We start from the raw sequence: 57,671 nt of genomic DNA, 5'->3' as shown, positions 1-57,671 counted from the left end.
CGGCCCGCCCAAGGCGGACGCGCGGGACATCGAGGCACTCGCCGGATACGGCGTGGCCACCGTGAGCGAGGCGATGGGCCGTACGGGCCTGCTCGGACCGGGACTGCGCCCCGTCCAGCAGGGCGTACGGATCGCGGGCAGCGCGGTCACCGTGCTCAGCTGGCCCGGCGACAACCTCATGATCCACGCGGCGGTGGAGCAGTGCGGCGAGGGCGACGTCCTCGTCGTCACCACCACCTCCCCCTCCACGGACGGCATGTTCGGCGAGCTGTTCGCCACGGCGCTCAGCAGGCGCGGAGTGCGCGGAGTCGTGATCAACGCGGGCATCCGTGACACCCAGGAGCTGCGGGACATGGGCTTCGCCGCCTGGGCGAAGGCGGTGTCCGCGCAGGGAACGGTGAAGGCCACCGGGGGCTCCGTCAACGTCCCCGTCGCCATCGGGGACCAGATGATCCGCCCCGGCGACGTGGTCATCGCCGACGACGACGGGGTGGTGGTCGTGCCCCGCGAACGCGCCCGGGAGACCGCCGAGGCCTCCGAGGCGCGGGAGGCCAAGGAGGCCAAGGCCCGCGCCGCGTTCCTGGAGGGCCAGCTCGGGCTGGACCGTTACGGACTGCGCGAGAAGCTCGAAGCCCTGGGCGTGCGCTACACCTCGTACGAGGACCACGCGGGGGAGGCCGGGGCGTGACCGGCGGACCTGCGGAGGTCCGCTGCCTCCTGATGCGGGGCGGCACGTCCAAGGGGGCCTACTTCCTCGCGGACGACCTGCCCCGGGACCCGGCGGCCCGGGACGATCTGCTGCTGCGGATCATGGGCAGCCCCGACCCGCGCCAGATCGACGGTCTGGGCGGGGCACACCCGCTCACCAGCAAGGTCGCGGTCGTCTCCGTACCGGACGACCCGGACGTCGATGTGGACTACCTCTTCCTCCAGATCGGCGTCGACACCGCGGAGGTCTCCGACCGTCAGAACTGCGGCAACCTGCTCGCCGGGGTCGGCCCCTTCGCCGTGGAGCGGGGCCTGGTCGCCGCCGGGGACGGGCGGACGTCCGTACGTATCCGGATGGTCAACACCGGAGACCTGGCGACGGCGTCCTTCCCCACACCGGGCGGGCGCGTCGACTACACCGGGCCGGCGAGGATATCCGGGGTGCCGGGGACCGCCGCGCCGGTGGTGATCGAGTTCGCGCGGGGCGGGAGTCCGCTGCTGCCCACCGGCCGGGCCCGTGACGTCATCGCCGGCACCGAGGTGACCTGCGTCGACAACGGGATGCCGACTGTGCTGATCCCGGCGGGGGCCCTGGACGTCACCGGTTACGAGAGCCCGCGCGAGCTGGAGGAGAACACCGGCCTGCGTGAACGCGTCGAGCGGATCCGCCTCGAAGCGGGCCGCCTCATGGGCCTCGGCGACGTCCGCGGCACGACGGTGCCCAAGCTCAGTCTGCTGGCCCCGCCCGCCCAGGACGGCGCGGTGACGACCCGCACCTTCATCCCGCACCGCTGCCACACCTCCATCGGCGTCCTGGGCGCCGCGGGCGTCGCCGCCGGGCTGCGGGTCCCGGGCGGCGTCGCCGACGGAATCGCCCGGCTGCCCCCGGACGGCGACCGGCTGCGAATCGAGCACCCCACCGGCTTCCTCGACATCGAGGCCGTCGTCGGGACGGACGCGGACGGTGCCCCCGCCGCTCTGCGCACCGCGGTGGTGCGTACCGCACGAAAGATCTTCGACGGGACCGTCTTCCCCCGGCCCGAGCAGACAGCCCGCCCGTCCGAACCCTCCCCGCAAGGAGCCGCAGATGACTCCCCCTCTCGGTGACATCGCCCATCTCGGTCACGTCGAACTGCTCACCCCGGACCTGGACGGCAGCGTCCGGTTCTTCACGGACTACCTCGGCCTGACCGTCAACGGGCAGGGCGGTGACTCCGTCCACCTGCGCACCTTCGACGACTACGAGCACCACAGTCTGGTGCTCACCGCGGCCGAGAAGCCGGGCCTGCGCCGCACCGCCCTGCGCACCTCCAGCGAGGAGGCCCTCCGGCGCAGGGTCGCCGAGCTCGAGGCGACGGGCCACGCGGGGCGCTGGGTGGAGGACGAACCGGGCATCGGGAAGCTCTACCTCACCGCCGACCCGGACGGCCACGAGATCGCCCTGTACTGGGAGAGCGAGTACTACCAGGCGCCCCCGGAGCTCAGGCCCGCCCTGAAGAACCAGCCGCAGGCCAAGCCCAACCGGGGCGTGGGCGTGCGCCGCCTGGACCACATCAACTTCCTCGCTGCCGACGTCGCCGCCAACGCCGATTTCCACCAGCACGTCCTCGGCGCCCGGCCCACCGAGCAGATCCAGCTCGACACGGGCCGGATCGGCGCCAAGTGGCTGACGTTCACCGACAAGTCGTACGACGTCGTCTACACCTCGGACTGGACAGGCTCCACCGGACGCCTGCACCACATCGCCTTCGCCACCGACACCCGAGAGGACATCCTGCGGGCCGCCGATCTCGCCATCGACAGCGGCGTGTTCATCGAGACGGGCCCGCACAAGCACGCCATCCAGCAGACGTTCTTCCTGTACGTCTACGAGCCCGGCGGCAACCGCATCGAGCTCTGCAACCCGCTCACCCGCCTCGTGCTCGCCCCCGACTGGCCGCTGGTCACCTGGACCGAGGCAGAGCGCGCCAAGGGGCAGGCGTGGGGCCTGCGGACGATCGAGTCCTTCCATACGCACGGCACGCCGCCGCTGGACTGAACCGGCGTCGTGACCGGAGGGGGGGCGGCGCACACACGGGTGTGCCGCCCGCCCCTCCGGTGCGCCCAGGAGCCGTGGAGGTGGGTCGGGGCACGGGCGAGGGCAAAGGCCAGATTGTTCCTGAGATTGTTGACAAAAGCGTTGACGCTAAATCCCGGGGTCCTTAACGTCATCGGCACATTCGGGTCCGCCGCGAACGCGCCGCACCGACCCGCCCCTGCCGAAGCTCCCTCAGGGACAGAGCTGTCCCGGACGAGAGGAATACCCCGATGTCCTCCCCAACCCCCGCCACCGGGGCCCGCAACAGCCGGCTCGCCCTGCTGGTCGTCGGTCTGTGCTGGCTGGTCGTACCTGCCCGAGTCCCTGACGTTCCTGCAGGCCAAGGGGCGTACCGACGAGGCCCGGGCGCTCGCCGACCGGTACGGGGTCAAGGCGCCCGACGCCACCCCCGGGGAGAGGCGTCCGGCCGGCACCGAGCGCTGGAGCGCGGTCGCCGCCCTGTTCCGCGGCGGCCTGTGGGTGCAGACCCTGTTCTTCTGGCTGGCGTCCTTCGGCGGACTCCTGCTCGTCTACGGCGTCTCCCAGTGGCTGCCTTCGATGATGCGCGCCGCCGGTTACGACCTCGGCTCCTCGCTCGGCTTCGTCATCGTCATCAACCTCGGCGGCATCGTCGGCATGCTCATCGGCGGCAGGCTCACCGACCGGTTCGGCGGCGCCCGCATCGGCGCGATCTGGTTCGGCGCCACCGCCGTCGGCGTCTACCTGCTCAGCGTCCACATGCCACTGGCCGTCACCTACCTCGTGGTCTTCCTGACCGGCCTCTTCCTCTTCAGCGCCCAGGCCATGATCTACGCCACCGTCGCGGCCCGCTCCGACGACGACAACCGCGCCACGGCGGTCGGCTGGACCTCCGGAATGGGCCGCTTCGGTGCGGTCTTCGGCCCCTGGCTCGGCGGTCAGCTCCTCGCCACGGGCTCGACCACCACGGGCTTCACCGTGTTCGCGGCGGCGGGCGTCTTCTCCCTGATCTTCATCGGCCTGACCGGCCTGCCGGCGGTGAAGCGCCCCACGGGCAGGGATGCCGCGCACCCGGTCTCCGCAGCGAGCTGACTCCCGACGCGGTACCCGGCCGTACGACGGCTGGGCGGCTCCACCCGAGCCCCGCCACCCCTTCGCTGTCAGTTGCTGTCCGTACGCTGCCAGAGACTGCGGAACAAGCGGTCGGCTGTACGGGCGGGTGCGCGGATGCGTCTCGCCCCTCGCTGCAGGGAGGAAGCATGCTCGGGGCGATCGCGACCGTCCTCACCGCCGTCATCGCCGCATGGACGACGCTCAGGGCGCGGAGGAAGCGAGGAGGGGAGGTCGCCCTTGTCGACGTCTCGGTGGGCGAGGGAGAGGCGGTCCTGGCAGAGCCGGGAGCCGACGTGCAGCTGCTCGGCGAGGTAGTCCCGGACCGGCCCGTCCTGGACATCGCCGTGCGCAACGACGGAGACCGGAAGGGCTTCGTCCGACGCGTGCACGTGGAGCTGAAGGGGCTGCTCTACATCCCAGCCCTGGATCCCCCGGCAGTGCTCAGACTGCCGGGGGCGCCGGTCAACAGCCGCATCCGAGCCCAGGAGCGGCGGCTGGGGCCCAGCGGCTCGTACGCCGTCGACTTCCCTCTGGCGGAAGGCAGCTACAGCAGGACGGTCAACCAAGAGGTCGACGCCGGCGACGTGGACCGATTCGTCCTCTCCCTCGTGCCGAGGGAAGCCGAGCAGGGCAAGGACTTCTACCAGGTGCGCCTGACGCTGGACGGCGGCAGGGCCGGGAGGGCGAGAAAGCGGGTGACGTCCGACCCCATCACGGTGCTGGCCTACGGGCCGCCGTCCTGGGAGAGCCCCGAAGTGATCGAAGAGCGCCTCTCGTCGATCGCCGACCGGGTCCGGGAGGAGGCGCCAGAAGGCAGTGCCGAGGTCACGGTGCTCTTCAACGCGATCGTCCACCCGAACGCGACAGGGATGGAGGACTACGTGGCGTTCTACGAGGACAAGCTCAAGGTCCTGGCAGCCGCGCTGCAGGAATGCCTGAAGCACGCCGCCGACGAGACGCGTATCAGAAGGTGGCTCGACGAACTGGAGCGCGACCTCATACGCGTCGAGCAACTACGCCTGTACGCGGCTGAGCTGCGCGCTTCCGGCCGCCATCCGTGACGCCGACCTGGCGCGGGACCGCGACCTGGTGCGAGACCGCGGTCCTCGGGGCGGGGAGCGTAGGCCGATCGGCAAGCCGGAGCTCACCATGATCGACTACGGCTGGACGGGAGATTCCGGCCAGGATCCCCCAGATGTCTCCCAACGATCCACACAACGCAGGAAGGGCCTGATCCACTCAGTGGATCAGGCCCTTGACCTGGTGTTTCAGCTGTCGGGGTGGCGGGATTTGAACCCACGACCTCTTCGTCCCGAACGAAGCGCGCTGCCAAGCTGCGCTACACCCCGATGTCCACCGATTGTCCCGGCGACATCGATTACTTTAGCCCACCCGCGCCCGGAGGCGAAATCCGGTTTTGCCTGGCGCGGGCGGGCCGGGAGTCTCAGTCGCGAGGCGTCAGTGTCAGCAGGGTCGCCTCGGGCGGGCAGGCGAAGCGGACCGGGGTGTAGCGGTTCGTGCCGCAGCCCGCCGAGACGTGGAGGTAGGACCGCCGCTCACCGACCGTGTGGCCGGAGAGGCCCTTCACCCGGTCGGTGTCCAGGTCGCAGTTGGTGACGAGGGCGCCGTAGAAGGGGATGCAGAGCTGGCCGCCATGGGTGTGACCGGCCAGGATCAGGGGGTAGCCGTCCGCTGTGAAGGCGTCCAGGGAGCGCAGGTACGGGGCGTGGACCACGCCGATCGAGAGGTCCGTGTCCGTCTCGGGGCCGCCGGCGACCTCGGCGTACCGGTCCCGCTTGATGTGGGGGTCGTCCAGGCCCGTGAAGCCGATCTCCAGCCCGTCGGCCTTGAGCCGGTCCCTGGTGTTGGAGAGGTTGAGCCAGCCGGCCTCGTCGAAGGCGTCCCGCATCGGCTCCCACGGGTTGTGGACGACGCCGACCGCCGGTGCGTTTCCGTTGAGCCCGTGCTTGCCCTGGGTCTTCTCCAGGAGGTACCGGACCGGGTTGCGGAGTTTCGGGCCGTAGTAGTCGTTGGAGCCGAAGACGTAGACCCCGGGGAACTCCATCAGCGGCCCGAGCGCGTCGAGCAGCTCCGGCACCGCCTCCGGGTCGGAGAGGTTGTCGCCGGTGTTCACGACGAAGTCCGGCCGCAGGCCGGCCAGCGACTGCAGCCACGCGCGCTTCTTGCGCTGGCCGCTCACCATGTGGATGTCGGAGACCTGGAGAACGCGCAACGGGCGTGCTCCCTGCGGGAGTACGGGAATCGTGATCCGGCGGAGGCGGAACGAGCGTGCCTCGAATCCGGCCGCGTACACGAGACCGGCGGCACCGACCGCTGCGCCGACTGCCGTGACTTTCAGGGGTACTCCGTAGCGTGCGCGCATGGGCCCATCGTCGCAGAAACGGTGAGGCGGGACGAAAACAGGCGGGCGTCAGGTGCCCCGTACCTGTCACAATCGCCGCATGACCACGCTCAAGTCCAAGCTCAAGGAAGACCTCACCACGGCCATGAAGGCGCGTGACGAGCTCACCTCGTCCACCCTCCGGCTCACCCTGACCGCGATCACCAAGGAAGAGGTCAGCGGCAAGACGTCGCGCGAGCTCTCCGACGACGAGGTGCAGAAGGTGATCGCCAAGGAGGCGAAGAAGCGCCGCGAGGCGGCCGAGGCCTTCGCGCAGGGCGGCCGGACGGAGCAGGCCGAGCGCGAGAAGGCGGAGGGCGAGCTGCTCGACGCGTACCTGCCCAAGCAGCTCTCCGACGACGAGCTGAACGTGATCGTCGCGCAGGCCGTCGAAGAGGCGAAGAGCGCCGGCGCCGAGGGACCGCGGGCCATGGGTGCCGTCATGAAGATCGTCAACCCGAAGGTCGCGGGGCTCGCCGAGGGCGGCCGCGTCGCCGCCACGGTGAAGAAGCTGCTCGCGGGCTGAGAGGCCGAAGCGCGAAGGCCGACGTACGAGGGGCTACGAGGGCCCGCGTACGGAGACCGAAGAGCGAGGGCCGACGTACGGACGCCCGCGTACGGGGACCGACCCCGCGTACGGGGACCGACCCCGCGTACGGCGACCGGCGCGCGAAGGCCGACGCATGAGGGCCACGTACGAAGGCCCACGCACGAAGGAGGGGCGCCCCGAGCCGGGGGCGCCCCTCCTCTTTCATGCCGCCGTCACGCGGCCCGGACGGTCAGGGACCGTTGCCGCCACGCCCGCGGCCGTCGTTCCCGCCGATGACACCGGGCGGCAGGGTGATGCCGCCGATCGGGTCGGCGCCCGGCTTGTCGTTGTCGTCGTCGTTCCCGCCGTTGTCCCCGCCGCGGCCCTTGTCCTTCTCCTTGTCCTTCTCCTTCTCCTTGGCGCGCGGCACCGAGATCGGGTTGAAGGACGGGGTCTCCGAGGCGTTCAGCGCGCCGGTCATCGCGGTCTTCCAGATGGGGCCCGGAAGACAGCCACCGCAGACCTTGTCGTAGTACTGGCCACCGATGGTGATGTCGTACATCTTGGTGGTCTTCTCGCCGATGTCGTCGCCGACCCAGACCGCGGTGGAGAGGTTCGGCGTGTAGCCGACGAACCAGGCGTCGAGACGGTCGTTCGTCGTACCCGTCTTGCCCGCGTTGTCGCGGTCGGTGAGGCCGGCCAGGGTGCCCGTACCGTCCTCGACCACGCCCTTGAGCATCTGGCTGATCGTGTCCGCCGTCGCTTCACTCATCGCGCGGGAGCACTTGGACTTCGGGACGGGGATCTTCTTGCCGTCGGGGCCCGTGATCGAGTCGATGGCGACGGGGGAGCAGTACGTGCCCCGGTTGGCGAACGTCGCGTACACGGAGGCCATCGAGAGCGGGGTGCTCACCTCGCCGCCGAGGGTGATCGAGGCGTGCTCCTCGATCTGCTTGCCGTCGCCGCGCTCGTAACCGACCTTCTTCGCCATCTCGACCGTCTCGCAGAGACCGGCCTTCTGCTCCAGCTTGGCGAAGTAGGTGTTGATGGACTTGCCGAGCGCGCTCGTCATGTCCCAGCTGCCCTTTTCGGACTCCAGCTCGTTCTGGAGGTCCCAGTTGCTGCTGCCCGTCGGGGCCCCCGCACAGGTGCGGAAGGAGTTCAGCGGCAGTGAGATCTTCCAGTCGGTGGCGTAGCTCTCCGCCGGGCTGATGCCCTTCTCCAGGGCCGCGGCGGCGGTGATCGGCTTGAAGGTCGAGCCGACCTGGAAGCCGTAGGTGCTGCCGCCCATCTTGTTGCTGACGGCGAGGTTGAGGACCGTCTGGTTCTTCTTCTGGTCCAGGCCGTACGGCCGTGACTGGCCCATCGAGAGGATCTTGCCGGTGCCGGGCTCGACCTGCACCACCGACGCGGCGACCTTGTCGTCCTTGTAGACCTTCGAGGTCGCGGCCTCGTTGGCTGCCTTCTGCGCACGCGGCGACAGCGTGGTCCTGACGGTCAGTCCGCCGAGGTTCCAGAGCTTGGCGCGCTCCTCCTGGGTCGCCCCGAAGGTCGGGTCGGTCAGGACGGTCTTGCGCACGTAGTCGCAGAAGAAACCGGCCCCGCTGACGGCCGTGATGCAGCCGCTGTTCGGCTTGCTGACCTTCAGCTTCAGGGGACTGGCGATCGCCTTGTCCGCCTCGGCCTGCGTGATGTCGCCGACGGCGGCCATGCGCCGCAGCACGGTGTTACGGCGCTTGGTCGCCTCCTCCGCGTCGTTGACCGGGTCGTAGCGCGTCGGCGACTGGACGAGGCCGGCCAGCATCGCCGCCTCCTCCAGCTTCAGGTCCTTGGCGTGCTTGGAGAAGTACCGCTGCGAGGCGGTCTCGATGCCGTAGGCCTGCTGCCCGAAGAAGGTGATGTTGAGGTAGTTCTCCAGGATCTTCTTCTTGCCGAGCTCTTCCTCGACCTGGATCGCGTACTTCAGCTCACGGACCTTGCGGCCCAGGGTCTGCTGGGTGGCCTCGGCGACCTTGTCCGGGTCGTCGCCCGCCTCCTCGACGAAGACGTTCTTCACGTACTGCTGGGTCAGCGTCGAGGCGCCCTGCGCGGCACCGCCGGCCTGCACGTTGCGGTTCATCGCGCGCAGGATGCCCTTGAGGTCGACGGCCCCGTGCTCGTAGAACCGCGAGTCCTCGATCGCGATGATCGCGTCCTGCATGTACGGGGAGATGTCCTTGAGGGGGACGACGGTGCGGTCACGCGAGTAGTCCGTCGCGATGAGCCCGCCCTCGTTGTCCAGGATCGTGATCCGCTGGCTCAGCGGCGGGGTCTTGAGGTTGGAAGGGATCTCGTCGAATCCCTCGACCGTCCCCTTGGCGGCGAGCCCGAGTGCGCCGGCGGCCGGCAGCGCGATGCCTGCCAGGACAGCTCCGGAGAGTGCGGCGACACCGAGGAACTTGGCGGCCTGCTGGGTCGTCGTAAGACCCCCGCCTGAGCGCTTCTTTGGCATGGGGGCAGCCTACGTTCTCATTCGCCGGACACACGTATAGGCCTTGGCCTAAGCTGCTCTCAACTGTCACAGCAGTCCGATTTTGTATCAACCCCCCTGCACGGCCCTCAACAGAATTCAGCCACCCGCCGAGGCGTTCCCGAATTCGCCTCATGTGTCACTGAATGTCTGTTGCGACTTGGGGTTTCTGTCCCGATTCAGTCGGGAAGGTCGCGCATGTCCTCGCATCACTCCCCTGGGTGATCTGCCGCGTACGCATAGTCCGTTCGGGCCATTCAAGATTGGGCCCGAAGGGGGTGTTGTGCTGTGCCCACCTTCCGTAACGTCCTCAACTGGCAGCGGTGAATATGCCGCTGCCGCCGTGGGGGAGCCTCGATTCGGGAGAGGACGGCGCCGGCATGGGCTGGGTAACCGACTGGAGTGCGCAGGCAGCCTGCCGCACTACCGATCCGGATGAATTGTTCGTACAAGGGGCAGCGCAGAACAGGGCCAAGGCGGTGTGCACCGGTTGCCCGGTGCGGACCGAGTGCCTGGCCGACGCGCTGGACAATCGCGTCGAATTCGGCGTGTGGGGTGGAATGACGGAGCGGGAGCGCCGCGCACTGCTGCGCCGACGTCCCACCGTCACGTCCTGGCGTCGCCTGCTGGAGACCGCGCGCAGTGAGTACGAGCGGTCCACGGGCATGCTGCCCGCAGCGGTGGGCCTGGACGACGGTCTGCATGACGACGGTCTGCACGACGACGAACTGCACGAGACGTTCGCCGCGGTGGGGTGAGCGGGCAGGCGCCCGCGCGGACCGCCCCGGCGAGGCCGGCGGTGGTCCTACGCGGCTCCGGCCGGTGTGGTGGAGGAACCGGTCGCGAGCAGTTCCCCGATGGCCCTGAGGCCTGAGAGGTCGTGCACGTCACCCGGCAGCGCGGCCACCTCGGCCACCGGGACCTCGGGGTGGAGCGTGGTGAAGCGGTCCCGTGTGTCCTGCTCGCGCGCGACGACCTGCATCCGCTCGGCGTGCAGCCGCAGCAGACCCGCGGTCAGCTGCTCGATGGATACGTCGGCGGACCCGGCGTCCGTGCCGGGCGTGCCATGACGGTCCGCTTCCGTTTCCGTGTGCGTGGATGGTCCGGACGGGTCAGTCGACTTCCGGCCACGGCCGCGCGCCTCGGCAGGCTCGGGCTCAGGGGTGTGCGTCGTCCGGTCGTGCTGGGGCGGCTCCTGCTGTGACGGCTCGTTCGGGGCGTGCTCGTTGCTGCGCTCGGGGGAGAGCGACGGCTCCGGGGGTTCGGGAGAGGTGGGTGACGCCGGGTCCTCCGGGTCACCAAGGCCAGCCTTCCCGGCCGTCTGATCCACAATGCCGGCGTCCTCAAGATTTTCTGCGGCCGCCAGCGCCCGCTCCGAGGAGAGCCGTGCGGCCTCGCTGCCGTGCACCCGGTTGAGGACCAGCCCGGCCAGCGGCATCTCCTCCGCGGCCAGCCGTTCCACGAAGTACGCGGCCTCGCGCAGCGCGTCCCGCTCCGGCGTCGCCACCACGAGGAACGCCGTACCGGGCGCCTGGAGCAGCTTGTACGTCGCATCGGCCCGGGTACGGAATCCGCCGAACATGGTGTCCATCGCCGCGACGAAGGTCTGTACGTCACGGAGGAACTGCCCGCCGAGCAGCTTGCCGAGCGTCCCCGTCATCATCGACATCCCGACGTTCAGGAACTTCATCCCGGCCCGCCCGCCGATCTTCGCCGGGGCGATCAGTAGCCGGATGAACTTCCCGTCCAGGAAGGAGCCGAGACGTTTCGGCGCGTCCAGGAAGTCCAGCGCCGAACGGGACGGAGGGGTGTCGACGATGATCAGGTCCCACTCGTCGCGGGCCCTCAGCTGGCCGAGCTTCTCCATGGCCATGTACTCCTGGGTGCCCGCGAACCCGGCCGACAGCGACTGGTAGAAGGGGTTCTCCAGGATCGCGCGGGCCCGCTCGGCATCCGTGTGCGCCTCGACGGTCTCGTCGAAGGTGCGCTTCATGTCGAGCATCATGGCGTGCAGTTCGCCCTCGCCCTCGATGTCCTCGACCCGGCGCGGGATGTTGTCCAGCTGGTCGATGCCCATGGACTGGGCGAGCCGGCGGGCCGGGTCGATGGTGAGGACGACGACCTTGCGGCCGCGCTCGGCCGCCCGTACGCCGAGGGCCGCTGCGGTCGTGGTCTTGCCCACGCCGCCCGAGCCGCAGCAGACGACGATGCGGATCTCCGGGTCGTCCAGGAGCGCGTCGGTCTCCAGCCCCGGTGCCAGGTCCGGCGTGCTGTCCGGTTCGACGTCCGGCGCGATGTCCGTACCCGGTGTCATGACCCCACCCCTCGTCCTGAGCCGCGTCGCTTCCCGCTCCGGGGCGCCTGCCCCGCTTCGTCCGCGGCCTCGTCGCCGACCCCCTGCTTGTGGAGCTCCTCCGCCAGCTCGTGCAGCGCGGCCGGGCTCACTCCCTCGCCCATCAGGGGGAGCTCGGCCAGGGGCAGCCCAAGCCCGGCCAGCACGGTGCGCTGCTCACGCTCCAGGCCGACGCGCTGGGCGTGCTCGGCGGCCTGCTCGACGAGCGGTCGTACCAGCCCGGCGGAGCCCGTCACACCGGCCCGGGTGAGCGTCTTCGCGATCTCCTTGCGGCGGCCTCCCGACGCCGTACGCAGCGCCTCCTCGTCCAGCAGATGGGGCCGCACCATGTTCACGACGACCCGGCCCACCGGAAGTTCGGCCGCCCGCAGCTCGGCGATGCCGTCCGCCGTCTCCTGGACCGGCATCTCCTCCAGGAGCGTCACCAGGTGCACCGCGGTCTCGGGGGACTTCAGGACCCGCATCACGGCCTGCGCCTGATTGTGTATGGGGCCGATCCTGGCCAGCCCCGCCACCTCGTCGTTCACATTGAGGAAGCGCGTGATGCGGCCGGTGGGCGGCGCGTCCATGATCACGTAGTCGTAGACGAACCTGCCCTGCTTGTCCTTGCGGCGTACGGCCTCGCAGGCCTTGCCGGTCAGCAGGACGTCCCGGACCCCCGGGGCGATGGTGGTGGCGAAGTCGATCGCGCCGAGCTTCTTCAGGGCCCGGCCCGCGCTGCCCAGTTTGTAGAACATCTGGAGGTAGTCCAGGAGGGCGCGCTCGGCGTCGATCGCGAGCGCGTGGACCTCGCCGCCGCCGGGCGCCACGGCGATCCTGCGTTCCTCGTAGGGGAGGGGCTCGGACTCGAAGAGCTGGGCGATGCCCTGCCTGCCCTCGACCTCGACGAGGAGAGTGCGCCTGCCCCCGGTCGCGAGGGCGAGCGCGAGTGCGGCGGCGACCGTGGTCTTACCGGTCCCGCCCTTGCCGCTGACGACCTGGAACCTGCTCACGTCTTCGAGCCTAACCAGTCGGCAGGCAGGCTACGCACGAGGCCGCCTGTGCCAGGCATTACAGTCGGCTCATGACCAAGTGGGAATACGCGACCGTGCCCCTTCTCGTGCACGCGACCAAGCAGATTCTGGACACCTGGGGCGAGGACGGCTGGGAGCTGGTCCAGGTCGTTCCCGGCCCGAACAACCCCGAGCAGCTCGTGGCCTACCTGAAGCGGGAGAAGCCGTAGTGGCGGGCGCCGTCGAGGCGAGGCTCGCCGAACTCGGCCTGGCGCTCCCGGACGTCGTACCGCCGCTGGCCTCCTACCAGCCGGCCGTGCAGTCGGGCGTGTACGTCTACACCTCGGGCCAGCTCCCGATGGTGGACGGCACACTCGCGGTGACCGGCAAGGTCGGCGCCGAGGTGACGGCGGACGAGGCCAAGGAGCTGGCGAAGACCTGCGCGCTCAACGCCCTGGCGGCGGTGAAGTCGGTCGCCGGTGACCTGGACCGCATCGCACGCGTCGTGAAGGTCGTGGGCTTCGTCGCCTCCGCCACCGACTTCACCGGCCAGCCGGGAGTGATCAACGGCGCGAGCGAGCTGCTGGGCGAGGTCCTGGGCGACAAGGGCGTGCACGCCCGCAGCGCCGTCGGCGTCGCGGTGCTGCCGCTGGACGCGCCGGTGGAGGTCGAGGTCCAGGTCGAGCTCGTCGACGCCTGACCCGCACCCGCCGGATTACGCATCCGCACCTCACTGATCCCGCCCGGGCCACGCGACCGGGCGGGATCAGCCGTGTACGGATCCTTCACGGCCGGTGATCCATGTACGGGGCAGGCACCGATCTCCGGGGCCCCTCGAACATCGGCGCGGTTCCGGATAGCCTCCGGCCATGTCGAACGGTCAGTGGTACCCACCGGAATGGCCTGCCCGGATCAGGGCCCTCGCCAGCGGCGAGCTGACAGCCGTGACCCCCAGGCGCGCGGCCACGGTGATGCTGCTCCGGGACGACACATCGGGTCCGGGCGGCGCGGGTCCCGCCGTCCACATGCTGCGCCGGCGGACCTCCATGGCCTTTGCCGGAGGCGCGTACGCCTATCCGGGTGGCGGGGTCGACCCGCGCGACGACGACCACCTCGTCGGCTGGGCCGGACCGTCCCTGGAGACCTGGGCCGCCAGGCTGGGCGTCGGCACCGCCGCGGAGGCGCAGGCCGTCGTCTGCGCCGCCGTCCGTGAGACGTACGAGGAAGCGGGCGTCCTGCTGGCCGGGCCGACCGCCGACACCGTCGTGAGCGACACCACGGGCGCCGACTGGGAGGCCGACCGTGAGGCCCTCGTCGCCCGGGAGCTGTCCTTCGCCGGGTTCCTGGACCGCCGGGGCCTGGCGCTCCGCTCCGACCTGCTGGCCGCGTGGGCGCGCTGGATCACCCCGGCCTTCGAGCCACGCCGCTACGACACCTGGTTCTTCGTGGCCGCCCTCCCGGAGGGCCAGCGCACCCGGAACGCCTCCACCGAGGCCGACCGGACGGTGTGGATCCGGCCCGGTGACGCCGCGGACGGCTACGACAAGGGCGAACTGCTGATGATGCCGCCCACCGTGGCCACCCTGCGGGCGCTGAGGCCGTACGGGACGGCCGCGGAGGCGCTCAAGGCGGCGGACTCCCAGAACCTGGCTCCCGTGCTGGCAGAGGCCCGCATGGAGGGCGACGAGCTGGTGCTGAGCTGGCCCGGACACGAGGAGTTCACCAAACACGTCCCGGCGGCCGGTGACGCACCCGGCCCGGCCGCGGCCGACGACACCGACGGGACCCCTTCATGACCGACGCGGCCGCACTGCCCGGCCAGCCCCGCGGCGGGGTCCTCTCCGGGCCCGCCACCACCCGTACGGTCAACGTCCTGGCCCCCAACGCCTCGGCGATGACCCTGGACGGCACGAACACCTGGATCGTCGCGGAACCGGACTCCGACCTCGCCGTCGTCATCGACCCGGGGCCGCTCGACGACGTACATCTGCGGGCCGTCGTCGACACCGTGGAGCGGGCGGGCAGGCGCGTGGGCCTCACGCTGCTCACGCACGGCCACCCCGACCACGCGGAGGGCGCCGCCCGGTTCGCCGGACTCACCCGTACGAAGGTGCGCGCCCTGGACGCGGCGCTGCGCCTGGGCGACGAGGGGCTCGCGGCCGGTGACGTGATCACCACGGGAGGGCTGGAACTGCGGGTCGTCCCCACCCCGGGGCACACCGCGGACTCGCTCTCCTTCCACCTGCCGGCCGACCGGGCCGTCCTGACGGGCGACACGGTCCTCGGGCGCGGCACCACGGTCGTCGCCCACCCGGACGGGCGGCTCGGGGACTACCTGGACACCCTGCGGCGGCTGCGCTCGCTGACGGTCGACGACGGGGTGCACACGGTGCTGCCGGGGCACGGACCGGTGCTGGAGGACGCCCAGGGAGCCGTCGAGTTCTATCTGGCCCACCGGGCGAACCGTCTGGCCCAGGTGGAGACCGCCGTCGAGGCGGGGCACCGCACGCCCGCCGAGGTCGTGGCGGCCGTGTACGCCGATGTGGACCGCTCCCTCTGGCCGGCTGCGGAGCTGTCGGTGCGGGCGCAGCTGGAGTACCTGACCGAGCACGGCCTGATCTGACCGGCCCCGGTCCGGGAGCGCATGCGAAAGGCCCCACCGGGCGGTGGGGCCTTTTCGACGACCGGGCCGGTCCGTGGCCGCACGGTGGCGGCTCGGACGGTGCGGGGGTCAGCGGGAGCGCTTCGCCAGCCGCTCCACGTCCAGGAGGATCACGGCGCGTGCCTCGAGCCGCAGCCAGCCGCGGCCCGCGAAGTCCGCGAGCGCCTTGTTGACCGTCTCGCGGGAGGCGCCGACCAGCTGGGCCAGCTCTTCCTGCGTCAGGTCGTGCACGACGTGGATGCCCTCCTCCGACTGCACGCCGAAGCGGCGCGACAGGTCGAGGAGCGCACGGGCGACGCGGCCCGGCACATCGGAGAAGACCAGGTCGGACATCTGGTCGTTGGTCTTGCGCAGACGGCGCGCGACGGCCCGCAGCAGCGCGGTGGCCACCTCGGGACGGGCGTTCAGCCAGGGCTGGAGGTCACCGTGGCCGAGGCCGAGGAGCTTGACCTCGGTCAGCGCGCTCGCGGTGGCGGTGCGCGGGCCCGGGTCGAACAGCGAGAGCTCTCCGATCAGCTCGCCGGGGCCGAGGACGGCCAGCATGTTCTCCCGTCCGTCGGGAGAGGTGCGGTGGAGCTTCACCTTGCCCTCGGTGACCACGTAGAGGCGGTCACCGGGGTCGCCCTCGTGGAACAGCGCGTCGCCGCGTGCGAGGGTCACCTCACTCATCGAGGCGCGGAGCTCCGCGGCCTGCTCGTCATCGAGCGCCGCGAAAAGCGGGGCGCGCCGCAGAACGTCGTCCACGAGTTCTCTCCTTGTCGGCCTGTTCAGGGAAGCGTGGTTTCCATGATGCCGGACGGTAAAACAGTGCGATCGATCACAAACCAGTTTGACGCACGGGCGTGCCGGACCCTACGGCAGGGGGCCGATCGAGCGTGGATACGCGGTGACCGGGGCGGATGTCAGCCCCTGGCTCTAGGCTGGCCGGGTGTCCGGAACGCCGGTGAGAGCGCAGGCCAAGGGGGCTGATGGGGTGTCGGGAGACAGGAATTCCGCTGTGGGCGAACAGCCCGTACGAAGTAAGAAAAAAGCCGCGAAAGGTCCGACGGGGGCAGCAGCGGCGGGCAAGCCCGCGAAGCCCGAGTCGCACCTCGCGATGGTCCGCCGTGCCCGCCGTATCAACCGCGAGCTCGCCGAGGTCTATCCGTACGCCCACCCCGAGCTGGATTTCCGTAATCCCTTCGAGCTCCTGGTGGCAACGGTCCTCTCCGCCCAGACCACGGACCTGAGGGTCAACCAGACCACCCCGGCCCTCTTCGCCGCCTACCCGACGCCCGAGGACATGGCCGCGGCCGTGCCCGAGAAGCTGGAGGAGATCATCCGGCCGACCGGGTTCTTCCGGGCCAAGGCGCGGTCCCTCATGGGCCTGTCGGCCGCGCTGAGGGACGACTTCGGCGGAGAGGTCCCCGGCCGCCTGGAGGACCTCGTGAAGCTGCCCGGCGTCGGGCGCAAGACGGCCAACGTGGTCCTCGGCAACGCGTTCGGTGTCCCCGGCATCACCGTGGACACCCACTTCGGCCGGCTGGTGCGCCGCTGGAAGTGGACGGAGCAGGAGGACCCGGAGAAGGTCGAGGCCGAGGTCGCCGCGATCTTCCCGAAGAGCGAGTGGACGATGCTCTCGCACCGGGTGGTCTTCCACGGCCGCCGCATCTGCCACTCCCGCAAGCCCGCCTGCGGCGCCTGCCCGATCGCCCCCCTCTGCCCGTCCTACGGCGAGGGCGAGACGGACCCCGAGAAGGCGAAGAAGCTCCTGAAGTACGAGATGGGGGGCTACCCGGGTCAGCGCCTCAGCCCGCCCCCGGACTATCCGGGCAGCCCCGCACCCCCGCTGGGAGCCGGGTGACGGCCGCCCGGCGGGTCCGTGCGGAACGAAATCGCCGATGACAGGCGTTGGAACGACGGGGGTGCCCATGACGCACGCACAGAGGACACGGGCCGCGACCGACGCGGCCACCACCGGGACCGGCGCGCCCCACGAGGGCGCGCTCACCGTCACCACCGAAGGCCTGCCCGCCTGGCTGGAGCCCGTGGCACGGGCCGCGCGGACCGTGCGGGCCCAGCAGCTCAGCCGCTTCCTGCCGCCGGAGAGCGGCGCAGGACGGCAGTCCGCCGTCCTGATCCTCTTCGGTGAGGGTGAGCGCGGCCCGGAGCTGCTTCTGATGGAGCGTTCGGGGACCCTGCGCTCCCACGCCGGCCAGCCGTCCTTCCCCGGCGGCTCCCTCGACCCGGAGGACGGCGACCACCTGACCACCGGGCCCCTCAGGGCCGCGCTGAGGGAGGCCGAGGAGGAGACCGGGCTCGACCCGAGCGGTGTCCAGCTCTTCGGTGTGCTGCCCCGGCTCTACATCCCGGTGAGCAGCTTCGTCGTCACGCCCGTCCTCGGCTGGTGGCGGACGCCCAGCCCGGTGGGGGCCGTAGATCCGGCCGAGACCGCCCGGGTCTTCACCGCCCCCGTGGCGGATCTCACGGATCCCGCCAACCGAGCGACGGCCGTCCACCCCAGCGGCCACGAAGGCCCCGCATTTCTGGTCGAATCCGCCCTCGTCTGGGGATTCACAGCCGGTGTGATCGACAGGATTGTGCACTACGCCGGATGGGAACGCCCCTGGGACAGGACCAGGCAGGTGCCGCTCGACTGGCGCGCATGACAGGCTGACTCCCGTGCTGCGCTGTTCCGGGCCTGGCCCGGACCCCGTCGAACCGGACGGGCCAGGTGACGAATCTGCGAGGCTATAGACGGTGAACGTGCTGGACATCCTGCTGCTCGTCGGCGCCGTGTGGTTCGCGGTCATCGGCTACCGCCAGGGTTTCGTCGTCGGCATCCTGTCCGTGATCGGCTTCCTGGGCGGCGGCCTCGTGGCCGTCTACCTGCTGCCCATCATCTGGGACCAGGCGACCGACGGATCGGAGGTCTCCTCCACCGCCGCCATCGTCGCGGTCGTGATCGTGATCGTGTGCGCCTCCGTGGGCCAGGCGTTCACCACCCACCTGGGCAACCGGCTCCGCCGGTACATCACATGGTCGCCGGCGCGTGCCCTGGACGCCACGGGCGGCTCCCTGGTCAACGTGGTGGCCATGCTCCTGGTGGCCTGGCTGATCGGCTCCGCACTGGCCGGCACGTCGCTGCCGACGCTGGGCAAGGAGGTCCGCAGCTCGTCGGTCCTGCTCGGGGTCTCCCGGGTGATGCCGGACCAGGCCTCCACCTGGTTCACGGACTTCTCCTCCGTCCTCGCGCAGAACGGCTTCCCACAGGTCTTCAGCCCGTTCGCCAACGAGCCCATCACCGAGGTCGAGGCCCCGGACCCGGCGCTCGCCGGAAGCCCCGTCGCCGCCCGTGCCAAGAAGTCCATCGTCAAGGTCGTCGGGATGGCGCCGGGCTGCGGCAAGGTCCTCGAAGGGACCGGCTTCGTCTTCTCCGACCGCCGCGTCATGACCAACGCCCATGTGGTCGGCGGCGTCGACGAGCCGACCGTCCAGATCGGCGGCGAGGGCCGGCTGTACGACGCCAAGGTGGTCCTCTACGACTGGCAGCGGGACATCGCCGTACTGGACGTCCCGGATCTCGACGCCCAGCCGCTGCGCTTCACGGACACCGACAAGGACGCGGGGAGCGGCGACAGCGCCATCGTCGCGGGCTTCCCGGAGAACGGCGCCTACGACGTGCGCTCCGCGCGCATCCGGGGCCGTATCGACGCCAACGGCCCCGACATCTACCACCGCGGCACCGTGCGGCGCGACGTGTACTCGCTCTACGCGACCGTCCGCCAGGGCAACTCCGGCGGCCCGCTGCTCACTCCGGACGGGAAGGTGTACGGAGTGGTGTTCGCGAAGTCGCTCGACGACCCGGACACGGGGTACGCGCTGACGGCCGACGAGATCCGCGAGGACATCGAGCTCGGCAGGTCCACGGCCCAGCAGGTCGACAGCCAGGGCTGCGCGCTCTGAGGCCTCCGTCGGGCGGCCACCGGCACTGACCTGCCGCCCGGCTCCCGGTCACCGCCGGAGCCGGGCTTCCGCGCCCTGTCGTACGGATGCCACGTACGCCACGCACAGGTCCCCGGTCCTCGACGGACCGGGGACCTTCGTTCGGTATGTCGTCCGCCCGGTGTGTCGTCCGACGGCTACCGGGTCATCCGCGGGGGTGGCGCAGGCGCGCCGAGACCCAGCGGGCCCGGCGGTGGAGAATGCGCGGAATGCCCAGCCGGAGATCATGGAAATCGCTCACATCGTGCACCCGGCTCGGAGAGCCGCCCCCCTCATGAATGCTCGGACCAGCAGGAGCGGTCGAGCGGCGGTTGCGTGCTGCGTCATTGAAGTCGCGCGTCCAGCCCATACCTCGACGTCTGCCCGTGACCCAAGGTCGGTAATCGTGCGCGAGTCAGCCAATTGGCTTATGCGGCAGGCAAGTGGCTGTTCGTCAGACAGCTGTGCGCATCGGTCAGCGGTCCGGCTCGGGGTCCTTGAGCCAGTTGATGAGTTCGGTCGAGAAGCCGACCGGGTCCTCCTCGTGGGGGAAGTGCCCCAGACCGTCGAAAAGTCGCCACCGGTACGGCGCTTCGACGTACTGGCCGGAGCCCGCGGAACTACGGGTCCGTACCGCCGGGTCGAGCGAGCCGTGAAGGTGCAGCGTCGGCACGCGCACCGGACGCTTCATCCGACGGTTGAACTGGACGCCGTCCGGACGGGCCAGCGAACGGACCATCCAGCGGTACGGCTCGATCGAGCAGTGGGCCGTCGACGGGATGCACATGGCGCGCCGGTAGACGTCCATGGCCTCGTCGTCGGGGAAGTCGGGGGTGCGCGGCCCGGACCAGTCACGGATCAGCCGGGCCACCAGGGCCGCGTCGTCCGCCACGAGTTGACGCTCCGGAACCCACGGCCGCTGGAATCCCCAGATGTGCGAGCCCGCGCGTGACTGGGCGAAGTCCGAGAGCATCGAGGAACGCCAGCGGCGCGGATGCGGCATCGACGACACCACGAGCCGCCGGACCAGCTTCGGCCGCATCACCGCGGCGGTCCAGGCGAGATAGCCGCCCATGTCGTGGCCCACGAGCGCCGCGTCGGGCTCGCCGAGCGAGCGGATCACGCCGGTGACGTCGAGCGCCAGGTTCGCGGGGTCGTAGCCCCGGGGCGTACGGTCGCTGCCGCCGACCCCGCGGAGGTCCATCGCGACCGCGCGGTACCCGGCGTCGGCCAGGGCGGTCAGCTGATGGCGCCAGGTCCACCAGAACTGCGGGAAACCGTGCAGCAGCAGCACCAGCGGCCCGTCGCCCAGCTCGGCGATGTGGAAGCGCGCACCGTTGGCGGCCACGTCACGGTGGGCCCAGGGGCCGTCGAGCCGGACGGGGCCGCCGGAACCGGCAACCGGTCCCAGCGGCCGCACCGGGCCGGATGTGCCGAAATCGGGGTCGGTCATGTGGACGAGCGTGTCACAGAGACCGCCTTGTCCTGGACAGGACGGTTCTCGATGGCGCGGTCCGCGAGCGTGCTGCCCTGCGCCTGTTCGATCGCACGCGCGCCGGCGGGACGCGGGTGGGGCTTGACGCCCTGCAGCACCGCCGCGGTCTGCTTCGCCGAGGCGATCGACTTCTCCGGCGGCTTGACCTTCTTGAACTTGGCCAGCCCGAAGAGGGCGAGCAGGATCCCCAGAAGGATGAACGCACCGCCCACGATCAGGAACGACCAGGCGAGACCGAGCCCGAGGTTGTGGATCCCGTAGGCCGCCGCGAAGCTCAGCACGGGGATCGCGAAAAGGATCAGCACACCCGTGACGATGAAGGCCACGCTGCCGATCACGCCGCGCTTGACGTCCTGGCGCACCTCGGCCTTGGCCAGGGCGATCTCGTCGTGCACCAGCGCGGACATCTCAGCTGTCGCCGAAGCGAACAGCTGTCCGAGACTACGGTCGGTGCTGCCCGCGTAGTTGCCGGGGTCGCTCATCCCTGACTCCCTCTCCTCTTCCGTACATCCGATGTCAGATCATGCCGGACTGTCCGGCTTGCTGCTCGCTGCCCCCGCCCGTTCGGCCAGGCGGCGGTGCTCGGCAGCCTTCTTCTCGTGGATCGCGGCCATGCGCAGGTGGTACTCCGGGTCGTCCTGCTCGTAGACGTCGGGGACGCCTGATCCGTCCGCGTCGAGTTCCTCGGCCTCGTACAGCGTCCTGTATCTGCGTACCCGCAGTTTGAGCAGTACACCGGAGAGTACGGCGGCGATCAGCGAACCGATGAGTACCGCTGCCTTGACGTCGTTGATCATGTCCTCGTCGCCGGTGAAGGCGAGCTCCCCGATGAGCAGAGAAACGGTGAAGCCGATACCGGCGAGCGTGGCCACGGCGAAGACATCGGCCCAGGCGAGATCCTTGTTGAGCTGGGCCTTCGTGAAGCGGGTGACGAGCCAGGTGCCGCCGAAGATGCCCACGGTCTTGCCGATGACCAGGCCGAGCACCACCCCGAGCGTTTCGGGCCGGGTGAAGACACCGGCCAGGGCATCGCCCTTGAGAGTGACGCCGGCCGAGAAGAGGGCGAACAGCGGGACCGCGACTCCGGCCGACAGAGGGCGCACCAGGTGCTCGATGTGCTCGCCCGGGGACTGCGCCTCACCTTCGCGCCGGGAGCAGCGCAGCATGAGCCCCATGGCGACGCCGGCAATCGTCGCGTGGACGCCGCTGTTGTACATGAGGCCCCAGATGACCAGGGCGAGCGGCAGATAGATGTACCAGCCTCGTACCCCCGTGCGCAGCAGCACGTAGAACACCGCCAGCCCGGCGAAGGCGCCGCCGAGCGCCAGGAAGTCGAGGTCCTCGGTGAAGAAGACCGCGATGATGAGGATGGCGAAGAGGTCGTCGACGACGGCGAGCGTCAGCAGGAAGGCGCGCAGCGCCGAGGGCAGCGATGTGCCGATGACCGCGAGGACGGCGAGCGCGAACGCGATGTCGGTGGCGGTGGGGACGGCCCACCCGGCGAGGGACCCGCCGCCTGCTGTCGCGGTCAGCGTGTAGACGACGGCGGGGACGGCCATCCCGCAGAGTGCCGCAGCGACGGGAAGAGCGGCCGCCCGGGGGTCACGGAGTTCTCCGGCGACCAGTTCACGCTTGAGCTCGACTCCTGCCACGAAGAAGAAGACGGCGAGCAGTCCGTCGGCCGCCCAGTGGGCCACCGAGAGATCGAGCCCCAGCGTTTCCGGGCCGAAGTGGAAGCCACTGACGGACTCGTAGGTGGAGCCGAAGGTGTTGGCCCAGATCAGCGCGGCGACGGCCGCGAGCAGCAGGATGACGCCGCCGACCGTCTCGGTGCGCAGGGCGTCGGCGACGTAATTGCGCTCGGGGAGGGAAAGCCGGCCGAGCAGCGTGCGGCGGCCTGAAGGGGGGAGGGGCGGGGCCACGAGGGAGACCTCCGGGTCGGGTTACGGCAGTGGTGGCATGGAGATACACATGCCGACCAGACTTCCCGGCGCCCCTGTGGAGATTTCCTGTGCTGTTGTTGCTCGAAGTCACCACTCTACCTGGGCTATCGGCAACGTATACGGATCAGGTCCCGCCCGCCGCCCGGCGACGTCCACCGGCACGACATCCACCGGCAGTGGTGCCCGTACGCCGCCGCCGTCTCCCCGGCTTTGCCCCGGCCTTCTCCTGGAGCAGGAGAAGGGGCACCCGGGGTGTCCCGGGTGCCCCTTCTTCAGGTCTCGTCTCCTGCCTCTGCCGGTGTCTGCCCTGGCTCCGGCCTAGTCCTCGGACGAAGCGGAGGGCAGCTGCGTCTGGATGAGCGACATGACCGAGGAATCCGTGAGCGTGGTGACATCGCCCAGCTCGCGGTTCTCGGCGACATCACGAAGCAGACGGCGCATGATCTTGCCGGACCGCGTCTTCGGCAGCTCCGCCACCGGCAGGACGCGCTTGGGCTTCGCGATCGGCCCGAGCGTGGTGCCGACGTGGTTGCGCAGCTCGGCGACCAGCTCCTCGGAGGCCGTGGCCGTACCGCGAAGGATCACGAAGGCGACGATGGCCTGACCGGTCGTCTCGTCGTTGGCGCCGACGACGGCGGCCTCCGCGACCGAGGGGTGCGAGACGAGAGCCGACTCGACCTCGGTGGTCGAGATGTTGTGTCCGGACACGAGCATGACGTCGTCGACCCGGCCGAGCAGCCAGACGTCGCCGTCCTCGTCCTTCTTGGCACCGTCACCCGCGAAGTACTTGCCCTCGAAGCGCGACCAGTAGGTGTCGAGGAAGCGCTGGTCGTCCCCCCAGATGGTGCGGAGCATCGACGGCCACGGCTCGGTGAGAACCAGATAGCCGCCCCCGCCGTTCGGCACCTCGTTGGCCTCGTCGTCGACGACCGTGGCGGAGATGCCGGGCAGCGCCCGCTGGGCGGAGCCAGGCTTCGTCGCCGTGACTCCGGGAAGCGGCGAGATCATCATGGCGCCGGTCTCGGTCTGCCACCAGGTGTCCACGATCGGGCAGGTGTCGGCACCGATGTGCTTGCGGTACCACATCCAGGCCTCGGGGTTGATCGGCTCACCGACCGACCCGAGGACACGCAGCGACGACAGATCGAACTTGGCGGGGATGTCGTCCCCCCACTTCATGAACGTACGGATCGCCGTCGGTGCGGTGTAGAGGATCGTGACGCCGTACTTCTGGACGATCTCCCAGAAGCGCCCCTGGTGGGGGGTGTCGGGCGTGCCCTCGTACATGACCTGGGTCGCACCGTTGGCCAGCGGACCGTAGACGATGTACGAGTGTCCGGTCACCCAGCCGATGTCCGCGGTGCACCAGTACACGTCGGTCTCGGGCTTGAGGTCGAAGACCGCGTGGTGCGTGTACGCCGCCTGGGTCAGGTAGCCCCCGGAGGTGTGCAGGATGCCCTTCGGCTTACCCGTGGTGCCCGAGGTGTAGAGGATGAAGAGCGGCTGCTCCGCGTCGAAGGCCTCAGGCGTGTGCTCGGCCGACTGCCGGGCGGTGATCTCGTGCCACCAGACGTCGCGGCCCTCGGACCATGCGGTGTCCTGCCCCGTACGCCGGACGACGAGGACGTGCTCGACGCTGGGGATGCGGGAGACGGCGTCGTCCACCGCGGGCTTGAGCGCCGAGGGCTTGCCGCGGCGGTAGCCGCCGTCGGCGGTGATGACGACCTTGGCGTCGGCATCCTGGATCCGGGCGGCGATGGCGTCGGCGGAGAAGCCGCCGAAGACCACCGAGTGCGCCGCGCCGATGCGGGCACACGCCAGCATCGCTACAGCGGCCTCCGGGATCATCGGCAGATAGACGGCGACCCGGTCGCCCTTGCCGACACCGAGCTCGGTGAGGGCGTTGGCCGCGCGGGAGACCTCGTCCTTCAGCTCCGCGTAGGTGATCGCGCGGCTGTCGCCGGGCTCACCCTCGAAGTGGATGGCGACGCGGTCGCCGTTGCCCGCCTCGACATGACGGTCCACGCAGTTGTACGCGACGTTGAGCTTGCCGTCCGCGAACCACTTCGCGAAGGGCGGGTTGCTCCAGTCGAGCGTCTCGGTCGGCTCCGTGGCCCAGGTCAGGCGGCGGGCCTGCTCGGCCCAGAAGCCCAGCCTGTCCGCCTCGGCCTGCTCGTACGCCTCCGCTGTCACGTTGGCGTTCGCGGCCAGATCGGCAGGCGGTGTGAACCGCCGCTCCTCCTTGAGCAGATTGGCCAGGCTTTCGTTGCTCACGACATCTCCCATTCCCAGGGTGTCCGTTGTGTCCCGGGGGACAGCTCATCAGGCTGCGGGCCAGGTGACAAGTGTCTGCCGGAAATTGGTTTAGACCTGTGCTTGGTATGGAGTCACATGTCCCGCTTCCGCGCGCAGCGCTGTGCGATGCGAAAGCGGGACCACAAGGTCTCACGGACCGGATGTGTGAGTGGTTCAGGCACCGACAGCGGCGTCGGGAGTCGTGTGCAGGGCGTCGATGCCGTGCTCCGCGCCCCATACGGCCCCGGGGGCGACCCGGACGAAGACCTCGTCGGGTCCCGTGCCGGAACTGGCGCCCTCGGTCAGCAGATAGGCCTGCGCCTCGCCGACGTGGAAATACATGCCGTGCAGTTGCAGAGTGCCCTCCGCCAGTCGGCGCGCCACCGACTCGTGCGCACGCAGGTGCTCCAACTGCTGGACCACATTGGTCAGACAGAGCTGCTCCACCGCATCGGTGGGCAGCCGGCCGGCGATCCGCGCCCAGGAGTGGTGACGTGAACGCATGCGCTCCAGACTCGGCAGCCCGTGCCGCAGCCAGCGCCACAGGGGCGTCCGGGGCGCCTCCGGCGCTGCTCCCAACAGGGCTTGCATCGCACCGCATCCGGAATGGCCGCAGATGGTGATGGACTCGACCTCCAGCACATCCACCGCGTACTCGATCGCGGCGGCCACCGAATCGTCGTTGCCCGTCGCACCCTCGGCGTCCGGCGGCGGCACCAGATTGCCCACGTTCCGCACGGTGAAGAGATCGCCCGGGCCGCTTGCGGTGATCATGCTGGTGACCAGGCGGGAATCGGCACAGGTGAGGAAGAGCTGTGAAGGCCGCTGCCCTTCGGCGGCCAGCCGGGCCAGCTCCTCACGGACCAGCGGGGCGGTGGTGCGCTGGAACGAACTGAGGCCGCTGAGGAGCCGGTGGGATCTGTGCCGGCGGCCCGGGGAACCCGTCGGTCCCACGGGAGCAGGATCTTCGGAGGCGACGGTGGAGGCAGGCGAGGCCGGGTCGGTGGGGGAGCCGGACGCGGTGGCGGCGGTGGCCGGTGCCGTGGCGCCGGTGGTGTCCTGCGCGCGGTCGTGGCAGTGGTGATTGCGCCAGGGTGTCCAGGGACGGCAACAGGAATGGGCGGCCGAGGCGGGCTCGGCGATCCGGCCACCGGAACGCCCGGTGAACTCGATCCGGGCCCCCAGCGCGGTCTGGGCCGTGTACCAGTCCTGGATCGTCTCGTACGCCGCGTGGTCCATGAAGAAGCCGTCAAGCTCGACCACGACGTCCGCGCCGTGCGGGAGCTTGCCGAGGAGCCTGCTGAGCCGGGGCACGGCCAGGAAGGTCAACTGTCCCCGCGCGGCCACCAGATAGCGGCCGTCCTGCTCGGTCACGGTGATTCTCGTGCGGGCCAGCCGGTGCAGGGCGACGGCCACGGCGACGACGATGCCGATCGCCACACCCTCGAGCACGCCGACCAGGACGACGCCGCTGATCGTGGCGCCGTACACCAGGAATTCCCGGTGCCGGTGCACCTTGCGGATGTGGGCGAAGCTGACCATCTGGATCCCGACCACCATCACCAGGGATCCGAGGGCGGCGAGAGGGATCCACTCGAGGGCCGTGACCAGCAGAACGGCTGCCAGCAGCACCCAGACGCCGTGCAGCACGGTGGAGGCGCGGCTCGTCGCGCCCGCCCGGACGTTGGCGGAACTGCGCACGGCGCCGCCCGAGACGGGCATGCCCCCGGCCAGCCCTGACAGGGCGTTGGCGACCCCCTGGGCCCGCAGCTCCCGGTCGAGATCCGATCGCTCGACGGGGGCGGGCGGAGTCGCCCCGTCCTTGGGTGGGGCTGCCGCCCGCTCTGCGGCCAGCTTGTCCACGGAAACGGCGGCCAGCAGGGATTCGAGGCTGGCCACGAGCATGACGGTGAACATCGCCGTCGCCAGCGCCATCACCGGGCCGTGCGGCAGCTCGGGCAGTGCGTGCGAGCGCCACGACGGCAGATCCACCCGGGCGATCCCGGGCGCCGCCGCGGCGGCCACCGCCGTCGCGATCACCACGGCGGCGAGGGCGGCGGGGATTCTGCCCAGCGACGCCCCGATCCGCCCGGGCATACGCGGCCAGACGACGAGAAGCAGGATCGTCAGGGCTCCGATGAGGGGCCCGGCCGGCTCGAAGTGAGTCAGGCGGGCGGGGAGCGCGAGGGCGTTCTCCAGGGCGGAGCTCCGGGGCACCTCGCCGAACACGACGTGCAACTGGGCGAGAGCGATGGCGACACCGATCCCGGCGAGTGTGCCGTGGACGATGGCCGGGCTGACGGCGAGGGCACTGCGTGCCGCTCTCACCGACCCCAGCAGGATCTGCAGGAGCCCCGCACCGATGGTGATCGCGCAGGTGGTGCGCCAGCCGTAGATCTGGATCAACTCCGCCGTGACCACGGTCAGTCCGGCGGACGGGCCGCTGACCTGGAGCGGCGTGCCGCCCAGCAGGCCGGCGACGATGCCGCCGATCGCGGCGGACACCAGGCCGGCGGCGAGAGGGGCGTCCATGGCGACGGCGAGGCCGAGCGACATGGGAATGGCGATCAGGAAGACAGTGATCGATGCGGACAGATCCGCACCCGAGACGCGGAAGGGGCCGCGGCCCGGCCGCGGGGGCGGGCTGTGTGGACGCTTGAATCCCGAGGCCCGGGAAGGGCGTGAACTACGGGATGAGTGGTCGTTGCGAGTAGGGGCGCAGGCAGACATGTTCCCGTCTCCTCCGGGGCAGCGCGGTCGCGGTATGTGAATGACGGCGGCCGTGGATCACGGCGTGCAGCGGTGGGGTACAGCGGCGGGATTTCTCAACTCTCCGTAAATGAATAGTAATGGAGAGTAAAGAAAGGTGTCCATGCTTTCGAGCAAATAGCCCACTGCATCACCCTTCTCAGTGAATAAGCAGCTTTTCATCCGGCTTGTCGTACTGGTTCCCGCGGAGCTGCGTGTGAGGTTGGCCGCGCCGTGTCGGCACTTCAACGCACGAATCCTGCAAGGAAGAGGGTGGACGGATGATGGCCGCCACGAAGAGGATCGCCCTGGGCGCCGTGGTCACGGCGCTGGTCGCAGGCCTGGCCGGCTGCTCGGGCCCGGACACGGGAGCCGGCGGCTCCACGCCCGGCACCGGGAAGCGGTCCGCCCCCGGCGCGGAGGAGAACTCTCCGGCCGCGGCGCCGAAGGGGGCCGTCAAGCTCATCGGTGACGGGTCCACCGCCTTTACGGGAGCGCAGCCGAAACTGCCCGTGGCCAAGAGGCTCAAGCCCGGCCAGAAGCCCCCGCAGTTCGTGGTGTTCTCGTGGGACGGTGCGGGTGAGGACAGCCAGAAGCTCTTCTCGCATTTCCGGGCGGTCGCGAAGAAGTACGACGCCAGGATGACGTATTTCCTCAGCGGCGTGTACCTCCTGCCGGAGACCAAGAAGGACCTCTACGACCCGCCTCAGCATTCGGCGGGCCGCTCCGACATCGGGTTCAACGACACGGAGGGAATCCGCAACACGCTGACGGAGCTCCGTGCGGCGTGGCTGGAGGGCAACGAGATCGGAACCCACTTCAACGGGCACTTCTGTGGGCCTGACGGAGGCGTCGGCACGTGGTCGGTCGAGGAGTGGAAGAGCGAGATCAGCCAGGCGAAGTCCTTCGTGAAGGGTTGGAAGACCAACGCCCCCGACCTCAAGGGTGAGGCGCCGCTGCCCTTCGACTACGACAAGGAGCTGATCGGCGCCCGCACACCGTGCCTGGAGGGCCAGAAGAACATGGTCGCGGCCGCCCGGACCATGGGATTCCGCTACGACTCCAGCGGTATCGGCAACCAGGTCTGGCCCGCGAAGAAGGACGGGCTCTGGGACCTGCCCCTGCAACTCGTCCCCGTGCCGGGCCGCGCGTTCGAGACGCTCTCGATGGACTACAACTTCATGTTCAACCAGTCCGGTACGACGACGCAGGGCGACCCGGACAAGCGCGAGTACTGGGGCAACCAGATGCGGGACGGACTTCTTCAGGCGTTCGACCGCGCCTACAACGGGAACCGCGCTCCGATGATCATCGGCAACCACTTCGAATCGTGGAACGGCGGCACCTACATGCGTGCCGTCGAGGAAACGATCAAGACGGTGTGCACCAAGCAGGATGTGCAGTGCGTTTCCTTCCGTCAGCTCGCGGACTGGCTGGACGCGCAGGACCCGGCGACGCTCGCGAAGCTCGGGACGCTGAAGGTGGGTCAGGAGCCCAAGCCGGGCTGGACCGCGTTCCTCGCGGGGACGGCTCCGGGCAAGCCCGCCGGCAGCCCCGTGCCCGCCAGGCCGGCGGACCAGCCGGCAGGCAAGGGAGCTGACGGGGGAGCGGAGTAGGGGTCGCACTCCGGCACCGCTCCTGCCGGTTCAGGCCGGCTGGGCAGCGCCCGCATCCACGAGGTGCTCATGCAGGACGAAGGCGGGGTCGACCTGGGCAGCCAGGTCGGCGCCCGTCTTCTCGTTGCCCCAGCTCTCCGCGTTCTTCAGGTGGAAGTGCACCATCTGGCGCGTGTAGCGCTCCCAGTCACGCAGCCCGTACGAGTCCTCCGCGGCGTTCTGCAGGGCCTGCAGGGCCATCCGGTTGTCCGCTTCCAGGAGTTCGAACGGGGCCGGCCGACCCTTCTCCATCGTCCGGACCCAGTCGGAGTGACCGATACCGACCAGCAGGTCGTCGCCGACCTCGGCGCGCAGGAAGTCGAGGTCGTCCTCCCCCTGGACCTTGTTGCCGACCACCTTCAGCGCCACCCCGAAGTCCCGCGCGTACTCCTTGTACTGGCGGTAGACCGAGACGCCCTTCCGGGTCGGTTCGGCGACCAGGAAGGTCATGTCGAAACGGGTGAACAATCCTGACGCGAACGAATCCGACCCGGCGGTCATGTCGACCACCACGTACTCGTCGGGCCCGTCGACCAGGTGGTTCAGGCAGAGCTCGACCGCTCCGACCTTGGAGTGGTAGCAGGCGACGCCCAGATCGGACTCGTTGAACGGACCGGTGGCCATAAGCCGGATGTCGCCGTCGTCGAGACGCACCGTGCGGGCGCAGGCGTCGTACACCGGGTTGTCCTCGCGGACGCGGAGGAGCCGGGACCCCTCTCCGGGGGGTGTTGTCTTGATCATCGTCGCGGCGGACGCGATGCGGGGGTTGCTCCCGCGGAGGTAGTCCTTGATGAGAGGCAGCTGGGCGCCCATGGCGGGCAGGGCGGCGGCCTCCTGTTCGTCCAGGCCTAGGGCGGCCCCGAGATGCTGGTTGATGTCGGCGTCCACCGCGACGACATGGGCTTCATTGGCAGCGAGGTGGCGGATGAAGAGCGAGGACAGCGTGGTCTTGCCGCTGCCGCCCTTCCCCACGAAAGCGATCTTCATGTTCACCTAGGGTAGCGGGATGATTGCGTGCTGTGGTCATCCTTGGTGAAGAAGGCCACTCCGGGGCGGCATCCGCATCCCGGGCGCGTAGCCTCCCTACTTATGAGTACGACTTCCTCGGACCCGCTTGCCGCCCTGGGTGACCTGCTGGGCGTCCCCGACGCGGTGGACTCCGTACGCAAGGCTGTGGACCGGGTCTACGGGCACCGGGTCATGCGGCGTCGCAGCAATGAGGTCACCGCTGAGGCGGCCCTGCGCGGAGCTCGTGGTTCCGCGGCTCTCTCGGGTGCCGACTGGAATCTCGAGGAGGTGCGCCGGCGCACGGATTTCAGTGGTGTGGACGAGTCCCGCACCATCGGTGCCGCCTTGAGGCTCACGGCGGAGGCGGGGCAGCTGCTGTCCATCTGGCGGCAGTCGCCGCTTCGTGTCCTGGCCCGCCTGCACCTGGTGGCCGCGGGCGGAGCGTCTCCGGACGACACGGTCGGCAGGCCCCGGCTGGCGGGCGAGCCTGTCGTCGAGCCACTGATCGAGGCACCTGTCCCGGACGCGGACGAGGTGGCCGGGCGCCTCGAAGGGCTGTCGCAACTGATCATCGCCGGTGGCTCCGCGCCCGCGCTGGTGACGTCCTCGGTGGTGCACGGTGAACTGCTGGCGCTGCGCCCCTTCGGTTCGCACAACGGCCTGGTCGCCCGGACCGCGGAGCGGATCGTGCTGATCGGCAGCGGTCTCGACCCCAAGTCGATCTGTCCCGCCGAGGTCGGCCATGCCGAGCAGGGGCGCGCGTCCTATGTCGCCGCCTTCGAGGGGTATCTGTCGGGCAAGCCGGAGGGCATGGCCGCCTGGATCGCCCACTGCGGGCGCTCCGTGGAGCTGGGCGTCCGGGAATCCACGGCGGTATGCGAGGCGCTGCAGCGCGGCGCGGCCTGACTCTCTCCGCCCGGGAGCGGGCGAGCGTCTCGACCGGGTGTTTGCCGACGTGTCCCGCTCGCAGTGGGCCCGCCTGGAAAGGGTTGCGGCGGCACCGTTTCCGGTACCGCCGCTGGCACGTCCGCCCAGTTACCAAGCGTCCTCGATATATGTGCCCATCAGGCCGGGTTCTTTGCCCGTCACCTGGTGCGGCTGGCCCGTAATCGACGGGTCGACGTCGCGTGGGTGCTCGGCTTTCGTGCGCGGTCCGTGGGGCCTTACTGCGTGAAAGGTGATCCTCGCGGATGTCCTTGGTCTCGCGGGCCGTTGAGTCCTTTGTACTCCAGTGCTGGTGGGAGCAGTGGAAGCCCTGGCCGATTTTCTTTACTTTTATGTTCAAATGCAGCCGAGTCGGACATTGTTGCGCGCCCGACGGGGGGTGGGGTCGGCCGTCCGGGCTGTAGGGGCTGTCAGGCGGGGATCGCGGCTGAGCGGCGACGGTTGGTGTACCAGACGAGCCCCGCGGTCACCGCGGCCGCACCCAGCGCGGCGGCTGCCACGAGTGCCGGTCGCGGTGGCATCGAGAAGGTGGGTAGCCGCTGCTTGAGCCGGACGGGCCGATTGAAGACGAGAATCGGCCATTCCCTGAGGGTGGCCTCGCGACGCAGTGCTCGATCCGGGTTGACGGCGTGCGGATACCCCACGGCGTCGAGCATCGGCACGTCGGTGGCGGAGTCGCTGTACGCATAGCAGCGCGCGAGGTCATAGCCTTCCGATTCGGCGAGAGCCCTGATGGCCTCGGCCTTCGTCGGGCCGTAGGCGTAGTACTCGACCTCGCCGGTGAAGCAGCCGTCGTCACCCACGACCATCCGGGTCGCCACGACCCGGTCGGCGCCCAGGAGTTCCCCGATCGGTTCGACGACTTCGGCGCCGGAGGTCGACACGATGACCACATCACGCCCAGCGGTGTGATGTTCCTCGATGAGGGTTGCGGCTTCGTCGTAGATGATCGGGTCGATCAGGTCGTGCAGGGTCTCGGCGACGAGGTCCTTGACCTGCTGGACGTTCCAGCCCTTGCAGAGCGCTGAGAGATACTCACGCATCCGCTCCATCTGGTCGTGATCGGCGCCCCCGGCAAGGAACACGAACTGTGTGTACGCGGTGCGCAGTACGGCACGGCGGTTGATCAGCCCGCCTTGGTAGAAGGACTTGCTGAAGGTCAGTGTCGATGACTTCGCAATGACCGTCTTGTCCAGGTCAAAGAAGGCTGCTGTGCGCGGCGAGAAGCAGTTTTCCACAAAGGTGAGCATAGGGGCCCGCCATTCGGCGTAAAGTCCCGCAGGTGGGTTTGCCTGAGAAGGGCCTCGGGTACACCATGGAAGTCACGGATCGTTCGCGACCGTGCTAACCCGGTCCGACTCCTCCCCCCCCGAGTCGGCCGTGGGGACGACCCCCGCTCTCCCCCCCGGCGGGGGTCGTCGCATGTCCGGATGCGTTTCGCGGCCGAGTAGCCGATCCGCTCCCTCCTCGTGTCACCCGTGGGCCGTCTGCCCCTGTGGGTTCACTCGATCCTGACCCGTCACGGTGTGTAGCGGAAGGGGTGCGCTGCGAAAGTCCCCTGTACGAGCTACCGAGATATCCACAACGCTTGAGTTATCCACAGTTTTTAAGCAAGATCCACATGTTTTTCCGCGTCGCTGCATGTTGATTCCACCTGCGAAGTCCGCGGGTACCGGAATCGCGCATCTCGGAAGCGTTCGAGATCGCCGCGAAACCGCACTGGAGGAGACAGTGAGAGGGGCGTGGACCGTGGCTGGATCTTTCGCGGGGGATGGCCCGTCGAGCGCTGAAGCTCGGCGGGAAGGGCCGCTGATCCTCACCGAGGACCCGGATCTGCTGGACGATCTGCTGAGGCTGTGCGCGGCGGCCGGCGCGGTGCCGGAAGTGCATCACGGGTCTCCCGAGGAGAGAGGCAGCTGGAAGCGGGCCCCGATGGTCCTGGTCGGCGACGATGCGGCGCGCGGATGCCGTGGGGCGCCCCGCAGGCCGGGCGTCATGCTCGTCGGACGGGACCAGGACGACCCTGAGGTCTGGCGCCGCGCGGTGGAGATCGGTGCCGAGTATGTGCTGAGACTGCCTGATTCCGAAGGCTGGTTGGTCGACCAGATCGCCAACGCCGTGGAGGGCGTGGGCCGATCGGCGCTCACCGTGGGAGTGATGGGAGGCCGAGGGGGCTCCGGCGCATCCACGCTGGCCTGTGCGCTCGCAGTCACAGCTGCGAGATCAGGCAGGCGGACCATGCTCATCGACGGCGACCCCTTGGGCGGTGGCATCGATGTGCTGCTCGGCGGTGAGGGATCCGAGGGTTTGCGGTGGCCGGATTTCGCCCGTTCGAAAGGGAGGCTGGGCGGAGGGGCGCTGGAGGAGTCGCTGCCGGCGCTGCACGGGCTGCGCGTGCTCAGCTGGGGCCGGGGCGAGCAGGTGATCGTTCCTCCACAGGCCATGCAGTCGGTGCTCGCCGCCGCGCGCCGACTCGGTGGAGTGGTGGTCGTGGACCTGCCGCGGCGGTTGGACGAAAGCGTGGCCGAGGCGCTGGCGCAGCTCGACGTCGGGCTGCTGGTCGTACCCGGGGAGCTGAGAGCGGTCGCGGCTGCCCAGCGCGTGGCGGCCGCGGCCCGCATGGTTCTCGAAGACCTGCGCGTCATCGCCAGAGGGCCCTACACCGCGGGTCTGGACGAGCAGTGGGTCGCGCAGGCACTGGGCCTGCCACTCGTCGGTGACCTGCCCACAGAACCCGGGCTGCCTGCGGCCCAGGACAACGGTGTGCCTCCGGGTGGGGATCCCCACGGCGCGCTGGCCCGCTTCTGCAAGGCCTTCTGGGACCAGGCGGATGTCCCCCGCCGCCTGGAGACTGTCCCGCCCCGGCTTCAAGGGGGAGGGCCGTCATGACCGACGCGCTGCTCGACGCCGTGCGCCAGCGACTGGCCCGCAGTGGCGCGGCGCCCACTCCTGCGGGAGTGGCCGCCGCGTTGAGGGAGCAGGGCCGTCTGCTCGGTGACGCGGAAGTGCTCGGCGCGGCCGAGGAGCTGCGGGGCGAGCTTGTCGGTACAGGAGTGCTGGAGCGTCTCCTGGCCGACCCGGCGGTGACCGATGTGCTGGTGTCCGCCCCCGACCGGGTGTGGGTGGACCGCGGCGGCGGACTCGAGCTGACCCCGGTCGTCTTCCAGGACGCGGCGGCCGTCCGGAGGCTGGCTCAGAGGCTTGCCGCGGTGGCGGGGCGACGGCTGGACGACGCTCGGCCGTGGGTGGACGCGCGGCTGCCGGACGGGACACGTATGCACGCGGTTCTGCCGCCGGTGTCGGTGGGCTCGACGTGCCTCTCGCTCCGTGTGGTGCGGCCCCGGGCCTTCACGCTGGAGGAGCTCGTGGCAGCGGGGACCGTCCCGCCCGGCGGCGACCGGCTGCTGAGAGCTCTGGTGGAGGCCAGGGTGTCGTATCTGATCAGCGGAGGAACGGGCGCGGGGAAGACCACTCTGCTGTCGAGCCTGCTGGGGGCGGTCGGTGAGCGCGAACGCATCGTGCTGGCTGAGGATTCGGCGGAACTGCGACCGGATCACCCGCACGTGGTGCGGCTGGAGTCGCGGCCCGCCAATCAGGAGGGTGCCGGGCGGGTGACGCTGCGGGACCTGGTGCGCCAGGCGCTGCGTATGCGTCCTGACCGGCTGGTGGTGGGAGAGGTCCGCGGTGCAGAGGTGACCGAGCTTCTGGCCGCCCTCAATACCGGGCATGAGGGCGGCTGCGGCACTGTGCACGCCAATGCGGCCGAGCACGTCCCGGCACGTCTGGAAGCTCTGGGAACTGCCGCCGGTCTCGACAGGGCGGCTCTGCACAGCCAGTTGGCGGCGGCGCTGTCCGTGGTGGTCCACCTTGTGCGGGACAGGGGCGGGCGGCGGCGTCTGGCCGAAGTGCACGTGCTGGAACGGGATTCCGCGGGCCTGGTCGTCACCGTTCCGGCGCTGCGCTGGGGTGCCGACGGGTTCGAGCCGGAGCGGGGCTGGGAGCGGCTCGGCTCGCTGATCGAGGTTGCGTCATGACCTCGGTGGCCCCCGACCTGCTGATGCGGATGCCGGCGTGGGCGATGGCCGGCTGTGCGGGCGTGGCGGGCGCTCTGGCCGTGGCCCGTGACCCGGGGGCGCGGAGGGCCCGGCTGTTGCTGGATCGGCGGAGGGAGGAGCCGTGGGGGCCGGCGGCACGGGACTGGGCGTGTGCGCTTCTCGCGGGGCGGAAGGAATGGCTGTGCGCCCCTGTGGCGGCTGTTCTCGCGGTGCTGGGTGAATCGGTGCTGCCGCTGCTTGCGGGAGCTGTGGCGGTCCCCCTGGTGAGGCGCTGGCTGCGGCGCAGGGACCGGCGACGTGAGCAGGAGATCGCGGCCGATGCGGTGACGGCGCTCTGTGGCGCGGTGATCGGCGAGTTACGGGCCGGACGGGAGCCCGGACAGGCGTTGCTCGCCGCCGCTCGGAACACAGGGGGGTCGGGAGACGCGCGGAACGCTGAGGCGCTGGGCGCGGGTGAGTCCGCCGTGCTGGCCGCCGCGCGGTTCGGTGGCGACGTGCCGGGCGCGTTGCGGGAGGCGTCGGCGGGGCCCGGCCTAGAGGGGCTTGCGGGGATGGCCGCCTGCTGGCGGGTCGCGGTGAACGGCGGAGCCGGTCTCGCGGCGGGTCTGGCCCGGCTGGAGAGCGCCCTGCGGGGTGAGAGGCGGCGACGGGAGGAGTTGCGGGCGCAGTTGGCGGGCGCGTGGTCGACGGTCGTGCTCCTGGCGTTGCTGCCGGTGGTGGGGCTGGGGCTGGGGGCGGCACTCGGGGCGGACCCGTTGGGGGTGCTGCTGCACAGCCCTGGGGGACTCGTCTGCCTGGTGGCAGGTGGCCTGCTGGAGGCCGCGGGGCTGTTCTGGGCGTCGCGGATCGTGCGGGCGGGGGAGGCGGTGTGAGCGGGGTGCCTGGTTCGGGGGGTACGGCGGCTGCCGCTGGGGCGGCGGGGACGGTGCTGGGCACAGCCGCGTATCTCACCCTGGCGCTCAGAGGCCGACGGCATGAGCGCGCGATACGCAGACGGCTGGAACTGCTGACCGGGGGACATGCGCTCGGCACGAGGCAGGGGCGGACGGGTCTACGGGCGCCAGGCTGGGGCCGCGCTCGGCGGTGGGCGGTGTTCATCGCCGTCTGGGCGACGGGCTGGATCCTCGTCGGCGGCCCGGCCGGAAGCGGGATCGGTCTTGCGGCGGCGTACGGCGTACGGCGATGGCGGCGCACCGTCCAAGCACGAGGTGCTGCCGACCAAGGCGCCGAGGCCGCCCTGGTCGCCCGACAACTGCCGGTCGTCGCGGATCTGCTGGCTTCCTGCCTCTCGGCGGGTGCCGGGCCGAGGGAAGCGGCGGAGGCGGTGGGCGAATCGATCGGCGGCCCGGTCGGTGAGCGGCTGGCCCGAACGGCGGCCGAGATCCTGCTCGGCGGTGAACCGGCCGAGGCATGGGGCCGGTTCGGGGAGCTGCCGGGGGCCGCGCCACTGGCCCGATGTCTGGAGCGTGCCGGGTCGACGGGGGCACCTGCGGCCGAGCCGGTTTCCAGGCTGGCCGACGAGATACGCGCCGAGCGGGCGAGCGCGGCCGTGGCGCGTGCGCAGCGGGCGGGTGTGCTGATCACCGCGCCGGTGGGGCTCTGCTTCCTGCCCGCCTTTCTGGCGGTGGGCGTGGCGCCGGTGGTGATCGGACTGGCGTCCGGCCTCTTGCACCGCGGCTGAACGCGACAGCGGCTCTTCGGCCCTGCGGCTGCCGCCGCGCTGCGCCCGGCCCTTGGCTCGCTGCCGGCGGCCTGGCCCGGCACGGCTTGGCCCGGTCGAAGCGTGCTTGAACCAAGCGTCGGCCGAAGTACCGAACGAAACAACGTGGTTTCTGAACATGGGGGTTGAGATGGGCAGGAATGTTAGGGCGCGGTCGCTGGGCGCGTTGCGTCGTGCATGGGACGCCGGGATCGGCAAGCGCCTGCGGAGCCGTGGGAACGACCGGGGGATGACGACGTCCGAGTACGCGGTGGGGACCATCGCTGCGTGCGCGTTCGCGGCGGTGCTCTACAAGGTCGTCACCAGCGGGGCGGTGCTGTCGGCGTTGCAGTCGCTGATCAAGGACGCCCTCGATGCGAAATTCTGAGGGCTCGCGCAGAGGCCGGAGCGGAGACCGGGGAGCGGTTACGGCGGAGGCTGCCATGGCCCTTCCGGTGCTGGTGGTGTTCGTCCTCGCCCTCGTCTGGGCGCTGGTGGCCGCCTCGGACCAGATCCGCTGTGTGGACGCCGCACGGGCCGGGGCGCGGGCCGCGGCCCGGTCGGAGCCGGAGGGTGCGGTGCGGTCCGCAGCGCAGGAGGCGGCGCCGGGCCGGGCACGGGTCGCCGTGGAGCGGGCCGGGTCCCTCTGGAAGGTCAGGGTCGAGGCGCCCACGCCGGGGCCCGGCCCGCTGGGCCTGACGTTGAGCGCCGAGGCCGTCGCGCTGGCGGAGGACACCGTGGGGGCGGAACCGTGAGCAGGACGAGATGCGGCCCTGAAGTCGGGGACCGGGGGATGGCGACGGTCTGGGTGGCCGTCACGACCGCGACCCTCTGGGCGGTGTTCGCGATGGTGCTCGCTCTCGGCCAGGCCGTGTCCGCCCGTCACCGGGCCGGCGGCGCGGCGGATCTGGCTGCACTTGCCGCGGCCGACCAGGCACTGCGAGGCGCGGAGGCGGCCTGCGCGGCGGCTGGTGAGGTTGCCGAGGCACAGGGCGCGGAGATCGTGCGGTGCGGCGTCACCGGAGAGATCGCCGATGTGACCGTGCGGGCGCGCTTCGGACCGTACGCACCCGAGGTGAGGTCGCGAGCGGGGCCTCCGGAGGGCTCCCCGCCCTCGACGGACCCGCCCTCGACGGACCTGCCCTCGACGGACCTGTCCCCGTCGGACCTGCCCCCGGCAGATCCGGGCGACCCGGCAACGACTGGTCCGGCGGAGGGTCCGGCACGTCAGGTCCGGCGGCGGGTCCAGCAGCAGGTCCGGCTACCGCTCCGACGGGGGGTCCGGTGGCGCTGTCCTGAGCAGTTCGGTCAGGAGGCGTACGGCGCCCCGCTTGTGCAGCGGCTCGTTGCCGTTGCCGCACTTGGGGGACTGGATGCAGGAGGGGCAGCCGGCCTCGCACTCGCAGGACGCGATGGCCTGACGCGTCGCCGTGAGCCACGTACGGGCCGTGTGGAAGGCGCGCTCGGCGAAGCCGGCACCGCCCGGGTGACCGTCGTAGACGAAGACCGTGGGAAGGAGCGTGTCGGGGTGCAGCGGAACGGAGACGCCGCCGATGTCCCAGCGGTCGCAGGTGGCGAAGAGCGGCAGCATGCCGATGGAGGCGTGCTCGGCGGCGTGCAGGGCGCCTCCGAGGATCTCCGGGGTGATCCGGGCGGCGTCGAGCTGGTCCTCGGTGACCGTCCACCACACGGCGCGGGTGCGAAGGGTCCGGGGTGGCAGGTCGAGTTTGGTCTCGCCCAGGACCTCTCCGGTGATCAGCCTGCGGCGCAAAAAGGAGACGACCTGGTTGGTGACCTCGACGGAGCCGAAGCAGAGCCGCCCGTCGCCCCACGGAATCTCGGTGTCGGTCTCCAGCACGGCGATCGCGGTCGTGTCGCGGGCGTTGGTCGAGTAGGGAGGGACGGCTTCCTCCACCAGGGCCACCGAATCCTCCAGGTCCAGCGTACGGACGAGATAGGTCCGTCCCTGGTGGAGGTGGACGGCGCCCTCGTGGACGGCGGTGTGCGCCGCCGACTCGTCCACGGTCCCCAGCAGCCGGCCGGTGCCTTCCTCGACGATCTGGACGGGACGGCCGCCCCCGCCGCGGATGTCGGTGAGGTCGGCGGCGCGTTCACGGCGTGTCCAGTGCCAGCCCGTCGTCCGCCTGCGCAGCAGCTTCGCGGCTTCCAGCTGGGGCAGGAGCTCGGGCACCGCCGGGCCGAAGAGCTCGATGTCGGCCTCCGTGAGAGGCAGCTCGGCCGCCGCGGCACACAGGTGGGGAGCCAGGACGTACGGGTTGTCCGGGTCCAGGACGGTCGACTCCACAGGCTGCTGGAACAACGCCTCGGGGTGGTGGACGAGGAAGGTGTCCAGCGGATCGTCCCGGGCCACCAGGACGGCGAGGGCGCCCTGGCCCGAGCGTCCTGCGCGGCCCGCCTGCTGCCAGAGGGAGGCACGGGTGCCCGGATAGCCGGCGATGACCACGGCGTCCAGGCCGGAGACGTCGATGCCGAGCTCCAGGGCGGTCGTGGCGGCCAGTCCGAGCAGGTCTCCGGAGTGCAGGGCCCGCTCCAGGGCCCGGCGCTCCTCGGGCAGATAACCGCCGCGGTAGGCGGCGACGCGCCCGGGCAGCGAGCGGTCCACCTCGGCGAGCCGTTCCTTGGCGATGAGCGAGATGAGCTCGGCGCCGCGCCGGGAGCGTACGAAGGCGACCGACCGCACGCCCTGGAGTGTCAGGTCGGTCAGGAGGTCGGCGGTCTCGGCTGTGGCGGTACGGCGTACGGGAGCACCCTTCTCGCCGTGCAGCTCGGTCAGCGGCGGCTCCCAGAGGGCGAAGACCATCTCGCCCCGGGGTGAGGCGTCGTCGGCGACCTCCTTGACCGGCAGGCCCGTGAGACGGCCCGCGGCGACCGAGGGCTGTGCCGCGGTGGCGGAGGCGAGGAGGAAGACGGGGTCGGCTCCGTAGCGGGCGCAGAGGCGGCGTAGACGGCGCAGCACCTGGGCGACGTGGGAGCCGAAGACTCCCCGGTAGGTGTGGCACTCGTCGATCACGACGAAGCGGAGGGAGCGGAGAAAGGAGGCCCAGCGGGGATGGGACGGGAGGATGCCCCGGTGCAGCATGTCGGGGTTGGTGAGGACGTAATTGGCGTACTGGCGCACCCATTCGCGTTCTTCGACAGGCGTGTCCCCGTCGTAGACGGCCGGCCGGATCGCGGAGCCGAGGGGGGCCGCGAGCGCCTTCACCGCGCGGCGCTGGTCGGCGGCGAGGGCCTTGGTGGGGGCGAGGTACAGGGCGGTGGTGCCACGGCCGTTCGGGGCATGGGAGCCCTCGAGGAGGGTGCTCAGCACCGGAGCGAGGTAGGCGAGCGACTTGCCGGACGCCGTCCCGGTGGCGATGACCACGGACTCGCCGTCCAGGGCGTGCTCGGCGGCAGTGGCCTGGTGCGTCCACGGATGGTCGATTCCGGCCCTGCCGATTGCCGAGATCACTTCTGGACGGATGCGATCCGGCCAGAGGGCATGGGTTCCCGCACGCGGGGGCAAGTGCTCCGTATGAGTGATGCGCGCTGCCCGGCCCGCCGCTGCGGCGAGCCGGTCGAGAACCACCGTGGGAGAGGGGCGCGAGCCCGCGTTCTCGGGTGGTCGACTGGGGCGGTGATTCTTGGCCATCGGCACCGAGTGTGTCACTGGCGTGACGGACAATGGTCCCAAGGCGTCGTGCATGGCTGCTGGTAAGTGATTGAATGCCATCGCGGCTGGCGATCCGTCCCCTGGCCTCCGTCGGGGAGACCGAGGGGCGACCGCTCGATAGCAAGGTGCTGGAGGATCCGTGGACCTGTCCCTGTCGACTCGCAATGTGTCCGGGCCTGGTGGCGACCGTACGGTCGTCGAGGTCGGTGGCGAGATTGATGTGTATACCGCGCCCAAGCTGCGCGAGCAGTTGGTCGAGTTGGTGAATGACGGCAGCTACCACCTGGTTGTCGACATGGAAGGCGTCGACTTCCTCGACTCCACCGGCCTCGGCGTGCTCGTGGGCGGCTTGAAGCGTGTCCGGGCCCATGAGGGCTCGCTGCGCCTGGTGTGCAACCAGGAGCGCATTCTCAAGATCTTCCGGATCACAGGTCTGACCAAGGTGTTTCCCATCCACACCACGGTCGATGAGGCTGTCGCGGCTACCGACTGACGTCGGGCGCGGGTCGGCAGCTCCCAGGTCGGCGTGCGCGCAGTGACAGACCGGCGGGCGGCAGCAGACGGGCCGCCAGGAGCAGGCGGTCGGCCATGTGGTCGGCTGCCGGCTTTGTCGGTTCCCGGAGGAGAATGAGACAGGGGTACCGGGCGCCACGCCCGGGCCCCTGAGATGCACGCCCATACGTTCGAGGGGGATGGCATGCCAACCGTTGAACTCCGCTTCAGCGCTCAGCCTGAACACGTCAGGACGGCCCGCCTCGTGGCAGCCGCCGTGGCGCGCCGGGCGGGTGTCGACGAGGCGGTGCTCGACGAGGTCAGGCTCGCAGTCGGCGAGGCGTGCAGCCGTGCCGTGGGGCTGCACCGGAGCCATGACATCGCCGCCCCGATCACGGTTGTGCTGACCGAGGAGGAGAAGGCGTTCTCCATCGAGGTCGGGGACGGGCATGCCGCTCAGGGAAGCGACGCCTCGGGCGTGGGCACTCCTGGCGGAGGCCCGGACCAGCCGGATACCGATGCCGACAGCGAGGACGAGATGGGCCTCGCCGTCATCAGCGGGCTGGTCGACGACGTGGAGGTCCGCACGGGTGCGGACGGCGGAGTGATCCGCATGACCTGGCCGACGGCCCCTGCCGTGGTGCTTCCCTGAGCCATCCGCCCTGTGCGGCCCTGGCGCAGCCCCCGCCGCTCCGTCGCTCCTTGTGGCGGTCCTTGGGCATCCCCCTGCCGTCCCGTGCGGCTCCGGGACTCTGCCGCACACCTTCCGGCGCGTCAGTGCCGGCCCCCGCTGCCCCGTGCGACCCTTCCCGTACGGCGCCCGGTCCCCTTTTTCGTGCCCGCGCGGTCTTCGGGTGACAGTTGTGATCACCATTTTGTGCCCTGCTGAGCAGGGCTTTTTTATTCGCGCTTGATCAATGATCTCCCGTAATTACGTGCGAGCCAGATGTGTGCCAGATGCGCACCAGATGTGTGCCATGAGTGGGCCGTGCGCGTGCCATGCTTCTGTCCCATTACTGCATTCGGGTACGAGTCCGCGCGAGATCATTTGCCATTGGGTGGACGAAAGTCGATTTCATTGACCACCCACTGTTTTGATCAGGATTTGCTCCCTACAATCCGTCCACGTCTTGAGCGCTCAGCGTCAAGGAGGACGTATGGCGGAGTTCTTCGACACCCCAATGGCAGAACTGACGCACGTTCCCGTACCTTCCGGCCGCTCCACCTCACTCGCAGCAGCAGTTCTCACCGATGGCAACAGGCTGATCGTCGTCGTCATCGCGGTCGTCGCCCTGGCCGCACTGGTCGTGGCCCAGCTGCTCGTACGGCAGGTGCTGGCGGCCGGTGAGGGCACCGCACGTATGAAAGAGATCGCGGCGGCCGTCCAGGAAGGCGCGAATGCCTATCTGACCCGGCAGCTGCGCACGGTCGGCGTCTTCGCCGTCGTCGTGTTCTTCCTGCTCCTGCTGCTTCCGGCCGACAACTGGTCGCAGCGCGTGGGGCGCTCACTGTTCTTCCTGGTGGGTGCGCTTTTCTCGGCAGCCACCGGATACATCGGTATGCGGCTCGCGGTCCGCAGCAATGTGCGGGTGGCGGCTGCCGCGCGTGAGGCGACTCCGGCGGAAGGGGAGCCGGAAAAGGATCTCACCACCGTTTCGCACCGGGCGATGAAGATCGCTTTTCGTACCGGTGGCGTGGTCGGAATGATCACCGTCGGCCTCGGCCTGCTCGGCGCCTCGTGCGTCGTGCTCGTCTACGCCGCCGACGCGCCCAAGGTGCTGGAGGGGTTCGGCCTCGGTGCCGCACTGATCGCCATGTTCATGAGGGTCGGGGGCGGCATCTTCACCAAGGCCGCCGACGTGGGTGCCGACCTCGTGGGCAAGGTGGAACAGGGCATCCCCGAGGACGATCCGCGCAACGCCGCCACCATCGCCGACAACGTGGGCGACAACGTCGGTGACTGCGCGGGCATGGCCGCCGACCTCTTCGAGTCGTACGCGGTGACGCTCGTGGCCGCGCTCATCCTCGGCAAGGCCGCCTTCGGCGACGCGGGACTCGCCTTTCCGCTGATCGTCCCGGCCATCGGGGTGGTCACCGCGATGATCGGGATCTTCGCCGTCGCGCCCCGGCGCGCCGACCGCAGCGGCATGAGCGCCATCAACCGGGGGTTCTTCGTCTCCGCCGTGATCTCGCTGGTCCTTGTGGCCGTCGCGGTCTTCGTCTATCTGCCCTCGACGTACGCCGAGCTGGACGGGGTCACCGACGGCGCCATCACCTCGCACGGCGGCGACCCGCGGGTCTTCGCCCTGGTCGCGGTGGCCATCGGGATCGTGCTCGCCGCCCTGATCCAGCAGCTCACCGGCTACTTCACCGAGACCAGCCGGCGGCCTGTCCGGGACATCGGGAAGTCCTCGCTGACCGGCCCGGCCACCGTGGTGCTCGCGGGCATCTCCATCGGCCTGGAGTCGGCCGTCTACACGGCGCTCCTGATCGGGCTCGGCGTCTACGGTGCGTTCCTGCTCGGCGGTACGTCGATCATGCTGGCGCTCTTCGCGGTCGCCCTGGCCGGGACCGGCCTGCTGACCACCGTGGGTGTCATCGTCGCGATGGACACCTTCGGCCCGGTCTCCGACAACGCCCAGGGCATCGCCGAGATGTCCGGGGACGTCACGGGTGCGGGAGCGCAGGTCCTCACGGACCTGGACGCCGTCGGCAACACCACCAAGGCCATCACCAAGGGCATCGCGATCGCCACGGCGGTCCTCGCCGCGTCCGCGCTCTTCGGCTCGTACCGGGACGCCATCGCTACGGCTGTCGACGACGTGGGGGCCCGGGCGGGGGAGCTCGGGCTGAGTCTGGACATCTCGCAGCCGAACAACCTGGTCGGCCTGATTCTGGGAGCCGCGGTCGTCTTCCTCTTCTCCGGGCTGGCCATCAACGCGGTGTCCCGTTCGGCGGGAGCCGTGGTCCACGAGGTGCGGCGGCAGTTCCGTGAGCACCCCGGGATCATGGACTACACGGAGAAGCCCGAGTACGGCCGTGTCGTCGACATCTGCACCAAGGACGCGCTGCGCGAGCTGGCCACGCCAGGGCTGCTCGCGGTCCTGGCGCCGATCGCGGTGGGTTTCACCCTGGGCGTCGGTGCCCTCGGCTCGTATCTCGCGGGCGCGATCGCCACCGGCACCCTGATGGCCGTCTTCCTCGCCAACTCCGGTGGGGCGTGGGACAACGCCAAGAAGCTCGTCGAGGACGGTCACCACGGCGGCAAGGGCAGCGAGGCCCACGCCGCGACGGTGATCGGCGACACGGTCGGCGACCCGTTCAAGGACACGGCGGGCCCCGCCATCAACCCGCTTCTCAAGGTGATGAATCTCGTGGCGCTGCTCATCGCCCCCGCGGTGGTGCAGTTCAGTTACGGGGATGACGCGAGCGCGGGTGTACGGGCTCTGATCGCCGTCATCGCCATCGTCGTCATCATCGGCGCGGTCTACGTGTCCAAACGGCGGGGGATCGCCGTGGGCGACGGCGACGGCGACGGTCCGGGCGGTGACAGTGGCGGAGCCGGGCCCGCCAAGTCCACGGGGCCTGCGGCCGTTTCCTGAACCGGGAGGGCGAGAGGCAGAGGGCGGGTGCGTATATGACACCCGTTCAGTAGGGCTGCGGGCGGCGCGTTCTGACGTGCCGTCCGCGGCCGGGCCTCCCCGGGCCGCACTGCTGTCAGGGCGCACCTGGACATCTGTCCGAGCGGGCAGGTGAGTTGTATCTCCCTTGTTTCGCTTGGTGCAAATGGCTGCAAAAGAATATATATCGGATGCCCGCCGCCAGATTGTCGCCCACTTGGCGTGTAAGTTCCGGGGCCGAGAGCCTTGGAAGGGACCCAATCCGGTGAACAAGAAGCTTGCAGCCGCACTGTCCGGCGGTGCGGTACTCGTACTGACGCTGTCGGGCTGCAGCGACGACAGCGACAACAAGGTGAACGACTGGGCGAAGAAGGTCTGCGACCAGGTCCAGCCGCAGCTGCAGAAGATCGCGAACGCCAACGCCGCGATCCAGCAGCAGACGGCCGACAACAGCAAGCCCGCCGACGTCCAGAAGACCGACTCGGCCGCCTTCCAGCAGATCTCGCAGGCGTACAAGGCGCTGGGCTCGGCCGTGCAGTCGGCGGGCGCGCCGCCCGTGGACGGCGGGGAGACGACCCAGAAGGAGGCCGTGAAGGAGCTCAACGCCTCCTCCGTGGCCTACGCGAACCTGAAGACGAAGGTCGACGCGCTCGACACGAAGGACCAGGCGAAGTTCGCCGACGGCCTCAAGGGCATTGCCGACGAGCTGAACAAGATCAGCACCAATGGTGACCAGGCGCTGAAGAAGCTCCAGTCCGGCGAGGTCGGCTCCGCGATGGCCAAGCAGAAGGGCTGCCAGAAGCCGACGGCCTCGGCTCCGCCGGCCTCCGCGCCGTCCGCCCCGGCCGCCGAGTCCGGTTCGCCCTCGAAGTCGGCGTCGCCTTCGGCCTCGGCGAGCGAAAAGGTCTGACCGCGTACGGCGTGCACCTGCTGTGGCCGTCCGCGCGTCCGTCCGTGCGTCCGTAGCGGCGCAGACCCGCCTCGCAGCGGCCCGGCTGCCCTTCGTGGGCGCCGGGCCGCTGCCGTTGTCGGCGGGAGCGGACACAATGGTCGGGTGAGTACGTCCAGCCTTCCCGCATCCGACCACGCCCTCCGGCTCCGCGAAGCCCTGATCGCCGCCGCCTTCACCGCCGACGGCCTCCTCGAACGCCTCGGCGCGCCCGCGTACGCCGCACTGGCCCGCAGCGAGACCGTGCCGGCGCTCCGGGCCACCCGCGGGGATTCGCCGCTCGACACGCTGGTGCGGCTCTTCCTCCTGCAGCGCCCCGTCCCCGCCGCCGCGGCCGCCGCGGCCCTCCCGCTGGAGGAGTGCGTCCAGGACGGCTGGGCGGTCCGTGAGGGCGACCAGGTCAGAGCCACCGTCGACGTACGGCCCTACGGCGGGCCCGAGGGCCAGGACTGGTTCATCGTCTCCGACCTGGGGTGCGCGGTCGGCGGGGCCGGCGGCATCGGCTCGCACGAGGAGGGCGTCGTCCTCGGCGTCGGCGGGGCGTCCACCACGCTCGCCGGAATCACCGTACGCAAGCCCGTGGCCTCCGCCCTCGACGTCGGTACGGGCTCCGGAATCCAGGCCCTGCACGCCGCCCAGCACGCCACCCGGGTCACGGCCACGGACGTCAACCCGCGCGCCCTGGAATTCACCCGCCTCACCCTCGCCCTGTCCGGCGCGGCCCCCGCCGATCTGCGGGAGGGCTCCCTCTTCGAACCCGTCGGTACGGAGACGTACGACCTGATCGTGTCCAACCCGCCCTTCGTCATCTCGCCCGGAGCCCGGCTGACGTACCGCGACGGGGGCATGGGCGGCGACGATCTGTGCCGGACGCTCGTGCAGCAGGCCGGGGACCGGCTCAACGAGGGCGGTTACGCGCAGTTCCTCGCCAACTGGCAGCACGTGGAGGGTGAGGAATGGCAGGACCGGGTGCGCTCCTGGGTGCCCGCGGGGTGTGACGCCTGGATCGTGCAGCGCGAGGTGCAGGACATCACGCAGTACGCCGAGCTGTGGCTGCGCGACAGCGGCGACCACCGCACCGACCCCGCCGTGTACACCCAGCGGTACGAGGCCTGGCTGGACGAGTTCGAAGCCCGGAGCACCAAGGCCGTCGGCTTCGGCTGGATCACGCTCCGGAAGTCCGCCGAGGCCGCCGCCGGTAATCCCTCGATCGTGGCCGAGGAGTGGCCGCACGCCGTGGAGCAGCCCCTCGGATCCGCCGTCGAGGCCCACTTCGCACGGCAGGACTATCTGCGGGAACACGACGACGCCGCGCTGCTCGCCGCGCACTTCACCCTGGCCGAGGAGGTCGTGCAGGAGCAGGTCGGGCTGCCCGGCGCGGAGGACCCCGAGCATGTGGTGCTGCGTCAGCACCGCGGGATGCGGCGGGCGACGAAGGTCGACGCCGTCGGGGCCGGCTTCGCGGGCGTGTGCGACGGGTCGCTGCCCGCGGGCCGGATTCTGGACGCCATCGCCCAGTTGATGGCGGAGGACCCGGTGCTGCTGCGCGACCGCACCCCGCAGGCGATCCGGCTGCTGGTGGAGGAAGGCTTCCTGGACCCCGTGCGATGACCCGTGCCGTGTCCTCGGCCTCCCCGGGGCTCCGGATTCCCCACGCCGGGGGTGCCCCTGATGCTCCGAAGCGCTCCGCTCCCGGGCGTCCGGGCCGGGTTATGCGACGTACAACACCCGCCTGACCAGCGACTCCACGTCCGATCGTGCGCTGCGGCCGGGCCGGTGCGCGGGTTCCGCTCGCGGCCGTTCCCCGGGCAGCCGCACGCTGTTCATCCGGGGTTCGCGCCGGCGCCGCCCCGGCGTGGCAGCCTCCCCTCTGCCGAGCCGTCCGCACAGCGTGGCGGCACGGGAGCCACGGGAGGCGTGGCGGCGTACGAGCGCCCGGGCGGCAGCCGCCGGGACGAGCGTGAGGGGTACGGACATGGAGAGTGTCACCGCGGTCTTCGCCGGTGCGGCCTTCGCGCTGTTCGGCGCCGCCCTCCTCGTCTGGACGGGGGCGCGCGCCATCCAGCGCGCGCCGGTCGCGCTCGGTGTGAGCCCCGTCGCCTCCACCGCTCTCGCCACGCTCTTCGGCGTACTCTTCCTCGTTCTCGGCGTGTGGTGCTTCACCCGCATCTGAACCCGCATCCGATCCACATCTGATCCGCATCCGAGCCGCGTCCGATCGCATCCGAGCCGCTTCCGATCCGCTTCTGATCCACTTCCCCGGCAGGGGCTGCGGCCGTCCGGCGGCGGTCCCGCAGGTTCCCCGGCGGGACCGCGAAACCCGCAGGCGGCAGTGGTGCGCGGAGCGGACCGGACGGTCCGGGCGGCAGGAATGGCGGAAGTCGGGTTACCGTTCGAGTGGCCGTTGCGGGCTTTTGCCGTTTGACACGGGGGCGGGTTGTACCGTCACACTCCGCAGCGACAGCACCGCGGGCAGCGTCAGAGCGCTGCCCGGATGCCCACGAGTGCCGACCGGAGAGAAGAGCGAAGTTGTCCCCGACCAGCGAGACCGCAGGCCGCCGACTCGTCATTGTCGAGTCGCCTGCCAAGGCGAAGACGATCAAGGGCTATCTCGGCCCCGGATACGTCGTCGAGGCGAGCGTCGGGCACATCCGCGACCTGCCGAACGGCGCCGCCGAGGTGCCGGACGAGTACACCGGTGAGGTACGCCGCCTCGGCGTGGACGTCGAGAACGACTTCCAGCCGATCTACGTCGTCAACGCAGACAAGAAAGCCCAGGTCAGGAAGCTCAAGCAGCTCCTCGCCGAATCCGACGAACTCTTCCTCGCCACCGATGAGGACCGCGAGGGCGAAGCCATCGCGTGGCACCTGCAGGAAGTGCTCAAGCCCAAGGTCCCGGTCCACCGGATGGTCTTCCACGAGATCACCAAGGACGCGATCCGGGCCGCCGTCGCCAACCCGCGCGAGCTCAACCAGCGCATGGTCGACGCCCAGGAGACCCGCCGTATCCTCGACCGTCTCTACGGCTACGAGGTCTCGCCGGTCCTGTGGAAGAAGGTCATGCCGCGGCTCTCCGCGGGCCGTGTCCAGTCCGTCGCCACCCGGCTCGTCGTCGAGCGGGAGCGCGAGCGCATCGCCTTCCGGTCCGCCGAGTACTGGGACCTGACCGGCACCTTCGCCACCGGGCGCACCGGTGACGCGTCCGACCCCTCGACGCTCACCGCCCGCCTCAGCGCGGTCGACGGGCGCCGCATCGCCCAGGGCCGTGACTTCGGTCCCGACGGGCAGCTCAAGCAGGGCTCCGCCCAGACGCTGCACCTGGACGAGACGAACGCCCGCGCCCTGGCCGCCGCGCTCGCCGACTCCGCGTTCGCGGTCCGCTCGGTCGAGTCGAAGCCGTACCGCCGCTCGCCGTACGCCCCCTTCCGCACGACGACCCTCCAGCAGGAGGCGAGCCGCAAGCTGGGCTTCGGGGCCAAGGCCACGATGCAGGTGGCGCAGAAGCTGTACGAGAACGGCTTCATCACCTATATGCGTACGGACTCCACGACCCTCTCGGACACCGCGGTCTCCGCGGCCCGGGCGCAGGTCACCCAGCTGTACGGGGCGAACTACCTGCCCGACAAGCCGCGCACGTACGCCGGCAAGGTCAAGAACGCGCAGGAGGCGCACGAGGCGATCCGCCCCTCCGGCGACCGCTTCCGCACCCCGGCGGAGACGGGTCTCACCGGCGACCAGTTCCGGCTCTACGAGCTGATCTGGAAGCGGACCGTCGCCTCCCAGATGAAGGACGCCGTCGGTAACTCCGTCACCGTCAAGATCGGTGGCCGGGCGAGCGACGGCCGGGACGCCGAGTTCTCCGCGTCCGGCAAGACGATCACCTTCCACGGCTTCATGAAGGCGTACGTCGAAGGCGCGGACGACCCGAACGCCGAGCTGGACGACCGTGAGCGCCGGCTGCCGCAGGTCGCCGAGGGCGACGCGCTGACCGCCGACGAGGTCACGGTCGACGGCCACGCCACCAAGCCGCCGGCCCGCTACACCGAGGCCTCGCTGGTCAAGGAGCTCGAAGAGCGCGAGATCGGCCGCCCGTCGACGTACGCCTCGATCATCGGGACCATCCTCGACCGCGGTTACGTGTTCAAGAAGGGCACGGCCCTGGTGCCGTCGTTCCTCTCGTTCGCGGTGGTCAACCTGCTGGAGAAGCACTTCGGCCGGCTCGTCGACTACGACTTCACCGCCCGCATGGAGGACGACCTCGACCGCATCGCGCGGGGCGAGGCCCAGTCCGTGCCGTGGCTGCGCCACTTCTACTTCGGCACCGGCGACGACACGACCGGCGCGGGCGCGGCCTCCGCCGCGGGCAACGGCGACGGGGACCACCTCGGCGGTCTGAAGGAGCTCGTGACCGACCTGGGCGCGATCGATGCCCGGGAGATCTCCTCGTTCCCCGTCGGCAACGACATCAAGCTCCGCGTCGGCCGCTACGGCCCGTACATCGAGCGGGGCGAGAAGGACTCCGAGGGCCACCAGCGCGCGGACGTGCCGGAGGACCTGGCGCCCGACGAGCTGTCCGTGGAGCTGGCGGAGGAGCTGCTGGCCAAGCCGAGCGGCGACTTCGAGCTCGGCGCCGACCCGGTGACCGGTCACCAGATCATCGCCAAGGACGGACGCTACGGTCCGTACGTCACCGAGGTGCTGCCCGAGGGCACACCGAAGACGGGCAAGAACGCGGTGAAGCCGCGGACCGCCTCGCTCTTCAAGTCCATGTCGCTCGACACGGTGACGCTGGCGGACGCGCTCAAGCTGATGTCGCTGCCGCGTGTCGTCGGTGAGGACGCCGAGGGCGTCGAGATCACCGCGCAGAACGGCCGCTACGGCCCGTACCTGAAGAAGGGCACGGACTCGCGTTCCCTGACGTCCGAGGACCAGCTCTTCGACATCACGCTCGAAGAGGCCCTCGCGATCTACGCGCAGCCGAAGCAGCGCGGGCGGGCCGCCGCCAAGCCGCCGCTGAAGGAACTGGGCACGGACCCGGTGAGCGGCGCCCCGGTGGTCGTGAAGGACGGGCGCTTCGGCGCGTACGTCACCGACGGCGAGACCAACGCGACGCTGCGGACCGACGACAGCGTCGAGGACATCACGGCGGAGCGCGGCTACGAGCTCCTCGCCGAGAAGCGGGCCAAGGGGCCGGCGAAGAAGAAGACGGCGAAGAAGGCTCCGGCCAAGAAGACGGCCGCGAAGAAGGCCACGGCGGCGAAGAAGACGACGACCGCCAAGAAGACGGCCGCCACCAAGACGACGGCCGCGAAGAAGACGACCGCCAAGAAGGCGCCGGCGAAGAAGACGGCCACCGCGGCGAAGCGGACGGCGTCGGCCTCGTCGGAGGAGAGCTGACCGCAGCGCAGGACACGTGGTCGTCGTAGGTGAGCGTCGGAAGGGCCGGGGAGACCCGGCCCTTCCGGCATGCACGGGGAGCACGTCCCGCGTTCCCGTTGGGCATATGTTCGGACGCGGCCCCCGGACACCGCACCGCTCCCGATAGGCTGGGCGGATGACGCGAGCCGAGCAGCCACCGGTCGTGAGCCCCACCTCCGACACACTTGCCGCAGACTCACGCGAGCGCGCCGTACGAGCCCTGTTGCGTGTTCCCCCGCTCCGGCGGTTGTGGAGCGCCCAGCTCGTCGGAAGTATCGGCGATTCACTCGCCCTTCTCGTGCTTGTGCTGTTGTCGCTGCAAGCGGCGGTCCTCGAGGGCTCCTTCGGGGCCGGATACCGCGGGGCGGCCTTTGCTGTCGCCGCCGTGTTCGGTGCCCGGATTCTTTCCACCGTGCTCTTCGGAGCCGTACTCCTGGGGCCTCTGACGGCGCTCACCGCGCCCGGCGGCCCCGTCGACCGGCGCTGGCTGATGATCGGGGCGGACGCGCTGCGTCTCGCCCTGCTGGTCGTCGCGCCGCTGTGGATCGACTGGATGCCTGACAAGGCACTCATGATGATCCTGATCACCGTGTTCCTGGCCGGTGTCGGCGAACGCCTGTGGGCGGTCGCCAAGGAGAGCGCGGCTCCCGCGCTGCTCCCCGTACCGCCGCCGGAGGGCGCCGCCGTGCGCCCGCTGCCGGACCACCTCGACGCACTCCGCAGGCTCTCCCTGCGGACGAACTTCCTGTCCGTCCCCGCGGCCGCCGCCGTGCTGGTGGTCGCCGCGCTGATCGGCGAGCTGCTGGGCACCGGCTTCGACTGGTTCTCCTTCCACCAGGCCGCCCTCGGGTCCTACATCGCGGCGGGGCTCTTCTCCGCCTCCGTGTCGACCCTGTACTTCCTGGAGCTTCCGGCCACCCAGACGCCCCGCCCGCGCTCGCCCCTGGAGGGCCTGCGCCGGCCGGCGACCGGAACGGGGTCCGACAAGGGCCGCACCGGCAGCATCCCGCTGGTCGTCGCCGCGTGCTCCGCGGTCGCCGGCGCCATCGCCGCCGCGGCGGGCGTCTCCGTGCTGCACGCCGCCGACCTCGGTGGCGGGCCCGCCACCTTCGCCCTGCTGATCCTCGCCCTGACCGGCGGCACCGCGCTCGGTATCCGTACCGCGCGCAAGGTGCTGCCCGCCCTGTCGCGGCGCAGGCTGCTGGCCCTGGCGGTCGCCGTCACGGGTGTGGCACTGCTCGCCCTCGGCCTGGTGCCCGACACCGCCACGGGTCTGCTGATCGCCCTGCTCGCCGGTTACGCGGCGGGGGTCGCCGCCCACATCGGGCACGCCGTCATCGACCAGGAGACGGAGGCCTTCCGCCAGGCCAGGGCCACCGAGCACCTCCAGGCCGTCGTCCGGGTGCTGGTCGCGCTCGGCGCGGTGGGCGGGCCGCTGCTCGCCGCCGCCATCGGGCGGCACCGCCTGGGCTCCGGCGACTTCGTCTTCGCGCACGGTGGGGCGGCGTTCGCGCTGATGCTCATCGGCGCCCTGCTGCTGCCTGTCGCGGTGATCGTCCTCGCCAGGACCGACGACCGTGCCGGTGTGCCGCTCCGCCGTGACCTGCGGGAGGCGCTGCGCGGCGGCGACCCCGCCGTCGCACCTGCAGCGAACGGCTTCTTCCTGGTCCTGGAGGGCGGCGACGGAGCCGGCAAGTCCACCCAGGTCGAGGCGCTCGCCGAATGGATCCGGGCCAAGGGCCACGAGGTCGTCGTGACCCGCGAGCCGGGGGCCACCCCGGTCGGCAAGCGGCTGCGCTCGATCCTGCTGGACGTCTCGTCGGCCGGTCTGTCGAACCGGGCCGAGGCACTGCTGTACGCCGCCGACCGCGCCGAGCACGTCGACTCGGTCGTCCGGCCGGCGCTGGAGCGCGGCGCGATCGTCATCTCCGACCGCTACATCGACTCCTCCGTCGCCTACCAGGGCGCGGGTCGTGACCTCGCCCCGACCGAGATCGCCCGGATCTCGCGCTGGGCGACGAGCGGGCTCGTACCGCATCTGACGGTGCTCCTGGACGTCGACCCGGAGACCGCGCGGGAACGCTTCACCGAGGCGCCCGACCGGCTGGAGTCCGAGCCGGCCGAATTCCACACCCGGGTGCGGTCCGGCTTCCTGACCCTCGCGGCGGCCGACCCGGCCCGCTACCTGGTGGTGGACGCCGGGCAGGAACCGGAGGCGATCACCACCGTCGTACGCCACCGGCTCGACCGGCTGCTCCCGCTCTCCGAGGCCGAGATCAGGGCCCAGGAGGAGGCGCGCAAGGCCGCCGAGGAGGAGGCCAGGCGCAAGGCCGAGGAAGAGGCCGCCCGCAAGGCCGAGGAGGAGCGGCTGGAGCGTGAGCGGCAGGCTCAGCTCGCCAAGCTCCGCGCCGAGGAGGAGGAGCGCAGGCGCCGCGAGGAGGAAGAGGCACGTCAGCGCGAGGCCGAACGGCAGGCGGAGGAGGCCAGGCAGCGTGCCGAGGACGCCCGCCGCCGCGCCGAGGAGGAGCGGGCCCGGCTGGAGGCCGAGGAGCGGGTGCGCGAGGCCGAGCAGGAGCGGCTGCGCCTGCAGGCCCAGGAGGAGGCACGGCTCCGCAAGGAGGCGGAGGAGCTTCGCCTGGAGAAGCAGCGCAAGGCGGAGGAGGCGCTGGTGAGGGCCGAGGAGGCCCGCCGTCGCGCCGAGGCCGACGCGGCCGCCCGGGCGGAGGAGGCCGCTGCCGCACAGCGCTCCCAGGAGTCCGGACGGCCCGGTTCCGGGTCCGCCGGGCAGTCGGTGCCGGACAACGAGCTCACCGTCCCGACCCCGGTGGTGAACCCGAACGAGATCACGCAGCCCGTTCCGGTCGCCCGGCCGGACCGCCCGGCGCCCGACGCGGACGAGACGACGGTCCTGCCGCCCGTGCGTGACGCGGACGAGACGGCCGTACTGCCGCCCGTACGCGACGAGAACCCGTCCGGCGGCCGCGACAGGCGCCGGCCCTCCGCTCCCGAGAGCGAGAACGAGCGCACGCGGGAGCTGCCGCAGGTCAGTGACGACCCGCAGGCAGGACGCCCGGCGAAGGACGGCCCCCGCCAGAAGCGGCCGCGCTCCGACTGGGCCGAGGAGACACCGCTCGACGATCTGCCGTCCCTGGCCGACGAACTGCTCGGCAGCCAGGACGACGACCAGGGCGGCTCCGGCCGGGGCGGGCGTCGGCCGCGCCGCTGACGGCCGTCAGGCCGATCGCACGAGTACGAGTACGAGTACGGGCACGGGTACGGGTACGGAACGCCGGGATTGTCAGACCCTTCCCGCACAATAGGGAGGCGCTGGGATTCCGGCGTTCCAGCACCACGCCACCGGAAGGGCGGTGACCATGACCGTATGGGACGACCTGGTCGGACAGGACCGGGTGCAGGAGCAGCTCGGTGCCGCCGCCCGGGACGCCGATGTGCTGGTCACGGCCATCTCCGACGGCGAGCCGGTGCCCCCCGGCTCCAAGATGACCCATGCCTGGCTGTTCACCGGGCCGCCGGGGTCGGGCCGCTCCACCGCCGCCCGCGCCTTCGCCGCGGCGCTCCAGTGCACCAGCCCCGACCGCGCGCTGGGCGGGGCTCCCGGCTGCGGCTTCTGCGACGGCTGCCACACCGCGCTGATCGGGACCCACGCCGATGTCGAGGTGATCCGCACGGATCTGCTCTCGATCGGTGTGAAGGAGACCCGTGAGCTCGTCCGCCGCGCCCAGCTGTCCCCTGCCGTGGGCCGCTGGCAGGTCATCGTCATGGAGGACGCCGACCGTCTCACCGAGGGCGCGGGCAACGTCCTGCTGAAGGCGGTGGAGGAGCCCGCGCCCCGCACGGTGTGGCTGCTCTGCGCCCCCTCCCTGGAGGACGTGCTGCCCACGATCCGCTCCCGCTGCCGCCACCTCACGCTGCGGACGCCTCCGGTGGACGCCGTGGCCGATGTGCTGATCCGGCGCGACGGCATCGACCCCGAGCGGGCCGCGTCCGCCGCCCGTGCCACCCAGGGGCACATCGGCCGGGCGCGCCGGCTGGCCACGGACGAGCGGGCGCGTGCCCGCCGTGCCGCCGTGCTCAAGCTCCCGCTGCGCGTCCATGACGTCGGAGGCTGCCTCAAGGCGGCCCAGGAGCTCATCGACACGGCGACGGACGACGCCAAGCAGGTCGCCGAGGAGGTCGACGTCAAGGAGACGGACGACCTGAAGGCGGCGCTCGGCGGCGTCGCGGGCGGCCGGATGCCGCGCGGGACGGCGGGTGCGATGAAGGAGCTGGAGGACCGGCAGAAGCGCCGCAGGACACGTACGCAGCGCGACAGCCTCGACCTCGCGCTCAGTGAACTCACCGGTTTCTACCGCGATGTGCTGGCGCTTCAGCTCGGTTCGCGGATCGCCCTGGCCAACACCGATGTACGGGACGCCCTGGACAGGATCGCCGAGTCGTCCACCCCCGAGCGCACCCTGCGCCGGATCGAGGCCGTGATCGCCTGCCGGCGCGCCCTCGACCGTAACGTCGCGCCCCTGCTTGCCGTGGAGGCCATGGCGGTGGCGCTCCGGGCGGGCTGACGTCCGGGGCGTGCGGGTGGGGCGTGGGCACGTGAGGGTGCGCGGTCCTGGGTGAATTCACCCGTATGAGCAGGGAATCGGGCGAGTCGTCGCTTGGCGGCTACGCTCCGGGGATGGACACCAGGCGCCTGCTCCGTTTCCTTGCCACCGCGCTCGGCACTGCCGGCCTTCTCGTCTCCGGCTGCAGCAGCGGAGGTTCGGCGCCGAGGGCGTCGGCGACGGGTTCGGCCGCCACCGAGGAGCTCGAGCCGTACTACGGGCAGAAGCTGCGCTGGCGGGACTGCGGTGTGGAGGGCTTCCAGTGCGCCACGATGAAGGCCCCGCTGGACTACGCGAAGCCCGGCGGCGGGGACGTGAAGCTGGCCGTCTCCCGTAAGAAGGCCACCGGTCCGGGCAAGCGGATCGGCTCGCTCCTGGTGAATCCGGGCGGCCCCGGCGGCTCGGCCGTCGGCTACCTCCAGGGGTACGCGGCCATCGGCTACCCCGCCCCGGTCCGCGCGCGGTACGACATGGTGGCCATCGACCCGCGCGGGGTGGCCCGCAGCGAGCCGGTCGAGTGCCTCACCGGCAAGGAGATGGACACCTACACACAGGTGGACCAGACCCCGGACGACCAGGGCGAGGTCAACGCGCTGGACTCGTCCTTCCAGAAGTTCGCCGACGGCTGCCAGAAGCGCTCCGGGACGATCCTCCCGCATGTGTCCACGGTCGAGACGGCCCGGGACATGGACATCCTGCGTGCGCTGCTCGGCGACGAGAAGCTGAACTACGTCGGCGCCTCGTACGGGACGTTCCTCGGAGCGACGTACGCCGATCTGTTCCCCGCCCGGGTGGGGCGTCTCGTCCTGGACGGGGCGATGGACCCCTCGCTCCCGGCCGTCGACATCAACCGCGACCAGACCGCGGGCTTCGAGGCGGCCTTCCAGTCGTTCGCCGCGGACTGCGTGAAGCAGACCACCTGCCCGCTGGGCACCACGTCCACCACGGACGCGGCGACCGCCCTGAAGAAGCTCTTCACCGATCTGGACGCCGAGCCGGTGCCGACCGGTGAGAGCCGGCAGCTGACGGAGTCCCTGGCGACCACGGGGGTGATCGCCGCGATGTACGACGAGGGCTCCTGGCCCCAGCTCCGCGAGGCCATCGCGGGCGCACAGCGCAAGGACGGCTCCGGACTCCTCTCGCTGGCCGACAGCTACTACGAGCGCGGGCCGAGCGGGAAGTACGCCAATCTGATGTTCGCCAACGCCGCGGTGAACTGCCTCGACCTGGAACCGGCCTTCGCCGGTCCCGCCGAGGTGGAGAAGGCGGTCCCGGAATTCGAGAAGGCCTCGCCGGTCTTCGGCCGGGGCTTCGCCTGGGCCGCGCTGAACTGCGCCGCCTGGCCCGTGAAGCCCACCGGTACCCCGCACCGCACCGAGGCGGAGGGCGCCGCCCCGATCGTCGTGGTCGGCACCACCCGCGACCCGGCCACCCCCTACAAGTGGGCCGAGTCCCTCGCGGACCAGCTCTCCTCCGGCACTTTGCTCACCTACGAGGGCGACGGCCACACCGCGTACGGCCGGGGCAGCGACTGCATCGACACGGCGATCAACACCTACCTCCTGGACGGCACGCCGCCCAAGGACGGCAAGAAGTGCACCTGACCTGCGGATACGGCGACAGGGGTAGCCGGTACGGAGCACCCCTGGAAACTGTGTAGACTTGGCGTCGCTGCTGACCGCACCATGGTGCGACAGAGCGTGCCGCCTTAGCTCAGTTGGCCAGAGCAACGCACTCGTAATGCGTAGGTCTCGGGTTCGAATCCCGAAGGCGG

At 70.6% G+C, this 57,671-nt stretch carries 46 protein-coding genes, 1 tRNA gene and 1 pseudogene (1 of these 48 running past the window's edge); 33 read left to right on the top strand and 15 right to left on the bottom strand.

Annotated features, from left to right (window positions below):
* The 5 genes from JKV81_RS13265 to JKV81_RS13245 form a co-directional block, all read left to right on the top strand.
* On the top strand, window positions 1-688 hold the 3' portion of the coding sequence (locus tag JKV81_RS13265; RefSeq protein WP_147983475.1) for a 4-carboxy-4-hydroxy-2-oxoadipate aldolase/oxaloacetate decarboxylase. It extends 20 nt beyond the left edge of the window; 688 of the gene's 708 nt are visible here — the last part of the coding sequence; the start codon falls outside the window, past its left edge; it ends in the stop codon at window positions 686-688.
* Entirely contained in the window at window positions 685-1,815 is a 1,131-nt protein-coding gene (locus JKV81_RS13260) for a 4-oxalomesaconate tautomerase (RefSeq protein ID WP_307820531.1), read from the top strand. The genes JKV81_RS13265 and JKV81_RS13260 overlap by 4 nt, the downstream gene beginning before the upstream one ends.
* Window positions 1,796-2,746 (top strand): catechol 2,3-dioxygenase, encoded by a 951-nt coding sequence (locus JKV81_RS13255; RefSeq protein WP_202075998.1) that lies wholly within the window; start codon window positions 1,796-1,798, stop codon window positions 2,744-2,746. The genes JKV81_RS13260 and JKV81_RS13255 overlap by 20 nt, the downstream gene beginning before the upstream one ends.
* 519 nt (window positions 2,747-3,265) lie before the next feature.
* A complete protein-coding gene (locus JKV81_RS13250) occupies window positions 3,266-3,856 on the top strand; it encodes an MFS transporter (protein WP_307820530.1) in 591 nt (196 codons plus the stop codon).
* Between the two features lie 167 nt (window positions 3,857-4,023).
* Window positions 4,024-4,938, top strand: a complete 915-nt coding sequence (locus JKV81_RS13245; RefSeq protein WP_202075987.1) for a hypothetical protein — start codon at window positions 4,024-4,026, stop codon at window positions 4,936-4,938.
* A gap of 214 nt (window positions 4,939-5,152) precedes the next feature.
* Here JKV81_RS13245 and JKV81_RS13240 read toward each other — a convergent pair.
* Both JKV81_RS13240 and JKV81_RS13235 read right to left on the bottom strand, forming a co-directional pair.
* Window positions 5,153-5,226, bottom strand: a tRNA-Pro gene (locus tag JKV81_RS13240).
* 95 nt (window positions 5,227-5,321) lie between these two features.
* On the bottom strand, window positions 5,322-6,260 hold the full coding sequence (locus JKV81_RS13235) for a metallophosphoesterase (RefSeq protein ID WP_202075985.1): 939 nt from the start codon (window positions 6,258-6,260) through the stop codon (window positions 5,322-5,324).
* 79 nt (window positions 6,261-6,339) lie between these two features.
* On the opposite strand from JKV81_RS13235, the gene JKV81_RS13230 reads away from it, so the two are divergent.
* On the top strand, window positions 6,340-6,804 hold the full coding sequence (locus tag JKV81_RS13230; RefSeq protein ID WP_202075983.1) for a GatB/YqeY domain-containing protein: 465 nt from the start codon (window positions 6,340-6,342) through the stop codon (window positions 6,802-6,804).
* A gap of 253 nt (window positions 6,805-7,057) precedes the next feature.
* Here JKV81_RS13230 and JKV81_RS13225 read toward each other — a convergent pair whose 3' ends face one another.
* Window positions 7,058-9,298 (bottom strand): transglycosylase domain-containing protein, encoded by a 2,241-nt coding sequence (locus JKV81_RS13225; protein ID WP_202075981.1) that lies wholly within the window; start codon window positions 9,296-9,298, stop codon window positions 7,058-7,060.
* A gap of 398 nt (window positions 9,299-9,696) precedes the next feature.
* Between JKV81_RS13225 and JKV81_RS13220 the strand changes: the two genes are divergently transcribed.
* Window positions 9,697-10,074, top strand: coding sequence for a WhiB family transcriptional regulator (locus JKV81_RS13220; RefSeq protein ID WP_202076055.1), 378 nt, complete (start codon window positions 9,697-9,699; stop codon window positions 10,072-10,074).
* Between the two features lie 47 nt (window positions 10,075-10,121).
* Here the strand turns inward: JKV81_RS13220 and bagB are convergent, their stop codons facing one another.
* Both bagB and bagA read right to left on the bottom strand, forming a co-directional pair.
* Window positions 10,122-11,630, bottom strand: a complete 1,509-nt coding sequence (gene bagB, locus JKV81_RS13215) for an ATPase BagB (RefSeq protein ID WP_236056480.1) — start codon at window positions 11,628-11,630, stop codon at window positions 10,122-10,124.
* Entirely contained in the window at window positions 11,627-12,661 is a 1,035-nt protein-coding gene (bagA, locus tag JKV81_RS13210) for an ATPase BagA (RefSeq protein WP_099173499.1), read from the bottom strand. Before bagA ends, bagB begins: the two co-directional genes overlap by 4 nt.
* Window positions 12,662-12,732: 71 nt before the next feature.
* On the opposite strand from bagA, the gene sp36 reads away from it, so the two are divergent.
* The 4 genes from sp36 (at window position 12,733) to JKV81_RS13190 (ending at window position 15,284) form a co-directional block, all read left to right on the top strand.
* A complete protein-coding gene (gene sp36 / locus JKV81_RS13205; RefSeq protein WP_019992579.1) occupies window positions 12,733-12,891 on the top strand; it encodes a Sp36 family protein in 159 nt (52 codons plus the stop codon).
* The gene (locus tag JKV81_RS13200; protein WP_129264400.1) at window positions 12,891-13,361 is read left to right on the top strand and encodes a RidA family protein; all 471 of its coding nucleotides are present in this window, start codon (window positions 12,891-12,893) and stop codon (window positions 13,359-13,361) included. Before sp36 ends, JKV81_RS13200 begins: the two co-directional genes overlap by 1 nt.
* A gap of 169 nt (window positions 13,362-13,530) precedes the next feature.
* On the top strand, window positions 13,531-14,457 hold the full coding sequence (locus JKV81_RS13195; protein WP_202075979.1) for an NUDIX hydrolase: 927 nt from the start codon (window positions 13,531-13,533) through the stop codon (window positions 14,455-14,457).
* A complete protein-coding gene (locus tag JKV81_RS13190; protein WP_129264396.1) occupies window positions 14,454-15,284 on the top strand; it encodes an MBL fold metallo-hydrolase in 831 nt (276 codons plus the stop codon). Before JKV81_RS13195 ends, JKV81_RS13190 begins: the two co-directional genes overlap by 4 nt.
* Window positions 15,285-15,392: 108 nt before the next feature.
* Here the strand turns inward: JKV81_RS13190 and JKV81_RS13185 are convergent, their stop codons facing one another.
* Window positions 15,393-16,067 (bottom strand): Crp/Fnr family transcriptional regulator, encoded by a 675-nt coding sequence (locus tag JKV81_RS13185; RefSeq protein WP_031090867.1) that lies wholly within the window; start codon window positions 16,065-16,067, stop codon window positions 15,393-15,395.
* Between the two features lie 253 nt (window positions 16,068-16,320).
* Here JKV81_RS13185 and nth point away from each other — a divergent pair, with 253 nt between their 5' ends.
* The 3 genes from nth to JKV81_RS13170 all read left to right on the top strand — a co-directional run bounded on the left by nth (window position 16,321) and on the right by JKV81_RS13170 (window position 19,268).
* A complete protein-coding gene (gene nth / locus JKV81_RS13180) occupies window positions 16,321-17,166 on the top strand; it encodes an endonuclease III (protein WP_129264394.1) in 846 nt (281 codons plus the stop codon).
* Window positions 17,167-17,233: 67 nt separating this feature from the next.
* Window positions 17,234-17,971, top strand: coding sequence for an NUDIX hydrolase (locus JKV81_RS13175; RefSeq protein WP_124277656.1), 738 nt, complete (start codon window positions 17,234-17,236; stop codon window positions 17,969-17,971).
* A gap of 91 nt (window positions 17,972-18,062) precedes the next feature.
* Complete coding sequence (locus JKV81_RS13170; RefSeq protein WP_099173505.1) at window positions 18,063-19,268, top strand: MarP family serine protease; 1,206 nt, start codon at window positions 18,063-18,065, stop codon at window positions 19,266-19,268.
* Between the two features lie 184 nt (window positions 19,269-19,452).
* On the opposite strand, the gene JKV81_RS36240 is transcribed toward JKV81_RS13170, so the two are convergent.
* The 6 genes from JKV81_RS36240 to JKV81_RS13145 form a co-directional block, all read right to left on the bottom strand.
* On the bottom strand, window positions 19,453-19,656 hold the full coding sequence (locus JKV81_RS36240) for a hypothetical protein (RefSeq protein WP_099173506.1): 204 nt from the start codon (window positions 19,654-19,656) through the stop codon (window positions 19,453-19,455).
* A gap of 105 nt (window positions 19,657-19,761) precedes the next feature.
* Complete coding sequence (locus tag JKV81_RS13165) at window positions 19,762-20,739, bottom strand: alpha/beta fold hydrolase (protein ID WP_202075977.1); 978 nt, start codon at window positions 20,737-20,739, stop codon at window positions 19,762-19,764.
* Window positions 20,736-21,263, bottom strand: coding sequence for a phage holin family protein (locus JKV81_RS13160; RefSeq protein WP_124277655.1), 528 nt, complete (start codon window positions 21,261-21,263; stop codon window positions 20,736-20,738). Before JKV81_RS13160 ends, JKV81_RS13165 begins: the two co-directional genes overlap by 4 nt.
* Window positions 21,264-21,302: 39 nt before the next feature.
* Entirely contained in the window at window positions 21,303-22,703 is a 1,401-nt protein-coding gene (nhaA, locus tag JKV81_RS13155; RefSeq protein WP_129264389.1) for a Na+/H+ antiporter NhaA, read from the bottom strand.
* A gap of 339 nt (window positions 22,704-23,042) precedes the next feature.
* The gene (acs, locus tag JKV81_RS13150) at window positions 23,043-25,010 is read right to left on the bottom strand and encodes an acetate--CoA ligase (protein WP_124277653.1); all 1,968 of its coding nucleotides are present in this window, start codon (window positions 25,008-25,010) and stop codon (window positions 23,043-23,045) included.
* Window positions 25,011-25,193: 183 nt separating this feature from the next.
* Complete coding sequence (locus tag JKV81_RS13145; RefSeq protein ID WP_129264385.1) at window positions 25,194-27,749, bottom strand: SulP family inorganic anion transporter; 2,556 nt, start codon at window positions 27,747-27,749, stop codon at window positions 25,194-25,196.
* A 299-nt stretch (window positions 27,750-28,048) separates the two neighbouring features.
* Between JKV81_RS13145 and JKV81_RS13140 the strand changes: the two genes are divergently transcribed.
* Complete coding sequence (locus tag JKV81_RS13140) at window positions 28,049-29,383, top strand: polysaccharide deacetylase family protein (protein ID WP_129264383.1); 1,335 nt, start codon at window positions 28,049-28,051, stop codon at window positions 29,381-29,383.
* Window positions 29,384-29,413: 30 nt separating this feature from the next.
* Here JKV81_RS13140 and JKV81_RS13135 read toward each other — a convergent pair whose 3' ends face one another.
* Window positions 29,414-30,409 (bottom strand): ATP-binding protein, encoded by a 996-nt coding sequence (locus JKV81_RS13135; protein ID WP_129264381.1) that lies wholly within the window; start codon window positions 30,407-30,409, stop codon window positions 29,414-29,416.
* 102 nt (window positions 30,410-30,511) lie between these two features.
* Between JKV81_RS13135 and JKV81_RS13130 the strand changes: the two genes are divergently transcribed.
* Window positions 30,512-31,336 (top strand): Fic family protein, encoded by an 825-nt coding sequence (locus JKV81_RS13130; RefSeq protein WP_202075975.1) that lies wholly within the window; start codon window positions 30,512-30,514, stop codon window positions 31,334-31,336.
* 449 nt (window positions 31,337-31,785) lie between these two features.
* On the opposite strand, the gene JKV81_RS13125 is transcribed toward JKV81_RS13130, so the two are convergent.
* Complete coding sequence (locus JKV81_RS13125) at window positions 31,786-32,625, bottom strand: HAD family hydrolase (RefSeq protein WP_129264377.1); 840 nt, start codon at window positions 32,623-32,625, stop codon at window positions 31,786-31,788.
* A gap of 499 nt (window positions 32,626-33,124) precedes the next feature.
* Here JKV81_RS13125 and ssd point away from each other — a divergent pair, with 499 nt between their 5' ends.
* From ssd to JKV81_RS13090, 7 genes and pseudogenes are all read left to right on the top strand, one after another.
* On the top strand, window positions 33,125-34,264 hold the full coding sequence (ssd, locus tag JKV81_RS13120; RefSeq protein WP_307820529.1) for a septum site-determining protein Ssd: 1,140 nt from the start codon (window positions 33,125-33,127) through the stop codon (window positions 34,262-34,264).
* Window positions 34,261-35,409 (top strand): TadA family conjugal transfer-associated ATPase, encoded by a 1,149-nt coding sequence (locus JKV81_RS13115; RefSeq protein ID WP_129264373.1) that lies wholly within the window; start codon window positions 34,261-34,263, stop codon window positions 35,407-35,409. Before ssd ends, JKV81_RS13115 begins: the two co-directional genes overlap by 4 nt.
* Entirely contained in the window at window positions 35,406-36,302 is an 897-nt protein-coding gene (locus JKV81_RS13110) for a type II secretion system F family protein (protein ID WP_202075972.1), read from the top strand. Before JKV81_RS13115 ends, JKV81_RS13110 begins: the two co-directional genes overlap by 4 nt.
* Window positions 36,299-37,111: a type II secretion system F family protein gene (locus JKV81_RS13105; RefSeq protein WP_372444144.1), complete on the top strand. Its 813-nt coding sequence runs from the start codon at window positions 36,299-36,301 to the stop codon at window positions 37,109-37,111. The genes JKV81_RS13110 and JKV81_RS13105 overlap by 4 nt, the downstream gene beginning before the upstream one ends.
* A 169-nt stretch (window positions 37,112-37,280) precedes the next feature.
* On the top strand, window positions 37,281-37,517 hold the full coding sequence (locus JKV81_RS13100) for a DUF4244 domain-containing protein (RefSeq protein ID WP_129264367.1): 237 nt from the start codon (window positions 37,281-37,283) through the stop codon (window positions 37,515-37,517).
* Window positions 37,504-37,884 (top strand): TadE family type IV pilus minor pilin, encoded by a 381-nt coding sequence (locus JKV81_RS13095; protein WP_129264365.1) that lies wholly within the window; start codon window positions 37,504-37,506, stop codon window positions 37,882-37,884. The genes JKV81_RS13100 and JKV81_RS13095 overlap by 14 nt, the downstream gene beginning before the upstream one ends.
* A 38-nt stretch (window positions 37,885-37,922) precedes the next feature.
* Window positions 37,923-38,165: pseudogene (locus JKV81_RS13090) on the top strand (Rv3654c family TadE-like protein); the annotation flags it as partial.
* Between the two features lie 225 nt (window positions 38,166-38,390).
* On the opposite strand, the gene sftH reads toward JKV81_RS13090, so the two are convergent.
* A complete protein-coding gene (gene sftH, locus JKV81_RS13085) occupies window positions 38,391-40,859 on the bottom strand; it encodes a DEAD/DEAH box helicase (protein ID WP_129264363.1) in 2,469 nt (822 codons plus the stop codon).
* A 79-nt stretch (window positions 40,860-40,938) separates the two neighbouring features.
* Here sftH and JKV81_RS13080 point away from each other — a divergent pair, with 79 nt between their 5' ends.
* The 10 genes from JKV81_RS13080 to JKV81_RS13035 all read left to right on the top strand — a co-directional run bounded on the left by JKV81_RS13080 (window position 40,939) and on the right by JKV81_RS13035 (window position 57,501).
* A complete protein-coding gene (locus JKV81_RS13080) occupies window positions 40,939-41,292 on the top strand; it encodes an STAS domain-containing protein (RefSeq protein ID WP_003967428.1) in 354 nt (117 codons plus the stop codon).
* A gap of 204 nt (window positions 41,293-41,496) precedes the next feature.
* On the top strand, window positions 41,497-41,943 hold the full coding sequence (locus tag JKV81_RS13075) for an ATP-binding protein (RefSeq protein ID WP_124277644.1): 447 nt from the start codon (window positions 41,497-41,499) through the stop codon (window positions 41,941-41,943).
* Between the two features lie 505 nt (window positions 41,944-42,448).
* On the top strand, window positions 42,449-44,893 hold the full coding sequence (locus JKV81_RS13070; protein ID WP_202075971.1) for a sodium-translocating pyrophosphatase: 2,445 nt from the start codon (window positions 42,449-42,451) through the stop codon (window positions 44,891-44,893).
* Between the two features lie 283 nt (window positions 44,894-45,176).
* Window positions 45,177-45,821, top strand: a complete 645-nt coding sequence (locus JKV81_RS13065) for a small secreted protein (RefSeq protein WP_202075969.1) — start codon at window positions 45,177-45,179, stop codon at window positions 45,819-45,821.
* A 144-nt stretch (window positions 45,822-45,965) separates the two neighbouring features.
* On the top strand, window positions 45,966-47,471 hold the full coding sequence (locus JKV81_RS13060) for a DUF7059 domain-containing protein (RefSeq protein ID WP_129264358.1): 1,506 nt from the start codon (window positions 45,966-45,968) through the stop codon (window positions 47,469-47,471).
* 364 nt (window positions 47,472-47,835) lie between these two features.
* Window positions 47,836-48,033 (top strand): hypothetical protein, encoded by a 198-nt coding sequence (locus JKV81_RS13055; RefSeq protein ID WP_129264355.1) that lies wholly within the window; start codon window positions 47,836-47,838, stop codon window positions 48,031-48,033.
* A 356-nt stretch (window positions 48,034-48,389) separates the two neighbouring features.
* Window positions 48,390-51,257 carry a type I DNA topoisomerase gene (gene topA, locus JKV81_RS13050; protein ID WP_202075968.1) on the top strand — a complete coding sequence of 956 codons (2,868 nt, stop codon included), beginning with the start codon at window positions 48,390-48,392 and terminating at the stop codon, window positions 51,255-51,257.
* 157 nt (window positions 51,258-51,414) lie between these two features.
* Entirely contained in the window at window positions 51,415-54,504 is a 3,090-nt protein-coding gene (gene tmk / locus JKV81_RS13045; protein ID WP_129264351.1) for a dTMP kinase, read from the top strand.
* A gap of 148 nt (window positions 54,505-54,652) precedes the next feature.
* A complete protein-coding gene (locus JKV81_RS13040) occupies window positions 54,653-55,858 on the top strand; it encodes a DNA polymerase III subunit delta' (RefSeq protein WP_099173664.1) in 1,206 nt (401 codons plus the stop codon).
* A gap of 113 nt (window positions 55,859-55,971) precedes the next feature.
* Complete coding sequence (locus tag JKV81_RS13035) at window positions 55,972-57,501, top strand: alpha/beta hydrolase (protein ID WP_202075967.1); 1,530 nt, start codon at window positions 55,972-55,974, stop codon at window positions 57,499-57,501.
* Window positions 57,502-57,671 lie beyond the last annotated feature (170 nt).

This window comes from Streptomyces silvae (assembly GCF_016745505.1).
GTDB lineage: Bacteria > Actinomycetota > Actinomycetes > Streptomycetales > Streptomycetaceae > Streptomyces > Streptomyces silvae.
Note: the sequence above shows the minus strand (reverse complement) of the source record. Positions and strands in the feature narration are given on the sequence as shown.

Excerpts from the sequence above, each read along its gene's own strand:
- JKV81_RS13055 (WP_129264355.1), top strand. The coding sequence starts at position 47,836 with ATGGAGAGTGTCACCGCGGTCTTCGCCGGTGCGGCCTTCGCGCTGTTC.
- JKV81_RS13140 (WP_129264383.1), top strand. The coding sequence starts at position 28,049 with ATGATGGCCGCCACGAAGAGGATCGCCCTGGGCGCCGTGGTCACGGCG.
- JKV81_RS13255 (WP_202075998.1), top strand. The coding sequence starts at position 1,796 with ATGACTCCCCCTCTCGGTGACATCGCCCATCTCGGTCACGTCGAACTG.
- JKV81_RS13100 (WP_129264367.1), top strand. The coding sequence starts at position 37,281 with ATGGGCAGGAATGTTAGGGCGCGGTCGCTGGGCGCGTTGCGTCGTGCA.
- JKV81_RS13135 (WP_129264381.1), bottom strand. The coding sequence starts at position 30,409 with ATGAAGATCGCTTTCGTGGGGAAGGGCGGCAGCGGCAAGACCACGCTG.
- JKV81_RS13110 (WP_202075972.1), top strand. The coding sequence starts at position 35,406 with ATGACCTCGGTGGCCCCCGACCTGCTGATGCGGATGCCGGCGTGGGCG.
- sftH (WP_129264363.1), bottom strand. The coding sequence starts at position 40,859 with ATGGCATTCAATCACTTACCAGCAGCCATGCACGACGCCTTGGGACCA.
- JKV81_RS13195 (WP_202075979.1), top strand. The coding sequence starts at position 13,531 with ATGTCGAACGGTCAGTGGTACCCACCGGAATGGCCTGCCCGGATCAGG.
- JKV81_RS13115 (WP_129264373.1), top strand. The coding sequence starts at position 34,261 with ATGACCGACGCGCTGCTCGACGCCGTGCGCCAGCGACTGGCCCGCAGT.
- JKV81_RS13075 (WP_124277644.1), top strand. The coding sequence starts at position 41,497 with ATGCCAACCGTTGAACTCCGCTTCAGCGCTCAGCCTGAACACGTCAGG.
- JKV81_RS13125 (WP_129264377.1), bottom strand. The coding sequence starts at position 32,625 with ATGCTCACCTTTGTGGAAAACTGCTTCTCGCCGCGCACAGCAGCCTTC.
- JKV81_RS13245 (WP_202075987.1), top strand. The coding sequence starts at position 4,024 with ATGCTCGGGGCGATCGCGACCGTCCTCACCGCCGTCATCGCCGCATGG.
- JKV81_RS13230 (WP_202075983.1), top strand. The coding sequence starts at position 6,340 with ATGACCACGCTCAAGTCCAAGCTCAAGGAAGACCTCACCACGGCCATG.
- acs (WP_124277653.1), bottom strand. The coding sequence starts at position 25,010 with ATGGGAGATGTCGTGAGCAACGAAAGCCTGGCCAATCTGCTCAAGGAG.
- JKV81_RS13095 (WP_129264365.1), top strand. The coding sequence starts at position 37,504 with ATGCGAAATTCTGAGGGCTCGCGCAGAGGCCGGAGCGGAGACCGGGGA.
- JKV81_RS13130 (WP_202075975.1), top strand. The coding sequence starts at position 30,512 with ATGAGTACGACTTCCTCGGACCCGCTTGCCGCCCTGGGTGACCTGCTG.
- JKV81_RS13235 (WP_202075985.1), bottom strand. The coding sequence starts at position 6,260 with ATGCGCGCACGCTACGGAGTACCCCTGAAAGTCACGGCAGTCGGCGCA.
- JKV81_RS13145 (WP_129264385.1), bottom strand. The coding sequence starts at position 27,749 with ATGTCTGCCTGCGCCCCTACTCGCAACGACCACTCATCCCGTAGTTCA.
- JKV81_RS13165 (WP_202075977.1), bottom strand. The coding sequence starts at position 20,739 with ATGACCGACCCCGATTTCGGCACATCCGGCCCGGTGCGGCCGCTGGGA.
- JKV81_RS13175 (WP_124277656.1), top strand. The coding sequence starts at position 17,234 with ATGACGCACGCACAGAGGACACGGGCCGCGACCGACGCGGCCACCACC.
- JKV81_RS13225 (WP_202075981.1), bottom strand. The coding sequence starts at position 9,298 with ATGCCAAAGAAGCGCTCAGGCGGGGGTCTTACGACGACCCAGCAGGCC.
- bagB (WP_236056480.1), bottom strand. The coding sequence starts at position 11,630 with ATGACACCGGGTACGGACATCGCGCCGGACGTCGAACCGGACAGCACG.
- tmk (WP_129264351.1), top strand. The coding sequence starts at position 51,415 with ATGACGCGAGCCGAGCAGCCACCGGTCGTGAGCCCCACCTCCGACACA.
- JKV81_RS13190 (WP_129264396.1), top strand. The coding sequence starts at position 14,454 with ATGACCGACGCGGCCGCACTGCCCGGCCAGCCCCGCGGCGGGGTCCTC.
- JKV81_RS13220 (WP_202076055.1), top strand. The coding sequence starts at position 9,697 with ATGGGCTGGGTAACCGACTGGAGTGCGCAGGCAGCCTGCCGCACTACC.
- JKV81_RS13040 (WP_099173664.1), top strand. The coding sequence starts at position 54,653 with ATGACCGTATGGGACGACCTGGTCGGACAGGACCGGGTGCAGGAGCAG.
- JKV81_RS36240 (WP_099173506.1), bottom strand. The coding sequence starts at position 19,656 with ATGGGCTGGACGCGCGACTTCAATGACGCAGCACGCAACCGCCGCTCG.
- JKV81_RS13160 (WP_124277655.1), bottom strand. The coding sequence starts at position 21,263 with ATGAGCGACCCCGGCAACTACGCGGGCAGCACCGACCGTAGTCTCGGA.
- JKV81_RS13035 (WP_202075967.1), top strand. The coding sequence starts at position 55,972 with ATGGACACCAGGCGCCTGCTCCGTTTCCTTGCCACCGCGCTCGGCACT.
- JKV81_RS13070 (WP_202075971.1), top strand. The coding sequence starts at position 42,449 with ATGGCGGAGTTCTTCGACACCCCAATGGCAGAACTGACGCACGTTCCC.
- sp36 (WP_019992579.1), top strand. The coding sequence starts at position 12,733 with ATGACCAAGTGGGAATACGCGACCGTGCCCCTTCTCGTGCACGCGACC.